Origin of the sequence: Paenibacillus sp. CF384, from assembly GCF_900106745.1 — a bacterium.
Lineage (GTDB): Bacteria > Bacillota > Bacilli > Paenibacillales > Paenibacillaceae > Paenibacillus_Z.
Map to the genome: position 1 here is coordinate 115,343 of NZ_FNNV01000007.1, position 57,671 is coordinate 173,013.

Annotated in this window: 51 protein-coding genes (2 of these 51 running past the window's edge); 13 read left to right on the forward strand and 38 right to left on the reverse strand. The window is 50.4% G+C overall.

Going from position 1 to position 57,671, the window contains the following annotated elements; genetic code table 11:
- A protein-coding gene (uvrA, locus tag BLW29_RS13630; RefSeq protein WP_090980347.1) for an excinuclease ABC subunit UvrA crosses the window boundary here: on the forward strand, positions 1-1,478 show its 3' portion. It extends 1,027 nt beyond the left edge of the window; only the last 1,478 of its 2,505 coding nucleotides appear in the window; its start codon lies beyond the left edge, outside the window; it ends in the stop codon at positions 1,476-1,478.
- A 72-nt stretch (positions 1,479-1,550) separates the two neighbouring features.
- Here uvrA and BLW29_RS13635 read toward each other — a convergent pair whose 3' ends face one another.
- The gene (locus tag BLW29_RS13635) at positions 1,551-2,570 is read right to left on the reverse strand and encodes an SDR family oxidoreductase (protein ID WP_090980349.1); all 1,020 of its coding nucleotides are present in this window, start codon (positions 2,568-2,570) and stop codon (positions 1,551-1,553) included.
- Positions 2,571-2,646: 76 nt separating this feature from the next.
- Positions 2,647-3,012, reverse strand: coding sequence for a DUF4180 domain-containing protein (locus BLW29_RS13640; RefSeq protein ID WP_090980351.1), 366 nt, complete (start codon positions 3,010-3,012; stop codon positions 2,647-2,649).
- Between the two features lie 234 nt (positions 3,013-3,246).
- Here BLW29_RS13640 and trpB point away from each other — a divergent pair, with 234 nt between their 5' ends.
- Both trpB and BLW29_RS13650 read left to right on the forward strand, forming a co-directional pair.
- On the forward strand, positions 3,247-4,410 hold the full coding sequence (gene trpB, locus BLW29_RS13645; protein ID WP_090980353.1) for a tryptophan synthase subunit beta: 1,164 nt from the start codon (positions 3,247-3,249) through the stop codon (positions 4,408-4,410).
- A 24-nt stretch (positions 4,411-4,434) separates the two neighbouring features.
- A complete protein-coding gene (locus tag BLW29_RS13650; RefSeq protein ID WP_090980355.1) occupies positions 4,435-5,142 on the forward strand; it encodes a histidine phosphatase family protein in 708 nt (235 codons plus the stop codon).
- Positions 5,143-5,197: 55 nt separating this feature from the next.
- Here the strand turns inward: BLW29_RS13650 and BLW29_RS13655 are convergent, their stop codons facing one another.
- Positions 5,198-5,884 (reverse strand): TetR/AcrR family transcriptional regulator, encoded by a 687-nt coding sequence (locus BLW29_RS13655; RefSeq protein WP_090980357.1) that lies wholly within the window; start codon positions 5,882-5,884, stop codon positions 5,198-5,200.
- Positions 5,885-6,062: 178 nt separating this feature from the next.
- Between BLW29_RS13655 and BLW29_RS13660 the strand changes: the two genes are divergently transcribed.
- Together BLW29_RS13660 and BLW29_RS13665 are read left to right on the forward strand one after the other, a co-directional pair.
- Positions 6,063-7,514, forward strand: coding sequence for a DHA2 family efflux MFS transporter permease subunit (locus BLW29_RS13660; RefSeq protein ID WP_090980359.1), 1,452 nt, complete (start codon positions 6,063-6,065; stop codon positions 7,512-7,514).
- Between the two features lie 106 nt (positions 7,515-7,620).
- A complete protein-coding gene (locus BLW29_RS13665; protein ID WP_090980361.1) occupies positions 7,621-8,442 on the forward strand; it encodes a VOC family protein in 822 nt (273 codons plus the stop codon).
- A gap of 57 nt (positions 8,443-8,499) precedes the next feature.
- Here the strand turns inward: BLW29_RS13665 and BLW29_RS13670 are convergent, their stop codons facing one another.
- The 3 genes from BLW29_RS13670 to BLW29_RS13680 all read right to left on the reverse strand — a co-directional run bounded on the left by BLW29_RS13670 (position 8,500) and on the right by BLW29_RS13680 (position 10,614).
- Entirely contained in the window at positions 8,500-8,949 is a 450-nt protein-coding gene (locus BLW29_RS13670) for an SRPBCC family protein (protein ID WP_090980364.1), read from the reverse strand.
- A gap of 9 nt (positions 8,950-8,958) precedes the next feature.
- Positions 8,959-9,294 carry a MerR family transcriptional regulator gene (locus BLW29_RS13675; protein WP_090980365.1) on the reverse strand — a complete coding sequence of 112 codons (336 nt, stop codon included), beginning with the start codon at positions 9,292-9,294 and terminating at the stop codon, positions 8,959-8,961.
- A gap of 144 nt (positions 9,295-9,438) precedes the next feature.
- Positions 9,439-10,614: a YhgE/Pip domain-containing protein gene (locus BLW29_RS13680; protein WP_256208602.1), complete on the reverse strand. Its 1,176-nt coding sequence runs from the start codon at positions 10,612-10,614 to the stop codon at positions 9,439-9,441.
- Between the two features lie 196 nt (positions 10,615-10,810).
- Here BLW29_RS13680 and BLW29_RS13685 point away from each other — a divergent pair, with 196 nt between their 5' ends.
- Entirely contained in the window at positions 10,811-11,419 is a 609-nt protein-coding gene (locus BLW29_RS13685) for a TetR/AcrR family transcriptional regulator (RefSeq protein ID WP_090980367.1), read from the forward strand.
- Between the two features lie 305 nt (positions 11,420-11,724).
- Here BLW29_RS13685 and BLW29_RS13690 read toward each other — a convergent pair whose 3' ends face one another.
- The gene (locus tag BLW29_RS13690; protein WP_090980369.1) at positions 11,725-12,456 is read right to left on the reverse strand and encodes a class I SAM-dependent methyltransferase; all 732 of its coding nucleotides are present in this window, start codon (positions 12,454-12,456) and stop codon (positions 11,725-11,727) included.
- Between the two features lie 438 nt (positions 12,457-12,894).
- Between BLW29_RS13690 and dnaN the strand changes: the two genes are divergently transcribed.
- Positions 12,895-14,070 carry a DNA polymerase III subunit beta gene (gene dnaN, locus BLW29_RS13700; protein WP_177186623.1) on the forward strand — a complete coding sequence of 392 codons (1,176 nt, stop codon included), beginning with the start codon at positions 12,895-12,897 and terminating at the stop codon, positions 14,068-14,070.
- A gap of 56 nt (positions 14,071-14,126) precedes the next feature.
- Positions 14,127-14,639: a Crp/Fnr family transcriptional regulator gene (locus tag BLW29_RS13705; protein ID WP_090980374.1), complete on the forward strand. Its 513-nt coding sequence runs from the start codon at positions 14,127-14,129 to the stop codon at positions 14,637-14,639.
- Positions 14,640-14,650: 11 nt separating this feature from the next.
- Here BLW29_RS13705 and hmpA read toward each other — a convergent pair whose 3' ends face one another.
- The 3 genes from hmpA to BLW29_RS13720 form a co-directional block, all read right to left on the reverse strand.
- Entirely contained in the window at positions 14,651-15,919 is a 1,269-nt protein-coding gene (gene hmpA / locus BLW29_RS13710; RefSeq protein ID WP_090980675.1) for an NO-inducible flavohemoprotein, read from the reverse strand.
- A 167-nt stretch (positions 15,920-16,086) separates the two neighbouring features.
- Positions 16,087-17,682, reverse strand: a complete 1,596-nt coding sequence (locus BLW29_RS13715) for a histidine kinase N-terminal 7TM domain-containing diguanylate cyclase (protein WP_090980376.1) — start codon at positions 17,680-17,682, stop codon at positions 16,087-16,089.
- A gap of 47 nt (positions 17,683-17,729) precedes the next feature.
- Positions 17,730-18,599, reverse strand: a complete 870-nt coding sequence (locus BLW29_RS13720) for an endonuclease/exonuclease/phosphatase family protein (protein ID WP_090980378.1) — start codon at positions 18,597-18,599, stop codon at positions 17,730-17,732.
- Positions 18,600-18,727: 128 nt separating this feature from the next.
- Between BLW29_RS13720 and BLW29_RS13725 the strand changes: the two genes are divergently transcribed.
- Positions 18,728-19,507: a DeoR/GlpR family DNA-binding transcription regulator gene (locus BLW29_RS13725; RefSeq protein ID WP_177186624.1), complete on the forward strand. Its 780-nt coding sequence runs from the start codon at positions 18,728-18,730 to the stop codon at positions 19,505-19,507.
- A 1-nt stretch (position 19,508) separates the two neighbouring features.
- Here the strand turns inward: BLW29_RS13725 and BLW29_RS13730 are convergent, their stop codons facing one another.
- Together BLW29_RS13730 and BLW29_RS13735 are read right to left on the reverse strand one after the other, a co-directional pair.
- A complete protein-coding gene (locus BLW29_RS13730; protein ID WP_090980382.1) occupies positions 19,509-20,360 on the reverse strand; it encodes a DMT family transporter in 852 nt (283 codons plus the stop codon).
- Between the two features lies 1 nt (position 20,361).
- A complete protein-coding gene (locus BLW29_RS13735) occupies positions 20,362-21,192 on the reverse strand; it encodes an alkaline phosphatase family protein (RefSeq protein WP_090980384.1) in 831 nt (276 codons plus the stop codon).
- Positions 21,193-21,393: 201 nt separating this feature from the next.
- On the opposite strand from BLW29_RS13735, the gene BLW29_RS13740 reads away from it, so the two are divergent.
- Positions 21,394-22,173, forward strand: coding sequence for a sporulation protein (locus tag BLW29_RS13740; RefSeq protein WP_090980386.1), 780 nt, complete (start codon positions 21,394-21,396; stop codon positions 22,171-22,173).
- Between the two features lie 54 nt (positions 22,174-22,227).
- On the opposite strand, the gene BLW29_RS13745 is transcribed toward BLW29_RS13740, so the two are convergent.
- From BLW29_RS13745 to BLW29_RS13775, 7 genes are all read right to left on the reverse strand, one after another.
- Positions 22,228-24,717, reverse strand: a complete 2,490-nt coding sequence (locus BLW29_RS13745) for an ATP-binding protein (protein ID WP_177186625.1) — start codon at positions 24,715-24,717, stop codon at positions 22,228-22,230.
- A 179-nt stretch (positions 24,718-24,896) separates the two neighbouring features.
- Entirely contained in the window at positions 24,897-26,618 is a 1,722-nt protein-coding gene (gene cysI / locus BLW29_RS13750) for an assimilatory sulfite reductase (NADPH) hemoprotein subunit (RefSeq protein ID WP_090980389.1), read from the reverse strand.
- A gap of 35 nt (positions 26,619-26,653) precedes the next feature.
- Entirely contained in the window at positions 26,654-28,465 is a 1,812-nt protein-coding gene (locus BLW29_RS13755; RefSeq protein ID WP_090980391.1) for an assimilatory sulfite reductase (NADPH) flavoprotein subunit, read from the reverse strand.
- 571 nt (positions 28,466-29,036) lie between these two features.
- Complete coding sequence (locus BLW29_RS13760) at positions 29,037-29,801, reverse strand: YheC/YheD family protein (RefSeq protein WP_090980393.1); 765 nt, start codon at positions 29,799-29,801, stop codon at positions 29,037-29,039.
- A 568-nt stretch (positions 29,802-30,369) separates the two neighbouring features.
- Complete coding sequence (locus tag BLW29_RS13765) at positions 30,370-31,929, reverse strand: hypothetical protein (protein ID WP_090980395.1); 1,560 nt, start codon at positions 31,927-31,929, stop codon at positions 30,370-30,372.
- 151 nt (positions 31,930-32,080) lie between these two features.
- Positions 32,081-33,322, reverse strand: coding sequence for an MFS transporter (locus BLW29_RS13770; RefSeq protein ID WP_090980397.1), 1,242 nt, complete (start codon positions 33,320-33,322; stop codon positions 32,081-32,083).
- A 42-nt stretch (positions 33,323-33,364) separates the two neighbouring features.
- The gene (locus BLW29_RS13775; protein ID WP_090980676.1) at positions 33,365-35,323 is read right to left on the reverse strand and encodes a GTP-binding protein; all 1,959 of its coding nucleotides are present in this window, start codon (positions 35,321-35,323) and stop codon (positions 33,365-33,367) included.
- Between the two features lie 203 nt (positions 35,324-35,526).
- On the opposite strand from BLW29_RS13775, the gene BLW29_RS13780 reads away from it, so the two are divergent.
- Positions 35,527-36,093, forward strand: coding sequence for a hypothetical protein (locus BLW29_RS13780; protein ID WP_256208621.1), 567 nt, complete (start codon positions 35,527-35,529; stop codon positions 36,091-36,093).
- Between the two features lie 373 nt (positions 36,094-36,466).
- Here BLW29_RS13780 and BLW29_RS13790 read toward each other — a convergent pair whose 3' ends face one another.
- Together BLW29_RS13790 and BLW29_RS13795 are read right to left on the reverse strand one after the other, a co-directional pair.
- Positions 36,467-37,063, reverse strand: a complete 597-nt coding sequence (locus BLW29_RS13790) for an ankyrin repeat domain-containing protein (RefSeq protein ID WP_090980403.1) — start codon at positions 37,061-37,063, stop codon at positions 36,467-36,469.
- Complete coding sequence (locus tag BLW29_RS13795; protein WP_090980406.1) at positions 37,060-37,422, reverse strand: winged helix-turn-helix transcriptional regulator; 363 nt, start codon at positions 37,420-37,422, stop codon at positions 37,060-37,062. Before BLW29_RS13795 ends, BLW29_RS13790 begins: the two co-directional genes overlap by 4 nt.
- A 145-nt stretch (positions 37,423-37,567) precedes the next feature.
- Here BLW29_RS13795 and BLW29_RS13800 point away from each other — a divergent pair, with 145 nt between their 5' ends.
- Together BLW29_RS13800 and BLW29_RS13805 are read left to right on the forward strand one after the other, a co-directional pair.
- Positions 37,568-38,209, forward strand: coding sequence for an NAD(P)-dependent oxidoreductase (locus BLW29_RS13800; protein WP_090980407.1), 642 nt, complete (start codon positions 37,568-37,570; stop codon positions 38,207-38,209).
- 31 nt (positions 38,210-38,240) lie between these two features.
- Positions 38,241-38,948: a DsbA family oxidoreductase gene (locus tag BLW29_RS13805; protein WP_090980408.1), complete on the forward strand. Its 708-nt coding sequence runs from the start codon at positions 38,241-38,243 to the stop codon at positions 38,946-38,948.
- Between the two features lie 172 nt (positions 38,949-39,120).
- On the opposite strand, the gene BLW29_RS13810 is transcribed toward BLW29_RS13805, so the two are convergent.
- From BLW29_RS13810 to BLW29_RS13890, 17 genes are all read right to left on the reverse strand, one after another.
- The gene (locus BLW29_RS13810; RefSeq protein WP_090980410.1) at positions 39,121-39,495 is read right to left on the reverse strand and encodes a hypothetical protein; all 375 of its coding nucleotides are present in this window, start codon (positions 39,493-39,495) and stop codon (positions 39,121-39,123) included.
- A gap of 28 nt (positions 39,496-39,523) precedes the next feature.
- On the reverse strand, positions 39,524-40,720 hold the full coding sequence (locus BLW29_RS13815) for a ParM/StbA family protein (RefSeq protein WP_090980412.1): 1,197 nt from the start codon (positions 40,718-40,720) through the stop codon (positions 39,524-39,526).
- A 198-nt stretch (positions 40,721-40,918) separates the two neighbouring features.
- Positions 40,919-41,791, reverse strand: coding sequence for a DUF5666 domain-containing protein (locus BLW29_RS13820; protein WP_090980414.1), 873 nt, complete (start codon positions 41,789-41,791; stop codon positions 40,919-40,921).
- Positions 41,772-42,269: an RNA polymerase sigma factor gene (locus BLW29_RS13825; RefSeq protein ID WP_090980417.1), complete on the reverse strand. Its 498-nt coding sequence runs from the start codon at positions 42,267-42,269 to the stop codon at positions 41,772-41,774. Before BLW29_RS13825 ends, BLW29_RS13820 begins: the two co-directional genes overlap by 20 nt.
- Before the next feature lie 154 nt (positions 42,270-42,423).
- Positions 42,424-43,227 (reverse strand): histidinol-phosphatase HisJ family protein, encoded by an 804-nt coding sequence (locus BLW29_RS13830; RefSeq protein ID WP_090980418.1) that lies wholly within the window; start codon positions 43,225-43,227, stop codon positions 42,424-42,426.
- A 35-nt stretch (positions 43,228-43,262) separates the two neighbouring features.
- The gene (locus BLW29_RS13835) at positions 43,263-44,021 is read right to left on the reverse strand and encodes a DeoR/GlpR family DNA-binding transcription regulator (RefSeq protein WP_090980420.1); all 759 of its coding nucleotides are present in this window, start codon (positions 44,019-44,021) and stop codon (positions 43,263-43,265) included.
- Between the two features lie 98 nt (positions 44,022-44,119).
- Positions 44,120-45,070 (reverse strand): CehA/McbA family metallohydrolase domain-containing protein, encoded by a 951-nt coding sequence (locus tag BLW29_RS13840; protein ID WP_143044401.1) that lies wholly within the window; start codon positions 45,068-45,070, stop codon positions 44,120-44,122.
- A 28-nt stretch (positions 45,071-45,098) separates the two neighbouring features.
- Entirely contained in the window at positions 45,099-46,439 is a 1,341-nt protein-coding gene (locus BLW29_RS13845) for an ABC transporter substrate-binding protein (protein ID WP_090980424.1), read from the reverse strand.
- 36 nt (positions 46,440-46,475) lie between these two features.
- Positions 46,476-47,294: a carbohydrate ABC transporter permease gene (locus tag BLW29_RS13850; RefSeq protein WP_090980426.1), complete on the reverse strand. Its 819-nt coding sequence runs from the start codon at positions 47,292-47,294 to the stop codon at positions 46,476-46,478.
- A gap of 16 nt (positions 47,295-47,310) precedes the next feature.
- Positions 47,311-48,183: a carbohydrate ABC transporter permease gene (locus tag BLW29_RS13855; protein WP_090980428.1), complete on the reverse strand. Its 873-nt coding sequence runs from the start codon at positions 48,181-48,183 to the stop codon at positions 47,311-47,313.
- Positions 48,176-49,261 carry an ABC transporter ATP-binding protein gene (locus BLW29_RS13860; RefSeq protein WP_090980430.1) on the reverse strand — a complete coding sequence of 362 codons (1,086 nt, stop codon included), beginning with the start codon at positions 49,259-49,261 and terminating at the stop codon, positions 48,176-48,178. Before BLW29_RS13860 ends, BLW29_RS13855 begins: the two co-directional genes overlap by 8 nt.
- 284 nt (positions 49,262-49,545) lie before the next feature.
- Positions 49,546-51,165: an ATP-binding protein gene (locus BLW29_RS13865; protein ID WP_090980432.1), complete on the reverse strand. Its 1,620-nt coding sequence runs from the start codon at positions 51,163-51,165 to the stop codon at positions 49,546-49,548.
- Positions 51,166-51,311: 146 nt separating this feature from the next.
- Positions 51,312-52,841, reverse strand: coding sequence for an ABC transporter substrate-binding protein (locus BLW29_RS13870; RefSeq protein ID WP_090980434.1), 1,530 nt, complete (start codon positions 52,839-52,841; stop codon positions 51,312-51,314).
- 7 nt (positions 52,842-52,848) lie between these two features.
- Positions 52,849-53,610: a response regulator transcription factor gene (locus tag BLW29_RS13875; RefSeq protein ID WP_090980436.1), complete on the reverse strand. Its 762-nt coding sequence runs from the start codon at positions 53,608-53,610 to the stop codon at positions 52,849-52,851.
- Entirely contained in the window at positions 53,585-55,345 is a 1,761-nt protein-coding gene (locus BLW29_RS13880; protein ID WP_090980438.1) for a sensor histidine kinase, read from the reverse strand. The genes BLW29_RS13875 and BLW29_RS13880 overlap by 26 nt, the downstream gene beginning before the upstream one ends.
- Before the next feature lie 157 nt (positions 55,346-55,502).
- Positions 55,503-57,011, reverse strand: coding sequence for an ABC transporter substrate-binding protein (locus tag BLW29_RS13885; protein WP_090980440.1), 1,509 nt, complete (start codon positions 57,009-57,011; stop codon positions 55,503-55,505).
- Positions 57,012-57,105: 94 nt separating this feature from the next.
- A protein-coding gene (locus BLW29_RS13890) for a carbohydrate ABC transporter permease (protein ID WP_090980442.1) crosses the window boundary here: on the reverse strand, positions 57,106-57,671 show its 3' portion. It continues 361 nt past the right edge of the window; only the last 566 of its 927 coding nucleotides appear in the window; its start codon lies off the right edge, out of view; the stop codon is at positions 57,106-57,108.

The following is a 57,671-nucleotide window of genomic DNA, read 5'->3' on the forward strand; positions in this document are numbered from 1 at the left end:
GCCTCCACAGCGAGCTGTCCTCTGACAGTCTTGAAATGCTGGAGACGATCGTATCCGACGAAATCCCATCCCGTTTGAAGCGCATTCTGGATGTTGGACTCGGCTATTTATCCCTCAATCGGCAATCCATTACGCTGTCCGGCGGTGAGGCCCAGCGTCTTCGACTCGCGTCCCTGCTCGGTTCGGGACTGACCGGGGTCCTTTACATTCTCGATGAGCCAACCGCAGGTCTGCATCCGAGGGATACGGATGGCTTGATTCAAGTATTGAAGCAGCTTCGTGATCTCGGCAACACCGTGCTCGTCATCGAGCATGATGTGGAGATGATGCGAGCGGCCGATCATGTCATCGACATGGGTCCTGGTGCCGGGAGCACAGGCGGGCGGGTCGTGGGCGAGGGCTCACTTGAAGATTTAATGGCCGCCGAGGAATCGGTAACCGGCGCTTATCTGCGCGACGAAGCGCATGACAAGCTTACGCGCACACGCCGCCCGGGCAACGGTCATAAGCTCACAGTACGCAATGCGCATGCCCGCAATTTGAAGAACGTGACGGTATCGTTCCCGCTCGGCTGCCTCGTATCGGTAACCGGCGTGTCCGGATCAGGCAAGTCCACCTTGCTCTTCGACTTGCTGGCTGAGGGAGCAAACGATAACTTAAAGCCAGAAGGCTGTGACGGTATCGAAGGCACCGGGGAAGTCGGCAACTGGATTACCGTGGATCAGTCCCCTGTAGGACGGATGCAGCGCTCTAACGTGGCGACTTACACCGATATGTTTACGGCCATGCGCAATCTATATGCCGGGCTTGCAGAAGCGAAGAAGCTGAAGCTGACGTCGAAACACTTCTCCTTTAACACCCCGGGCGGACGCTGCGAGAACTGCCAAGGGCTTGGTGTCATCACAGTGGATATGCATTTCCTGCCGGACATCGAGGTTCGCTGCCCGGCTTGCAAAGGCCGCCGTTTCCAAGAGGAAGTGCTGCGCGTCACCTATGAAGGCTATTCCATCTCGGATCTGCTGGATCTGACGGTTCAAGAAAGTCTGGCCGTCTTCGAAAATGCACCCAAAATGGCCGATACCATCAGTCTGCTGTGCGAGGTCGGCCTCGGCTACCTGCACTGGGGCCAATCCGTTCGCACGTTATCCGGCGGCGAAGGCCAGCGGATTCGCCTTGCCAAGGAGCTCGGCAAACGAACGAAGAAACATACGCTCTATCTGCTCGATGAGCCGACAACCGGCCTGCACCCGGCTGACGTAAAGCAGCTGACCGTGCTGCTCGACAAGCTGGTCGACGCCGGCAATACGGTCATCGTCGTCGAGCACAATATGGAGCTGATTCGCGAGTCCGACTGGATCGTCGATATCGGTCCGGAAGGCGGCGAGCTAGGCGGTACCGTTATGGCGGAAGGTACTCCTGAACAAGTCGCACAGGTGCGACAATCGCATACGGGCAGATACTTGCGAGAAGCCCTGTAAACTGCATAACGAAAAGCCGCTTCCCCCTCATGACTGAGGAGAAGAAGCGGCTTATTTTCGTAGTAACTCAGGCTAGCCCTTAACGGACGCGATCGCCCCTTGCAGCGCATCGATCACTTTATCGCACCAAACATCGAATTCCGGGTCTTCCGTCTGGCATTCCGGATGAGCGAGCACATGAGCCACCGTCTCTTTAACGCCTTGATCGAAGCGCGTGGCGGCCACAAAGTCCGGAACAAGCCGCTTGAGCTTCGCGTTATCGAACACGACGGAATTGGCTTTATCTCCGATGAGGCCGCCGGTGTAGTCCTCTTTGCTGCATGCCGCCAAGAATTCCGAGGATACATGAACCGCTTGGAGTTTCACGCCAAGCGCATCCGCGATAGCCGCGTAAATTTGATTCCAGGTCACCGTTTCGTCTGATGTAATTTGGACGGCTTCTCCGATGGCGTGAATGTTGCCCATTAGACCAATGAATCCTTTTGCAAAATCACGATTATGCGTCATCGTCCACAAGGAAGTTCCGTCGCCGTGGATAATAACCGGCTTGTTCGCCAGCATCCGACGAGCAACCTGCCAACTCCCTTTGCTGCCATGCACGCCAAGCGGAATGGAACGCTCATCATAGGTGTGACTAGGCCGTACAATCGTAATCGGGAAGCCTTGTTCCCGGTATTGTTTGATCAAGTATTCTTCGCACGCAATCTTATTGCGGGAGTATTCCCAATACGGATTGGCCAGCGGCGTGCTCTCCGTTACACGGTAGTCCGACAACGGCTTCTGATAGGCGGAAGCGGAGCTGATGAAGATGAACTGTTTGGTTTTCCCATGAAACAAGCGATAATCTCGCTCGAGCTGCTCCGGACGAAACGCGATAAAGTCCGCTACAACATCGAAGCTCAAGTCTTCAATCAGCTTGGCTACTTGACTCTCATCGTTAATATCCGCTTGAAGCACCTTTACATTAGCCGGCAAGCTCTCGTTGCGAGTACCTCGGTTTAACAGATACAGCTCACATCCTGCGGTTTCCGCTAACTGCCTCGTAATCGCAGAACTGATGATACCTGTTCCACCGATGAATAATGCTTTCATAAGCCACCTCCGAGAAGAAATAGAAAGATACTTTACTTATTCTCTTCGCGGCCGCGTACTCCTCTTGAATGACGGATTAAACACTATGGAGCGCATCCAGCGCAGCCTGTTGATCGTTTAGGAAAAACACCTGTTTACCATGATTGCTCTCGTAGATGAAATCCTTCAAGCTCTTGCTGTCGTAGCCGTCATAGTCGCCGACGATCGCCAGCTTCAGCTGATAATTCGTGAATTTCTGCAAAATGTCCCCGGCAATCCGAGTTTTTAGATCGAAGAAATGTTCGGTTACATTGGATTTGTTCAGCAATATTTTGTCGCAGTCTTCGTTGTAACGAACGGTGGCCATTAGATCCAGCGCACTCTGAACGTCTTCGATGAGAATATCCGGACTTTCTATAATCGCTACCTTCGAGCTTCCTTGCTGGTTAACGGTAATATTCATACGTACACGCACCTTCCTTATTTGCCTTGCCACACCGCATGCGAATCCTGCACTGCAGCACAATCCTATATTCCTTACTATACACGCCCAATTGATGAAAATCCTATTGTTGGCTGCTATAGGAGGCTACTATTCTGTAAATTCCCATTTTTTTCAATGAAAATCTCACGCAGTATGATAGGATAAAAGAAATTCGATTCATATCCTATATTCCGTATTGGAGGCGCTTTCAAGATGAGTGACACGCAACTGCAAGAAGGATACTTCGGCGAGTTCGGGGGCAGCTTTGTACCGCCAGAATTGCAAGAGGTGCTTGATTATTTGAGCGCGCAATTCTACGCCTATAAAGACGATGCCGAATTTAATGAGGAATTGCGCTACTATCTGAAAGAGTATGTCGGCCGTGAAAATCCGCTTACCTACGCCAAGCAGCTATCCGACGCATGGGGCGGCCCCAAAGTGTACTTGAAGCGCGAAGACCTGAACCATACCGGCGCGCACAAAATCAACAACGTCGTCGGCCAAATCCTGCTAGCCAAGCGAATGGGTGCCAAACGAATCATTGCCGAGACAGGTGCCGGCCAGCATGGCGTAGCGACTGCAACGGCGTGTGCCATGTTCAACATGGATTGTGTCATTTATATGGGCGCAGAGGATACGCGTCGCCAATCGCTCAATGTATTCCGCATGGAGCTGCTGGGTGCAACTGTCGTTCCGGTTCATAAAGGACAAGGACGGTTAAAGGATGCCGTAGACGAAGCGCTGAACGACCTCATCCAAAACTACAAGAATACCTTCTATCTGCTCGGCTCTGCAGTGGGTCCGCATCCTTTCCCGACGATGGTGAAGCATTTTCAATCCGTCATCAGCGAAGAATCGAAGCGGCAAATCCTTGAGAAAGAAGGTCGGCTTCCGGATGCGGTGCTGGCCTGCGTCGGCGGAGGCAGTAATGCCATCGGCGCATTCGCCCACTACTTGGACGAGCCTTCCGTGCGGCTGATTGGTGTGGAGCCTGACCAAGCACCAACTCTAACCGAGGGCGTGCCAAGTATCATTCACGGGTTTAAGTGTTTGGTGCTGCTTGATGAAGAAGGCAATCCGAAGAAGACGTATTCGATTGCCGCAGGTCTCGATTACCCGGGAATCGGTCCGGAGCACAGTCATCTGAAGGTAACGGAGCGTGCTGAATACGTAACCGTCAGCAATGAGGAAGTGTTAGCCGCCTTCCAAGAGCTGTCCCGTACAGAAGGAATTATCCCGGCACTCGAGAGCGCGCATGCGATTGCTTACGCGAAGAAGTTGGCCCAAGGCATGAGCAAGGACCAAATTATCATCGTGAACTTGTCCGGACGCGGAGACAAAGATGTCGAGCAAGTGTTCCATATGCTGAAGAAATAAGGGCAGGATATCTGGAGGTAATTCATGAAGATCTACATCATCCGGCATGCAGAGCCCGACTATCCTAATAATACCATTACGGCGCCCGGCCATCTTGAAGCGAAAGCACTGGCTGAACGGCTCTCCGGCACGAGAATTGATCGCATATACAGTTCTCCCCTTGGACGAGCACTTCATACGATGCAATATACCGCAGATAAGATCGGGCTGGAGGCAACCGTCCTCCCTTGGCTTGAGGAGCTCGGGGGTTGGCAAATGAAGAACCGAGACGGCCAATCCACAGTCGCTTGGAATGCCGACCATACTTGGGTCCGTGAGCATCGCCCGTTCCCTTCCAGCGACGATTGGCATGAGAGGGCGCCCTACAATGACCCATCCTTCGCAGGCCGATTCCAAGAGATTAAGGATAACTCGGATCAATTCTTCTTGGAGAATGGCTATCGCCGCGAAGGCGGCCGCTATAAGATCGAGCATTCGAATCGAGATACCATCGCTATATTCTGCCACCTCGGCTTCGGCCTTGCCTGGCTGTCCCATCTGCTCGAGCTGCCACTGCCAATGGTTTGGTCCGGTTTCTGGATTGCGCCGAGCTCCGTCACCACCGTCGTCATGGAAGAATACGACCACGGATGGGCGGCTCCGCGCTGCTACGGCATTGGAGATGTCGGCCATCTCTATCATGCCGCACTTCCGCTTAGCAGAGCGGGCTTAATCGCGAACAATATTGATTAAATAGAGAAGCCTGTGGAATCATGATGATCCACAGGCTTCTCTATTTCGATTTCGATTAGGCGACTCCGTAAGTAACCTTGCGCACCAGATGCTCAATTCGTTCTACCATCGACGAATCATCGATCTGTTCGTACACGTCAGGCTTGAATAGCTGCAGCTTCTTGAGTTGATAATAATCGCTGATGGCATTTCGCAGCGTCAAATTCTGCTTCATCAGACAATGCGGATCAAGCAAATTGCGGAACATCAGCTCGTCCTGCAGGATAAGCAGCGTCGCATTGAGTTCATGCATATAGCCCTCTTTCATCCCGCGTTCATGGAACCTCCGCAGCCTTTCATTGCGCTCGCTAATGGCGACATTCAGAGAAGCCATCAATTGTGGATACACCTCGCGCAAATCGTTGAAGAACACTTCCGTACTATAATTGGCAACAAGCAGAGATTGGGCGAATGCGGACTGAAAGCCATCAATGTAGGCTTTACTGTCGCCTTCCGCAAGCTTCGCTTCAGCGCAAACAATATATTTGATAAAGAGTGCAGTTAATCGTTCAATAATTTCATCGCGGGAAGTGAAATACTTATATAACGTTGCTTTGGACAAATCCATGGCTTTCGCGATGTCATCCATACGAAGTCCCTGAAACCCGTTCGTCTTGATGGGATGCAGCAGCTTGATCACGTATTTATCCTTCGTGGACTCATCGGTGTAACGGCAGCTTTGCGTTTCGCCTGTCGGTTCCATAAAGCGCTCACACTCACTTTCTTCCTTCCCAGTATACACAAACTTAACATGAAAATAAACAAAATAGACAAAGTAAACTGAAAATAAGAAAAGCAGTTTACTTTGTCTGAGTATTGCAGTATGATCAACTCTACAGTAGGCCAACGGCCTTTATTACGATTGGAGTTGAATTATATTCATGGATCATTCATCTGTACCGAATGTTCGTTTCTGGCCCATCATGATCGCGATCTTCTTTGGCGCCTTTCTCAGTATTCTGGGTATCAGCACGATTAACGTCGCGCTGTCGATCTTTATGCAAGACTTTGATGCAAGCCTGAGTACGGTGCAGTGGACGCTGACCGGCTTTATGCTTTCGTTAGGTACCGTCGCTCCGCTCACAGGTTATCTGGGGAACCGGTTCGGCTACAAGAACTTATATCTGTATGCCATGGTCGGTTTCGTCGTGTTCTCCATATTATGCGGCTTCTCCTGGGGGATCGGTTCTCTGATTACCTTCCGTATCATTCAAGGTATCTTTACGGGTCTGGTCTTGCCTGCAACGATGACGATCATCTTCCAGGTGATCCCGAAGGAGCGGCAGCCTTTCGCCGTTAGTATCTGGGGACTGTCGGCCATGCTTGCGCCTGCGTTTGGACCAACGATCAGCGGATGGCTCATCCAGCAGTTCAGCTGGCGCTGGCTGTTCTTCATCAATGTGCCTATCGGTATTATTGCCATCGTGTTTATTGTCGCGATGATTCCGAATTATCGCATTGGCAAGGCCACCAGCTTGGATAAGCTCGGTCTGGCTACGGTCGTCCTCAGCAGCGTATCCCTTCTGATTGCATTAAGTCAGGGTCGTCAATGGGGCTGGGATTCCGGCAAAACAGTGGGGCTCTTCGTACTCGGGGCCGTCATGCTCGTCTTGTTCATCTGGCGCGAGCTTCGTACAACTAATCCGCTGCTCGACCTGCGGGTATTCGGCAACTACCGTTTCTCTATCACGTTACTCGCCAACACGATCATTACAATTAGCCTATATTCGGGAACGCTGCTCGTTCCGCTCTTCCTGCAGAACGTTCAGCAAATTTCACCGATGGACACAGGTTTGATCCTGCTTCCATCTTCCTTAATCATGGCGCTTACGATGCCTCTTGCCGGTAAAATCTATCCGCGCTTTGGCGCCAAATGGTTAACGATCGGCGGACTCGTGCTCATCGTAATTGGCAGCTATGAAATGACGCATATGCATAACGACACTTCGCACCTGTATATTATCTTCTGGATGGCGGTGCGCAACCTCGGGGTATCCTTCGCTGCGGCTGCTACAAGCACAGCGGGCATGGAGGAAATTCAACCTCAGATGGTTGGGCATGCATCCTCGGTAACGAACTGGATTCGTAACGTAGGCGGCTCCTTCGCCATCGCGTTATTCACTTCCCTGCTCGCCTCGCATACCATTACGCATGTGACGGAGCTGACAACGGCCGGTACAGAGAGCGCAAATCTCATCCCGCTGTTTGGTTTTACAATGAGCGTGAATGACGTCTTCATGGTAGCAACGTATATCGCAGTAGCTGCGCTGCCGTTCACCTTCTTGATTCGCAAACAAGCTCGTCGCACGCAGCCCGCTGCAGTAGCGGCATAATACGAGTGGCGCAGAGGATTCCCTCTGCGCCGCTTTTTTTATGTTAAGGATTGCCAACTTTACATACATAAATGTATTATAAGTATAGATAAGGAGGCGGATGGTTATGGTGACACATTTCTCTCGTTTGCAGCTGCAAACCTTCTCGATTCAAGGCGTGAAGCAGTTTTACCACGAGCAGCTTGCTTTTCCCGTTTCCTATGAGTCGGACACCGAGATCCACTTTCAGCCAACACCTTCGGTCACGCTATGTTTCACGGAAGGATCGGAGCCGACCGCTCCGGCGCATATCGCTTTCGAAGTGGCGACGTCCGGCTTCGATGCAGCGGTAAACTGGCTAGGTGATCATAATGTCGCTCTCCTCAAGTGGCCGGACGGCCGCATCGTGGATGGTTTCGGCGGTACGGGCAAGAACGTCTACTTCCGCGATGGCGACGGCAACTTGCTGGAAATCATCTGCCACTCCTATGTACAGGAAGACGTTCTGCCTTCGATCGGGGCCATGGGTCTCCTCTACCTGCGTGAAGTGGGCTTCCCTGTAGAGGCAGACGCCGTCGTTGCTTTTCGCGAGCAGCTTGTGCGATTACTGGGCTTTCAGCTTGATAAAGTTTACGATAATTTCACGTTTGCCATTGGCGGAACAGCCCATGGGGTCATTGTATCCAAAACGCGCAAATGGATTCCCATCGCGATGACTGCATTGCAGCCTGCTATGAATGTAATCCTTGGTGTGAGCAGTATCGCTTTTCTTGAAGGGGTCAAATCGAGATTGGATGCCGACGGTATACCGTATGAATCGGAACCCGATGCTCCGAATCGAGTCAGCTTCCAGCTGCATGCGTATCCGATTTGCCTGGAGCTCACTGAAGACTTTGAAGCCGACGTGCCCGCCCGTTTGCAATTGCCGCTTGCTCGCCAGACGCTATAACAAAAGAAGCGCCCGCTCACGTTTGAGCGGGCGCTTCCTTGGTACGCGGCTATGCCTTTATTTTCTCGCTTCCTGGTCCACCAGCGCCATAAACTCATGCACGACTTTCAAATTCGCCTTCTGGCTGCCGAGCTTCAGCATGGCTCGTCCGACGAAGTTTACCCCTTTGTTCTGCCCTTCATAAATGAAGGTCGTGCGTGTGTCATCGACTCGCACTACCGTGAAAGTGAGCGTAATCTCAAAAGCTTTGCCTAATACGAAGTGGATCGTTTTTCGCTTGGAATCAGGCAGGTCCTCATAGACCAAGGTGTCGACAATATACGTCTCAACCCGCTTGCCCTCCCTGTATTTCTGACGATGCTTGGCTCCCGCTTCCTTCTCCGACTTCTCGATGAGCGTATGCTCCTCGACCTTGGGCATAATTCGATTGATATTCCGATCTGAGAATAGGTCCCATACCTTCTCGATCGGTGCGTGAATCGTCGTTTCTTCTTTCCATGCCAGCATATGTGTCCACTACTCCCTTCCCGATGCAAGGAATTCATCAATTTCTTCGACCTGTAACAGGAGATCCCTTATTTGTAGCCGTATGTTGCCCCGTTTCTGTTCCAGCAGCCCCTCCAGATGCGCAAAGGACTCGTCGCTCATAACCGCGCTCATCTCCTGAATCGTACAGCCGAATCGTCTCAATTTCGTAAGCAGCACCGCTATAAAATAACTGCCGTCGTCGTAGTACCGATACTTGTTCGAGGGATCAATAAACACAGGCTCCAGCAGCTTCACTTCCGCATAATAACGCAGCGTTTCCTTACTCAGCCCGGTCATTTCCGAGAATTCGCTGATCTTGTACATGAATCTCCCCCCTCTCCCAGCATAAACCGTGTGGTGCACCACAGAGTCAATAGAATACTGTATCGATTATAACTTACGCAGAAAAAAAGCGACTAAACCGGAATACCTGAATTCCGATTTAGTCACTTTAGAGGTAGACATCACTTACATAGAACGATCTAGAGTTGCTGCTACTTTCTTCGGTTTAAGCACCGATGCGGCGGCAACCAGCATACAAATGCCGGACAACCAGCCAAGCACCCGGTACGTGCCGTTCATGTTCGTACCGTCGAAGTACATCACCGAGCGCAAGCCCGTTGCGACAAACCGCAGCGGTGTCCAGCTGTACAGCCAATCCTTCGCAACAGCCGGCAGCATCTCGGGTGCCATATTAATAACAGGCATCGAGAAGAAGAATAGCAGCACCATGAGCGGAACCGCCGGCATGCCAATCCAGCGCAGTAAGGTTGTTTGAAACAGGAAGAATGCCGCCCCGGCTAACAAAAGGAATAACCAAAGCTGCGTCCGATCCGATAGCTCCATGCCATACCAGGAGCCAGACATCCATACAAGAAAGGCCGTTGCGCCTGTCACGATTACGAGGCCCATCACAAGCTTCGTCAATACGATACGCATATGACCGCCGCCGGCTTTCACCGCTTGCTGGGACGCCAAGAACAACGTAATGCTGACTGCCAAGCAGCTTAGCCACATCATCTGTGTGAGCAGCAGCGGCGCGTTACCGCTGGCATTGTTAGCACCTACAGGATGCACAATCTGCGAGCTGACCGTGAACGGCTCCAGCAGCGCTCCGGCGGACTTTACCGGAATGGCATCGGCGTGCTTGCCGATCTCTGCCAGAAGCTGCGTCGACAGCTGACTGCTGATCTTCTGCATCGCTGTCTGCAGCAGCATGTTCACCGTGCCTGCTACCTGCGCATTCTTCCCTTCGCTCACATAGATCTGCAGCTGTGCAGGCTGCGGCGCAGCGGACTGCAGCGAAAGCAGGCCTGCGCTTAGATCAGCCGGCAGAATCAATGCGCCATAATAGGCTTGATCATCGATCCCTGCAAGTGCTTCTTCCTTGGAGCTTACGATCTCCCACTTTATCGGCAGCTGTGTTTGCTGCGTCATTTTCTCCTTTAACATCTCACCGACGGCCAACTGGGATCCATCGGGTTTATCTGCCGGCTGATCCAAGACAACCAGCGCAAGCGGAAGCTCTTTCGGAGCCGCTCCGGCAGCAGGTCCAATCATCGCTACCCCAAACACCATGAGCACAGCCAGTACAGCAACCGCGCCAATCCACACTAATTTCTGCTTCAAAAAATTTTTATGCAAACTTGCCACCACCTTATAATGGACATCGTGTTGAATAATGATCACCGTGTTTATTATAATGATTTTAGGGCAGAACTCAATAATCAAGATCAGAAGCTTCTGTTGCTTATTCAACACATGAGAATGCCGCTGTTCATTAGGAGCCAAAATTCATCCTACATTTATATTTCATTACAGAAAGGAGCAGCTAGAACGCATGACTCAGAAAACCGATCCCCGCATTGAGCGAACGAAAGACATGCTGCGCAGCGCACTGATTGAACTTATTGAGGAGAAAGGCTTCGAGGCGATTACCATTCGGGACTTAACGCTCAAAGCCGGACTTAATCGGGGAACCTTCTACCTGCACTACCACGATAAATTCGATCTGCTGGAGCAATGCAAAACAGAGATATGGAGCGGCTTCGAAGCCTGTATTCAGCTAGCCGACCCGGCACTTCTAATCCAGCATGTGGAACGTGATGAGCCTTATCCGTTCATGGTGGATGTCTTCGGTTTCTTAAGGGAGAACAGTGATTTCTTCAGGGTTATGATGGGACCCAAAGGTGATCCCTCTTTTATCGTCACGTACAAAGAACTCATGCTTAAGCATCTCTATAACAAGCTGATGATGCTGCAGCCTGAAGATCAGAAACTGCTCGTGCCGCGTGATTTTCTCACAGCTTATATTATTTCCGCCAACTTTGGCGTCGTGCAGCATTGGCTGGAAACCGGGATGGTTTATACCCCGCGCGAAATGGCACAGATTATGTCCCGTATCATGCGCCGCGGCCCGCTGCGGATGACCGGCGCTCTGGACGGGTAGGGTTAAAGTTGCCAATTGTGCAACATTTCCGCCCGATTATCAGCCTCACAGAGAGAATGTTGCATTTGCTGCAACAATTTCTTCTCGGATCGCCATTTGAGAGCTATTTCACGTTTAAAGTTGCAGATTCTGCAACATTAAACCAAATTAGGCATTCCAGATGAATAGATGTTGCATTCCATGCAACATTATCTTCACCGTGATCGATCGAAGTACCACCATCCCCCTGTCTAGACCAAAAAAGCTGTCCCAGCAGAGTCATCAGACACTCTGCTGGGACAGCTTCTTTGTATGCTATCAGAACACTACTTCTCCGCTGCAATCAGTAGAAATATTGGACGACGGGTTTCATCCCGCATATCAGGATAGGCAGCGATCGCTTCCGGTGTAGGCTGCGGCTCAGATAGCTTCCTGATGGTGAAGCCAGCCTCGATTAACTGATTAATGATCGTTGCAACCGTACGATGGTATTTCACCACATCATTGTCCAGAAACCTCGTTTGCCGCATGCCTTCCTGTTGATAATCGTCGACCGGCCAGTGCAGCCTCTCCCCTTCGGCACTGTAATGCCAGTCCTGTGCAGCGCGCGCGGTAAACACGGGATGCTCCACCGAAAGAATAAAGCTGCCCCCGGGCACAAGGTACTCATGGATCTTGCGACAGACGATATCGAACCGTTCGACGTAATGGAGAGCGAGCGAGCTAATGACGACATCGAACTGTTCAGCGGCGAACGCGATGTCCTCTATCGCAAGCTGATGATACTCAATCCCCGCATCATGCTCGAACGCCTTAGCACGTGCAAGCATCATCTCGGACAGATCCACACCGATAACAGAACCGGCCCCCATCTCACGGGCATACCGGCAATGCCAACCGAAGCCGCAGCCCAGATCAAGCACCCGCTTCCCCTCCAGGACAGGCATAAGCGCTCGCAGTGCCGGCCACTCCCCGGCCGCCTCCAGCCCGCCGATGGAACGAGGCATCTGATTGTATTTGGCGAAGAAGTCCGGATCATCGTATTTGTTCTGTTTCATCTTAGCGGCCCCCTTGCAGTAAATTACTCTAAGTATAGAGAGTGGAAACGTGAGGGTACAAGTTATTTATTGCCACTTGAATGCACCTTATGCTACAGTTAAATTATGTCATTATTGATTAAAGTAACCTTATTCATAATAAGGCGGTGCTATTCATCATGAGCTCTCCTCCTACTCCTTCTTCCAAAAACATAAAGCTCGGCATACCTAACCACGAAGGGCAGATGTCCATGCTTTTCTCGAAGGGTGGCTCTCGCGAAGGGGCCGGACGCAAAGGCTTCGGGGAAACAAGGAAGGTCTCTCTAACCTTATCCGCAGAGGTGTGGCAGGCTCTTGAAGCTCACTGCATAGCGAAATCCTGCTCCAAATCCGAGGCGCTGAGGGGCATGATCGAAACGTATTTACACAATGAACATTCGGAAGGCAGGTGAGGGTTTCGTGTTCGTTCAAGTAAATCGACTGCTGCTGCTTCGCGCGCTTCAAGCTGTCGCTCATGCCGCTTCCTCCAAGAGTACGATTCCGATCCTCTCCGGCATCCTGCTAACCGCCGATTCCTCAGGAATAACCGTCACTGCAGGCAGCATGGGCATGATGCTGACATCCTTCATTCCGGCACATGAAGTCGATGCCATCATTCGCAAGAGCGGCCGCATCGTCGTTCCTGCGCGTTATTTAGTCGATATCGTTCGCAGCCTTCAGGCAGTGGATTCGATTCAGCTTGCACTTCTCACCGGATTAACCCTCACCATTACTTCTTCGTCATCGCGTTATCATTTAAACGGCATGGATGCTGAAGATTACCCGCTCAGCACAGCAACAGCAGCAACAGCAACAGACAGCTCACGGACCGGCATTCGGATCTCGAACGGCCATTTGAAGAGGCTCATTAAACAGGTTGATTTTGCCGTTGCCGCTTCCGAATTCAGACCTGTACTGACAGGCGTACTATACGCCTTCCACGGTAATCATCTGCAGCTAGTGGCGACCGATGGCGTTCAGCTCTCCTTCCAATCGACAACCGACTATATCTCGCACACATCCAAGCCAAGCGCACCTGTCATTATTCCGGGGAAACATTTAACCGATTTTGCCAAAATGCTGCAGGATGACGAGGCAACGACAGACATCAGTATTGGCGAGCGCGAACGCACAATTACCCTTCGAACCGCTAATTTTCATCAGCAATCCTCCCTCATTGAAGGGGCTTTTCCTTCTCTGGACAAGGTTATGAGACCCGCCGCTCACCATATTGAACTTAGCTTTAACACCAAGCACCTGCTGCATGCTCTTGAACGAGTCGCGATAGTAGCAGGTGACAGCAACGTGGTTAAGCTGTATACACGCTCTCCCCACTCCGTCTCCCTCACAGCCCGGACAGCTGAAATTGGCGACGTCTACGAGGAAGTTGATGCCGTGAGCAGCAGCGCCGAACAAGACGTTACCGTGTATTTCAATGGCCGCTTCATGATTGAAATTGTCCGTTCCATCGCAGATCATACCTTACACATGCAAGTAGCCGGCGCATGGAACCCCATCGTGATTCGCCCAGCGAATACCGCAGCCGTCGAAGAATCGATGTACATGCTTACGCCCGTTAGGTCAGGTCCGCATTAGATCGGTTATACTAAAATAAAAAAATGCCGGCAAGCGCCGGCATTCACGAGGTAACGATGATCATACACAAAGGCGAAACCCTATTCCGTCAAGGGGAATCCGGCCCCCTCTATCACTTAAAGAGCGGTTTACTGAAGATCGTTCGCGTCCATCAGGACGGTTCGCAGATCTTGGTCAATATTATTGTACCAGACGAAATCATCCCGCATCATTCCTTAATCAGCCCTAATCCTTACTACGGGACTGCCATTGCACTCGTCACTTGCGAAGTCGATTGTTTACCCGCCGAGATGTGGTACGAAGAGCTTGCGCATAATCCGGCGCAATGTCGCGACATCGCCCTCAAGCTGCAGGACAAGCTGCGCATGATGCAGCAGCGCATTGACCAATTAACCGAGGTTGCGCCAGCAGAGAAGCTGCGTAAGCTGCAGACTTGGTTTCAAGCTTACATCTCTCCCTATTCCCTAACCGATGTGCTGACCCAAGATGAGATCGGTCAATTTCTCGGGCTGCGCAGGGAAACCATCAATCGGCTGCTGCGCAGCCAATCGGAAGGCGAAACCAAGTAACCCCGCCCTCACTATTGCGCAGCAGCTGTTTCCTGCGGTTGAGCCGCCGACTTATCCGGTGCCTCTTCCAAGCTGCCGCCCGTTCCGAAGAATTCATAATGAATATCCGCTGTGGGGACACCCCACTCCTTCAAGAGGCCGTACACCATTCTCATGAACGGCTCCGGACCGCAGAAGTAGAAGCTCGCATCCTTCGTCGACAAGACGTCTTGAAGCCATGGCAGGTCGATATAACCTTCTTTATGATAAGCCTTCGCCGCACGGTCATCCTCTGTTGGCTTGTTATAGCACCAATACAAGGATACCTGTGGAGCTCGTGACGCGATCTCCTCCACTTCGGATCGCAAGGCATGCACATTGGCATTCTGAGCCGCATGAATGAAGGTAACCGGACGATCCGAATAGCTGTCGGTCAAGGTGGATAGCATACTCACTAGCGGCGTTAACCCGACACCTCCGCTAATCAAGACAACCGGCCTCGTATCCGCGACATCTAACGTGAAGTGCCCTGCAGGCGCCGAAAGCTGCAGCACATCTCCTTGGTTGACCTGCTCATGCAGGTACATGGAGACTTTCCCCTCGGGCTTGTCCGGAAACGCCTCTTCGCGTTTGACCGAGATGCGATAGTACGGTTTACCCGGTGCATCAGATAAGCTGTACTGACGAATATGCGTGTATGTTTCACCGGGAACTTGCAACTTAACACTCACATACTGCCCCGGTTCAAAAGCAGGAAGTTGGCCTCCATCCTCCGCCACCAGATAGAAGGATGTGATAACATCACTCTCTCGCACCTTCCTATGCACACGAAATGCCCGGTAATCCGCCCAACCGCCATTTTGCTGCTCGGCCTGCTTGTACATTTCGGCTTCCGTCTCGATGAAGACATTCGCGATGATTCCGTAAGCCTCCGCCCATGCGTTCAGAATCTCCTCCGTTGCCGCTTCACCTAACACATCCTTGATCGCTGTAAGCAGCATTTGCCCGACGATGGGGTAATGCTCCGCTTTAACGCCCAAGCTCCGATGTTTATGGGCAATCTGTTTCACGACCGGCAGAATCATCTCCAGCTTATCGATATGGAGCGCCGCGGCATAGACCGCATTGGCCAGTGCCGTCTGCTGCCTGCCCTTGGTTTGATTCGCATGATTGAACATATGAAGCAGCTCGGGATGAGCGGTAAACAGCAGATGATAGAATCGTTTCGTAATGGTCGTACCGTGCACCTCTAATACCGGAACGGTTGATTTAATAATGTCGATGGTTTGCTTGCTTAGCATGGCTTGTTCCTCGCTTTCGTCACTTGGAATAATCCAAGTATACAAGGACGCCTCATGCAGTCGATGTGATTACAATCACAAGAATTCGTAACGATCTGTGAAAAGGCGTCCAGCAAATAGCAAAAAGCCGCTTTAGCAGCGGCTTGGCTTACTCTACATTTTCGTCTTTATACCCTGACAGCATGGTTCGCAACACGTACCGTATTACGTCCCGCATGCTTGGCCTCGTACAAGGCGCGATCGGCTGCCTTCAGCAGCTGCTTCATATCGTCCCAGTCCCTGTCCGTATTGGCTTCACCATTCACCACAGCAACCCCAAAGCTCGCCGTTACAGCTATGAATCCATTCGGCGCTAACGGTAACGCCATCTGCTCCCTGACAAGCTCATTACGAATCTCGTGCGCCGCAGCTTCTGCTTCCTCCAATGACAACCCCGGCATCATCACGACGAATTCCTCCCCACCATAGCGAGCAAGCACGTCTTCCGTGCGCAGCACCTTGCGGCATATACCAACTACGTGAAGGAGCGCTCGGTCACCGATATCATGTCCATAGGTGTCATTGATCCGTTTGAAGTGGTCGATATCAAATAATAACAGCGCAATCGGCTCCCCGCTCGATAAGGATTCCCCAAGCAGCTTCTCGCTCAGCTGTAAGAAATGCGTCCGATTATAGATCCCCGTAAGGCCATCGTGAAAAGCAAGCTCATGCAATCGCTGCTGCAGCCGAACCCGTTCAGATACATCGATGAGCACAATCAGCTTGCCTGTTTCCTGACCGCCTTTCTTCCTGACAACCGAAACCCGTATATCGTAGTAGTAGGACTGTCCGTCTTTCTCCCACAACGTTTCTTGCAAGCTCTGTGAATCCGTTCCCTCAATAAGGGTGCTGTCATTCGAATGCTGGCGCCATAACGGTTCGATCGATCGCCCAAGTAAATAAGTCGATAACTGCGGCATTACCTGCGCGGCGGCCGGGTTGTAATCGACCAGCCGATTATTCATGTCCAGTACGAGTACGCCGTCACTCATGCTCTCGAACAGATTATCCCGCGCAATCGGCGCCACGTTCATTAAGCCTCGCGAAGCGAGTGCCCACATATACAGCGCAGAGGTCCCTGCCATGATGACCGGAATCGGGTCAATCCCTTGCGGCGTCAAATTACCGAGGTAAGCAAAATCACCCGCAAGCGGCAGCAGCAGCCCTACTAACATCGTAATATGCTGAAGCCGATAAGCCGATTTCATCCGGTTCCAGTAGAGCAGCAGCAGTGCAACGCCGCCGAACATACAACCGAACGTGTACGCGCCTTGGATAATATACCAAGGTCCTGCGTTCAGATCGACCTTCAGGAACCCTAATTCCGGCCTTATCGTGATGGATTGATAATAGAGATGATGCATCTCGTTCGACATGACGAGCCCGACGGTAACAAGCGGCATGAGGAACAATCCCAAGCGCAGAGCGGGCTTCAAATAGCGGTCCATGCCGAGAAAATACATAATAAGCAGCAAATTGATGGGAGGAAGAAACGGCATCCCGATGTATTCAACCTTAATCCAGAATGTGATCTCTTCCAGTGAACCGGCGGACAGCTCCAGCGCGGAGCCGAATATATAAATCGCAGACAGCAAGCAGTGCGCGACAAATGTCTTCGACATGGACTGACTCGCGCGATTCGTTAAGACGTAAATCCCCATAATGACATTTATGACGCCGGCCGTAACCATTAACGTTAGAATAGCAGAATATGGCGTTCCCATTTCCCTATGCACTCCACTCGGAATCTGAAGCGATTCCCCTAATATCTTTACGGCGTTACGATTTGGAAGGTGGAAACGACCGCCGCATGATCGGACGGCCACTCGTTATCCTCATGATTGCCGAACCCCTTCGGCTCTCCGACGACAAACACGTCGGAGCTCACAACCTTCACGCGGGAACCATGATAGTAGATAAAGTCAATGCGGTCCTGCGGCTCAAACGGGTTATCTCCCCAAGGGTGCTCCGGCGTGTGTACTGTCGACCATGTAAGGCCTGGCATTGCTGCCGGATCGGGATGCACGATGCGGTACGAATCCTGAAGCCCCGCTTCTTCCGCCATTGCACTGACCGGCCATCGAACGACATAACCGTCATGCAGCGACTTCGTATCATCGCCCCAATCCAGATGGGAAGGCGCGTTGAAATCGCCCATGAGGAACAGCGGCATGTCCGATGCCAGATGAGGGGCAAGATCACGCAGCACCAGCGCCAGCTCTCTGCCCCGAGCCTCTTGCTCCATCACCGCAATTTCGTCTGTCGGTTTATTATCGAACAAAGCCCAATACGGACCGTAAGGATCATAATACAGATGGGCATCGGCGACAAGAATGACTTGTCCGGAAGGCAGCTGAATATGAGTGAGTATCGCGCTCATCCCCTCCACGTGACCTGCTTCGATGATGGGATATTTGCTAATCACGCTGCAGTTCGCACGGCCCTCTTGGTTCTGATAGTAATGCCAGCCCAGCTTCTCCGCTACGGCTTTCCCCGGATCCGGCGTTTCCTGAAAACCTACAATATCCGCTCCGGAAAGCTCGACCGCACGGGCAATCTTGTTCACCCCGTCATGAACGGCCTCGCCGCCCAGCCAAGTGTTGAATGTCATAATGGTAACGCTATCTGATGGTTGCATCATGCCTTCATCTCCCCTTTTCAATTATTTTAACGAATCGCGCCTGATTTGGATATACAGGAGAATTTCCTGCCGATTTTTCTGTTAAAATGACAAGTAGTAAAGCACTTGACCTGGAGGTAACCGATACAATGTCGCTAATCGGCGAGGAACGCAAACAGAAGATACTGGACCTGCTTGAGCAGAACGGAAATGTGTCTTCTTCGGAATTGGTGCAGCTATTTGACGTATCGAAGGAAACGGTGCGCAGGTACTTGGATGAGCTGGAAGGGCAAGCGAAGCTGAAGAAGGTGTACGGCGGCGCTGTTAAGCCATCCGTCAGTTACGAGGAACCGCCTTATTTGGAGCGGATGACGCTGAAGCGCGAGGAGAAAAATCAAATAGGCCGGCAAGCGGCCGGCCTCATTCGGGATGGAGATGTGATCTTTCTCGATGAAGGAACGACGCTGCTGACGGTCATTCCGCATTTGACCCAAACCGCCTTGACGGTGCTGACTCATTCATTTCCCGCTGCAGCACTGTTGATGGAACAACAGAATCAAGGGCGTTTCGATGGCCGAATCTTATTTCTCGGCGGAGAAATCAGTTCCTTGCATGCCAGATGCGCAGGTTCGATGACTGAAACGGCTCTTGGCCATTATTATATCGATAAAGCTTTCATTTCCGTTGATGGCATTCATGCCGAAGCCGGTCTTACCAGCCTCGACGAAAGCAAATCCGCCGTATCCCGCAAGGCGATCTCCCATGCGACGGAGGTTATTGTAACGGCTGATTATACGAAGCTTGGACATCGTTTCCCGTATAAGCTCGGCGATCTGGAGGATGTATCCTATATCTTGTGCAATCAAGCTCCTCCGGCCGATTGGGATGAGGCACTTGCCAAACATCCGATACGTTGGATGACTCCTTAACTTAACCGAACACGCTGATAACCACGATCGCGGACGCAATCGCAGCCGATGATGCAATTCGCTTCATCCCCTGCTGTTCCTTCAGCACCAGGATGCCAAGCAAGGTTGCGAAGACCGTCCCGATCTCTCGAATCGGCGAGATGTGAGCCATCGGAGCCAGATTCATCGCAAATAAGAATAACAAATACGAACCCGGCGAAAGCACGGCCCCCATGAGAATGACCCGCCAATTGGTCTTTAGCTCGGTCTTCCACTTGCCTGAACGCAGCACCACTGGTGTCAATGCCAGCAGGAAACCCGCATTACCTAGACAAAGCAGCTCAGGCGGCGATAAATAGTCTAGCGTCAATTTATCCACGAACACGTAGCAGGTTGTACATAACCCCACCCCGAACGCGACGAGTATCGGTTTGGATGACCGTCCCCTCTTGCTCCTTCGAAACGACCAATCACTGATTTTGAAGAAACTGACGATCATGCACAGAATGCCGGCCCAGCCCCATACAGACAACGACTCTCCAAGAAAAGCAACGCCGACCGTAGGAACGAGCAGTGTTGCCGTCCCCCTCATGATGGGATACATCTGCGACAAATCCCCAAGCGTGTAGGCTTTGGTCAGCAGAAAAGCATAGCAGCCTTGTATCAGCATCGTAATGAGAATAAGCACATACGCCTGCCACGGCAGCGCTTTGCTTAGCAGACCGCTTATAACGAGCGGAATCAGGAAGACGGTCGATGGCAGAAGGATGATCCATAAGAAAGCCGCCTTGTTCAAGCTTCGTTTGGCAAACAAATTCCATACGGCATGTGTAAGTCCGGAGAACAGCACAAGGAAAACAGCCACTACCAGCATGCTATTCCACTAAAGCTGTGCCGAATAAATGTTGCGGCAGCTTCGCTTCCCATGATTCGGGTGCCGCAAGCCCCAGCGCATACGCAACGACTGCAGCGGTATCCGTAATGACAATCGGCTCCGTAATGGTTGTGCCAGGCTCGATGCCGGGTCCTGCCACTGCCCAGAAAATCGTTTTATCCAGCGGATGGTCGCTGCCGTGGTCGGTATCGATTTCCCCGCCACCGCCATGATCCGAGACGACGATGATGAGACTGTCGCTCAGCGCGTTCACTTGCTCAAGTGCATCCAAGATGACGCCGGTATTGGCATCCGTCTCTTCAATGCTGCGCAGCTGCTCGGGCGTATTATAGCCATGCTTATGACCCGCCATATCCGGGAGATCCAAATGCACGTAGAGCAGCTTGAAATCGGGATTGTTGCTTATATAGTCAGCCGTTGCCAAGGCAACCTCGCGATCAGGCAGCGATATCTTGTGTACGCCGATATTCGGTTCAATAATGCCATAATTAATGGGCTCCCATGCGCTGAACGAAGCCAGCTTTGCACTCGGGTCAGCCTCACGGGCGATGCGGAAAATCGAGGGATAGGGTGAATCTTCAGGGAACGTCTGCTTCTCTGCCTTCGTGTTCGTTAATCCGTGTTTATCCGGGTTTACGCCATGCATAAGCGCCCCCCAGCATTCCGCGCTGATCGTCGGAGAAGCGGTTTGCGCCTCGAATGATACGGCTCCCTTGCTGATCAAACGATCCAAATAAGGCGTTTCTGCAGCCTGCACGAAATTCCCTGCTCCATCCCAACCGATAATGACTATCCGCTTAATAGCTCCCATGGTTGATCCCCCTGTATGAATATGGAATGTATTTCTCCTTAAGCATACTCATTATGCCAAGCAATATCAATATAAAACAACTAAATTCAACTAAAAGCACATTCACCACCACGATTATCCGCTACCTCTATGAAACCTCTATCGTCCTATCCCGTATCAGTTCATTGAATATGTAAATTTATAAGGAGGCGTCATATCACAATGTCTATGTTCAAACGCATGCTGGCCAGCGTCGGAATCGGCGCAGCGCAAGTCGATCTCATGCTTCATGAGGATGAGGTGCAAGCAGGGGACACGCTTAGCGGCATTGTCCGGATTCAAGGCGGCCGCGTGGCTCAGCAGGTCGATGATGTCTACGCCTTCGTCATGACACGATATGTTAAGGAACATAATGATACGAAGATAGAAGAAGAAGCTCCTTTAGCCAAATTTCTGCTCGCCGGCAAGTTTACGGTTGAAGCGGAGCAAGTCTACGAGTTCCCTGTATCCTTCCAGCTGCCAGCGAATACACCGGTAACGATGGGCAGAACGCCGGTATGGATTCAAACCGGACTGGAAATCAAGGAAGCCATTGACCCCAAGGATCGGGATCAGCTTCAAGTGAACCCTCATCCTTACGCAGCAGTTGTACTGGAGGCCGTTCGTCAGCTCGGTTTCCGCATTCGCGAGGTCACCTGCCAATATGCGCCGCAATACGGCAGAATTTCGGGATTGTCTTTCGTGCAAGAATTTGAATTCATTCCTACCTCGGAGTTCCTAGGCCAGTTGGATGAGCTGGAGATCGTATTTTATCCTGATGAGAACGGGGTTGAATTGCTGCTGCAGATCGATCGCAAGTCACGCGGCTTATCCGGCTTATTCTCCGAAGCGTTCGACACCGACGAGCGTTACGTCAAGCTCCGCTTCGACCGCAATCAGCTCGCTTCCGGTGCCGGCTATGTTGCCGACCAATTGGCAGACACGGTCCGCCGGTACATCTAGTGCAGCAGGTGCAAGAAAAGGCGGCAACAAGGTTCCTCCTTGTGCCGCCTTTTCTTAGTGGCGAAGCCACTTTTCCAGCATGGCCAACAATTGCGCCTTGATAAAGGGCTTCGTCGTAATATCATCGATGCCTGCCTGATAATAGAGCTCATGATTTTCCGAGAAAACATCCGCCGTTAACGCGATAATCGGCAAATGCCGCAATCGTGGATTCTTCCGAATATGTCTCGTGGCCTCGCATCCATCCATCTCCGGCATATGAATGTCCATGAGAATGACATCCCATTGCTCGGGTTCGGATTGCTCCAGCACTTGCAGCGCCTCATATCCATTGCTCGCTACTTCAATATCATAATGGCTCCCCGTTAGTATTTCTCTTGCGATGATTTGATTGATTTCATTATCCTCAACGAGCAGAATACGCCCTTTAAGCTGCCTGCCCGCTTGACCTGGCTGCTCCTCCAGATTCTCATGAGCTGCGGCAACAGCACCACTGGATAGCGCGATAAGAGCGTCCTTGTCAGGCGCAATCTCGATCTCTTCCAGAGGGATCATGAACGAGAATATGCTCCCTTTCCCTTGCTCGCTGCTCACTTCAAGCTGACCGCCCATCGTTTCCACAAGCAGCTTACAGATGGCAAGTCCGAGTCCTGTACCGCCGTATTTGCGGCTTGTTGAGCTGTCTGCCTGCGTGAACGATCGGAATAACAGCGGGAGCTGCGTTTCGGATATGCCAATGCCCGTATCCTGAACAGAGAACTTCAGCATCTTATTCGATTTAGCCGTAGGAGTCTCGACTTCCACCACAACCTTAATGAAGCCGCTATCTGTAAATTTACTCGCATTACCGCATAGGTTGAGCATGACCTGCTCTAATCGCAGCGGATCTCCAATGATGCGGTCCGGACAATTCTCGGAGACGTCAAATAGGAGTGTAATCGGCTTGCCTTCGACCATTAATGACGTCATGTGCATCAATTTATCCAGAAAGCCGTGAAGGGAAATCGGAATGCGCTCCAGTTCGATTTTTCCTGCTTCGATTTTGGAAAAGTCCAATATATCGTTAATAATGACCATCAGCACATTGGAGGCAGAGCCCATCCTGGATACATAATTCCGCTGAATAGCGGTAAGGTCCGTCTTCATCAGCAAGCCGTTTAACCCAATAATACCGCTAAGCGGCGTGCGAATTTCGTGGCTCATCGTGGCGAGAAAATGGCTCTTCGCTTGATTCGATTCATCGGCTGCTTTCCGTTGATAGAGCTCCGTATTATCGTGAATGGTTACGGTAACCCCTTTAACCTCTTGATAATAATTAAAGAACGGTGAGAGCGTAAGGCTGTATATCTTGTTCTGCTTCTGCAGCAGCTGCCGCACCTCAAGCTCTTGCGTATTCTGCTCCTGAATCGCTTGCTCGAAGCTGCGCTCCCATTCTTCCAGGTACCCGTCTAACCAGATATCCGTCAGTTTGTGCCCGATAATTTGATCCCGCTCCAGCTGCAGCTCCTCGCACATCTTCTGATTGACCGAAGCAATCGTACCGTCCAGATGAAAGCTCAAAATAAAGTCCTGCGAGTTCTCTACAAGCGTACGATACCGCTCTTCCTTCTCCGTTACCTGCTGCTCCGCCCGTTTACGCTCTGTAATATCTATAACCGAACCGATCCATTCCCTGACGGTTCCCTCTTCCCTAACAGGGCGCACCGTAATGAGGAGTTGAAACGAAGCTACCACTGCTTCGCAGGTCACTTTCTCGTTAATCGGCACACCTGTAAGATTATGCTGCAAGAACGCAAACAGAGGCACCTCATGAATCGATTTGCCGACAAAGTCCGCCGATGTCATGCCCATCTCTTCAAGCAGCTGACCCTCAGCCAAGGTAAACCTATAAGTGCCGGGTTGATTCGTAATTTTGAACGTAAATCCGGATTGCAGCCTTAGAATACCTTGCTGTTCTTGCTGCAGTTCTTTAATCGTGTGGTTCAAGCTGCGATTGCGGCGGAAATAATGAAGCAGATAGGCTGCCAGTATACCGCTTACTATGTTAATCAGCAGGTAAGGAGCAACTCTTGCCAGGAAAGGAAGGTCAAACACGATGTAGAAATCGATGAAGAAGAAAATGGCTAAATAAATCAGAAAGCAGGTCCACTTGCGTACATAAGTGCGCACCTTAGCAGCAATGATCGCACTTCCGAGGGATAGACACGCAGCCACAGTGAATAGCACCGGGAACGCGGAAGGGTCTTCAATGGTTCGGAATAACACCGTAATCGCGCTTGTGATCGTCACTGCAATAGGGCCGCCATATAGTGCGGACATAAATAATGCAATATTGCGCACATCAAGCACGACATTCGATTGCACATGAATACCCGAGAAGATCAGAATGATGCCAAATACGCCATGCAATAAGCCTACATTCAGCTTATACCGCCAAGATGGCTTACGCGCTTTTTCGAATCGAATAAACAGCTGTCCGGAAAGAAAAGTAAATACAAAGAGGATAGAGGTGTTTACGATTAAGTCACGAATAAACGGGGTCATGATTGTCATTGGCTCCTAGTTGTCCCATAATTCTATCTACACTATCTCTATGATTATGAATAGAATAAACACATTCGACAAAACCAGACAAATCCCTCTTCTACTGTCAATATTATAGTGATTATAATAAAAAACGGTCGCACATGGCGACCGTCACTACTCAATATGGACAACGTGAATTAAGCGTGGAAATCAAGACCCGAAACGACTTCTTTGACATACTGGCTGCGAATACAGAAGTCACCGAAATGCTCGCCCTCGTTCCGCTCCTTCGCATAATGGAACAGGATTGGCTTCAGCTCATTCAGAATCTCCGTTTCGCCAATATTCTCGCGATACAATTTGTTCAACCGGTTACCGGAATGCCCGCCGCCCAGGTACAGGTTGTACTTGCCCGGCGCTTTGCCGATAAACGAGATTTCCGCTAGCGCAGGGCGCGCACAACCATTCGGACAACCGGTCATCCGAATGACGATTTCCTTGTCGCGGAGGCCTGCTTCATCCAATATGAGTTCAAGCTTATCCAGCAACGAAGGCATATAGCGCTCCGACTCTGCCATAGCCAGGCCGCAGGTTGGCAACGCTACGCAGGCCATCGCATTTCTGCGCAATGCCGAGTACTCCGCCCCGTCCGTAAGTCCGTAGGTTTCGATAAGCTGCTCCAATTTCTTCTTCTTCTGGCTCGTTACATTGCCAATAATCAAGTTCTGATTAGGTGTAAGGCGGAAATCCCCTGTATGAATCTTAGCGATCTCACGCAGGCAAGTCATGAGCTGATAGCCATCCTCGTCCTTCACCCGGCCATTCTGAATGAACAACGTATAATGCCACTTGTTGTTGCTTCCCTTCACCCAGCCGTAACGATCCCCGTTATGGTCAAAATGATACGAGCGCGCTTCTTCCAGCTTCCAGCCCAGGCGCAGCTGCAGCTCTTCAATAAACCACTCGATACCGCGATCGTCAATCGTATACTTGAACCGAGCATGCTTCCGCACTGCACGGTCCCCATAATCCCGCTGGATCATGACTGTTTTCTCCGCCACGTCGACCGCTTGCTCCGGCGTAATGAAGCCGATGACACGCGCCACCTGCGGATACGTCTTCGGATCTCCGTGCGACATGCCCATACCGCCGCCGACGGCTACGTTAAAGCCCAATAAGCGACCATTTTCGTGAATGGCGATATAGCCCAGATCTTGCGAGAAGACATCTACTTCGTTCGCCGGTGGAACGGCGATCCCGATCTTGAACTTACGCGGCAGGTAGACCGGTCCGTAAATCGGCTCCTGTTCTACACCGTCACGGCTGTCGATTACTTTCTCCTCATTGAGCCAAAGCTCATGATAAGCACGTGTGTGCGGATCCAGATGACTGCTTACTTTCTGTGCCCATTCCTGTACCTGCTCATGCACTTCGGATTGGTACGGGTTGGGGTTGCACATGACATTACGATTCACGTCGCCGCATGCCGCAAGCGTGCTTAGTAATTCTTCATTTACTTCTTGAATAACAGCCTTCATATTCCACTTAATGACACCATGCAGCTGAAACGATTGCCGCGTCGTCAAACGAATGGTGCCGTTGGCATGACGCTGCGCGATCCGGTCCATCATCAGCCATTGTTCAGGCGTTACGACACCGCCGGCTGCGCGTACGCGCACCATAAACTGATACGCCGGCTCCAGCTTCTGCTTGCTCCGTTCATTGCGCACATCGCGATCATCCTGCATATAGCTGCCGTGAAACTTCATTAATCGGTTGTCATCTTCAGAGATAGAGCCCGTAATTCGCTCCTGCAGCGTTTCCTCTAACGTTCCTCGCAGATAATCACTTCTGCGCTTAATATCTTCCACGTCACTATGCGGTGCACTGTTCGATGATAGTAAATTATTATCCGACATGTCTCTGCCTCCCTCGCTCTCTTGGCTCTCCCTAATTAATAGACGTCCCGTTGATATCGTTTATCCTGCTGCATCTTCATCAGGTACGCTTCCGCTTCTTCTTGGCTGAGGGAGCCTTCCTGCTTCAGGATCGTGACTAGTGCCGCTTGCACGTCATGCGCCATCTTCTTCTCGTCTCCGCAGATGTAGACGGCCGCCCCTTGCTCCAACCACTGATACAGCTCTTTGCTTTTCTCCAGCATCCGGTGCTGTACGTAGACTTTCTCTGCGGTATCCCGCGAGAAGGCAACGTCCATGCGCGTAAGCACGCCTTCCTTCAACCAGCGCTGCCATTCCACTTGGTAGAGGAAATCCGATGCGAAATGCTGATCCCCATAGAACAACCACGTCTTGCCTTCTGCTCCGCTCTCCTCGCGTTCGCCGAGGAATGCACGGAACGGTGCGACACCTGTGCCCGGTCCGATCATAATGATCGGTGTTTCCGGATTTGACGGAAGCTTGAAGTTCGGATTGTCCTGAACAAATACCGATACCGATTGTCCCGGCTCAAGGCGCTCCGACACATAGGTCGAGCACACGCCGTACCGAACTCTTCCCGATGCCGTGTAATGCACCTTGCGGATGGTCAAATGCACTTCATCCGGATAAGCCTTCGAGCTGCTCGCGATGGAATAAAGTCTAGCCGGAATGCGTCTTAGCAGCGATACGAAGCTGTCCGCAGGAACACCTTCCAAATCATAATCCTGTACCAGGTCGAGCAGATCACGTCCTTTAAGGTACTCTTTCAGCTCTTGCTCTTGACCGGCAGCCAGCAGTTCTTCCAGCCCGGTGCCTGGCGTAAGAGCAACGATTTGTTCAAGCAGCGGTTTAGTCAGCACTGTAATTTCATAATAGCTTGTCAGAGCCTCTCTTAATGAGCGCTCCTCTGCAGTCTTAGGAAGTGTGATAACTTCATCCGGAGACCAGCCCATTGCGGCAATCAGCTCGTCGACGAGTCTTGGGTGATTGTGCGGGCAGATGCCCAAGCTGTCACCCGGCTCATAATGGATCCCAGAATCTTCAAGAGAGATCTCAAGGTGACGTGTTTCCCGATCCGATCCGCGTCCGTTTAAGTTTAAATTTTCAAGCACGGTTGCTTGAAAAGGATTCGATCTGGAATACTCCGATACGGTTCCTTCCACGGCAGCAGAAGCCGCAGCTGGTGCCTGAACAGCAGCGGAAGCCTGACCTAGGGAAGCGAGAACGCTCTCCATCCACTGGTTCGCGGCATCCTCGAAGTCAACGTCACATTCAACCCGCGGCGCCAATCTTTTACCGCCAAGCTCCTCCAGCCGCTGATCGAAGTCTCTGCCTGTTTTGCAGAAGAACTCGTATGACGTGTCGCCAAGAGCCAGTACCGAGAACGGCAGTCCGTCTAATTGAGGCGCTCGTTTGCTATGCAGAAATTCATAGAACGAAATCGCATTATCCGGCGGATCTCCTTCTCCGTGCGTACTAACGAGGATGAATAGATTCTGAACCTTCTTGAGCGTGTTCGCCTTAAAATCAATCATAGAAGACTGCGTTACTTGGAAGCCTTGTTCCTGCAGCTTGCCGGACAATTTCTTGGCCAGCCTGTGGCTGTTCCCTGTCTGCGATCCGAAGAGCACCGTCACTTCTTTGGAGATTGCCGGCGTGCTCGTCGTCGTCTGCACGGTTGTCGTTGCTCCTGGTACTGTCGCAGCGACTGATATTGCCGACAGATAACCGCTCAGCCAGATTTTCTGCCCTTCTGTCAGTGTAGGCAATAATCGATTAAGCAAATCCACCTGATCTTGCTGAAAAGGACTGTTTGTTACTTGAAACATGTATCCTACACACCTCTCTCCCGTATGAGTTATTCCGTTCATTCTGGTACGATTACTTACCTTCATTCCTTTAACGTATCATGCGCGGCCGATAGTAACAAGACAGATGATTTTATAGCATTTATAAGCTTTTGCAATAAACCTTAAAAAGGCGCTTGGGTTGGTCCTGTTAAAATCGCAAAGAAGGGGCTGTCCCATAAGGTCAAATGACCTTGAGGGACAGTCCCTTCTTCATTAGTTCTACAAACAAACATTAAACTTCCCCGACACGCTGGATGCTGAGAGTCCGAAAAAATGAACTCTCAGCGCATAGCCCGTAGGCTAACGAATCCTAGCGGCCTTATTTGGTCGGAAAACATCGATTTGAAATTCTAACGAATGCTACAGGTCTTATTTACTCAAATAACTCGTGTTTTCTGCGATTTTCGTTCGAATAAGACCTCTGTGATTCGTTAGAATATTTGAAGTGACTATTTCTCCCGAATAAGACCTCTACGGTTCGTTAGCGTGGCGAGGGTCAGATATCGAGACGTTAGCGATAGCCAACAGCAAAACTTCTTGATATCGCCTGTTATTTGGTTCTTCCATACTTCCTGCCATAACGGACAACCGTGCGGTAAAATCGCTTATCGGCAAGCGACTTTAACGCGCTAAATCCCGGCCTCGTATTGACCTCCAATATCCATAGACGGCCTTGGCGATCAAGAGCCACGTCAAGGCCGAGTTCCTTGAACCGGGTACTGTGACGATCGAAGCAGCGTGCTGTTTGCATACCCAGTGTCTTCAGCTTCTGCTTATATCGCGTAACTTGAGCTTGGCTGTACCCCGAGCGTCGCAGTGTCGGCTCAACCTCAGCAAGCTTGCCGCCTTGATGGTAGTTCGTGACTACCTTGTTCTTCTTGCCAAGCTTGACGAACATGACGGTTGGCACCCATTTGCTGCCGTCCTTCTGCACCATCACTCGCAGATCGAATGGCCTGCCGCGAGCGGATTTTAAGTAAATGCCTTTCTGGAGCAGATAGCTTCTGCCGCGAGCGATTCTGTTTAATTGGCCATAAAGCGAGCTTGTGGAAGTGATTTGGGTCGTTCGCGTATCTTTCTTCACCCGAAATTTCCGATCGGATAGCCGTACTATACGCGCAATGCCGCTGCCGCCCGTCCCGGTTGTTGGTTTGAAATACACAGTCTTATATCTCCCAACCATCGCAAGAAGGGATGAGCGGGTGAAGCGTTTCGTTTCGGGAACGAATCGTCTTAATGTACGGTCTGCCAGCAACCACTTCGTCTTCGTCCACTTGCTCTTGATTGATATGCTGCTTCCGCCTTTTCTAGGCACACCCCATCATCTCCTTAACATCACTCGGGATACATTACTACCTATCCTCGAGAAACGTAACGGCGAATACCCTAGTCATTCGATATCGGAACCATTTTTGTCATATCTAAACCAAACCTATCCCAACTCGATAACCGGTTACTGAAGCGCAGCAACCACAACACCCCCAGCAATTAAAGCCTTATCATTACTGGGCATTTCGATTTTCTATAAAAAGTCTCGTCCTTCTCGCACATGAATAAAAAAAGGTAGAATATTGTCGATTTTTGCACATATTCGCACAAAACCCATTATGGCATGGCACATAGAATAGCCCATTTCACGAAGCCTTAAACCGACCTCTGTTGGTACACTCGGTGCAAGGATAGAACGATGGTCCATATGACGACCGGTTCTGATGGAGGAGGCGCGTCTTCAAGACAATGCCAAGACGGGACAGTGGTGGCAACACGCTCGCTCGCGGTTGATTGCAGCAATGGAAGCCAGATTCCGCGCCAGCACTGGGTTTAAGCAGGCTTGTAGGCTCAGCCAAAAAGAGGGAGAGGCGTCCATTGAAACGCCTCCCCCCTTATTCTTCTGCATTCAGCGCATCAAGGAGGGCAAGGGCATCCTCATGCTGAGGCTCGAGAACGAGCGCATCGCGCAAGTATGACATCGCAGCTTCCTTATCCCCCTGCTCATAGCTGCATATGGCAAGGCAGAATAAGACAGTCGGGTCAGACTCCTCTTCGTCCGTTTCGACCGATATGCTAAGGAACGCCTTCGCATCCTCGTAGAATTCCATCTCGAACAGCAGCAGCCCGGCATCCAGCGCCAAATCATAACGCTGCATCGCATAGAACGATGACCACATGATATGGATGCCATGTTGAATATCCATCAATTCTTCTTCGCCTGCTTCGGCCAATAACGCAGAAATGCGTTTCGTGCTCTGGATAAAGAACTCCGCGTCATACCCGCCGAGCCGCCAGAAAGACAAAATTTGCTGCAGCCCCATCGTGCCTGCATGCTGGTCGACCCACTCTTTCAAACTGAAGAACTCGTCCGGCCCAAACCGGTCGACAAACCGCCGAAAGGCCAGCCTAGTGTTGGCATAACGCATCGGCGAATCCAGCATGAGAATGCAGCCGACATTAATCGCGTTATAATGATGCTCTTGCGTAAAGAGCGACAGAGCGCCTCGCTGCTCCAGCACATGTTGAATCGCATGATAGTTAGCCGTTAACGAGAAGCTGCCATGATGAAAGAACTCCGGCGGATCCGCAAGGTCCCAGTGCTCCAGCCGATGATCGCCTTTATCCGCCGTAATTAGCAGAAACCCTGCCTGCGACAGCCGTTGAAGCCGATCCAAGCAGGTCAACCCGGCGGCCGGAAACAGGATATACGAATCATCAAGCTCTGTCACATACATCTCGATCAAGTCGCGATAGGGGTAAGTTTCGTCTTTGTATCCAGGCGCCAGTCGATTCACGTAATTCAGCTTCATCTGTTTGATCTTCTCTGACGTCGTAAGCTCCTCCATATTGTCCGGGAACTCCACACTGATATCGCACTCATAGACCTCGCCATCACTGACATAAATCAGCTCTTGCGGAATCACATCAAAGAAATAATTCGCAACAATCAGCAGTGGCTGCTTCAAATCACCCGGACGTATCGTAGTTTGCGCTACGGTCAAATGCAACTCTGTATCCTGTACCGCATCAAACCTCGCAAAGTCCAGCAGCCCCTCCTGAATAAAAGGCTGCATAGCGGGATGCAGCTGCCAAGCCAATACGTTCTTGGCTGCGAGGTCCGTCATGACATACCGGAAAGGAGGAAGGTCTATACCGGCATAATCGCGCAGCTCGCACAGTTTATGCAGGGTGTGAAAGGCAAGGCGCCCTGCGCCAGCACCTAATTCTATAATCGTAACCGGCTCCGTAACATCCCCCGTTCCGGCGCGATCTTGAAGAAATCCGAAAATCATCTCCGCATAAGAGGTAGCCATCATCGGATTACTCGATATATATTGGGGGACTTGATCATTCTTCCAAGCCTTCATGCCTTCTTCTTCATAATAGTTCCGCTGCAGCTCCCAAATCGGTGCTTCGCTGAAACGAAACTGCTGTTTCTTATTTTCTGCCATTCCGTGTAAACCTGCTTTCTGTGTCACCACTCGTGAAGGATTAGGGGCGAAAGGATATCTTAATATGTAGCACTACTTTACGATAATAGCAAAAGGGACGCCATATTGGCGTCCTTTCCCTGTAATTATAATGACGGCGAATGCCGACTCACTAGGCGTGCAGCTTCTCATCCTTAGGCAGGAATATCGCGAGTATGCCAAGCAGCGGCAAGTACGCGCACAGCTTCATCATATATTCAATACTCGTCGCATCGGCAATCCAGCCAAGTACAGCCGAACCCAATCCACCGATGCCAAATGCCAACCCGAAGAATAAGCCGGACACGAGGCCCACTTTGCCCGGCATCAGCTCCTGCGCAAACACGACAATGATGGAGAACGCCGAAGACAGCACGAACCCTGCACAGATACACATCACACATGTCCAAAACAAGTCGCAATACGGCAGCAACAGAGAAAACGGCGCCGTTCCGAGAATTGAGAACCAAATGATATTTTTGCGCCCGTAGCGGTCGGCGAGCGGTCCGCCGAAGAAGGTTCCGGCCGCGGCTGCCGCCAGAAACGCAAACAGAAACAGCTGCGCATGCTGCACGGAAACGCCAAACGAATCCATGAGATAGAAACTATAATAGCTGCTCAAGCTGGACATATACACATGCTTGGATACCACCAGGAAAACAAGAATCACAATCGCCCACGTAATTTGTTTCGACGACAATCCGCTCTTCGAAGCCGAAGCGGCAGCATCATTCTTCACGCGCGATGCCGCTTTCTTCTGTGCTCCCGCAGGACGCAGCTGCAGTCCATAATCCCGATACCACCGTGCGACATAGCTCTGAATGAGAATCGCCGCAATCGCGGCAATGGAGAACCAGAGAACGCTGATTTGTCCGAGCGGCACGAATATCGCAGCACTCATAATCGGTCCAAGCGCGCCGCCGATATTGCCGCCTACTTGAAAGATCGACTGCGCCAGCCCTCTTTGCCCGCCTGCAGCCAGATAGGCTACGCGCGAGGATTCGGGATGGAAGATCGCCGACCCGATGCCGATCATCATAACGGCGAGCACGATATATGCGTACTCCGGCGCTAACGCGAGCGCAACAACGCCGACCAGCGTAAAGCACACCCCAATCGGCAATATATTAGGCCGCGGGCGCTTGTCCGCATACATGCCGACCAGCGGCTGGATAACCGCTGCCGTAATGTTCATGGCGAAGGCGATAAACCCGATCTGTTTATAGCTTAAATGCAGCGAGTCGCGCAAGATCGGAAACAGCGCGGTTACGGTGGATTGCATCGTATCATTCAACAAATGAACGATACTGATTGCGAATATAATCGGAAAAACGGTAGTACCCACCGGAATCGATTTGGTTAATGCTTTTGCCACGTTGTGAAACCTCCCCTAATCAAGTTGAAGCGGCCTTGCCACTTATAAGAGATGCATCTTCGCTTCTGCCTCGTCCCAAGCGACCGTATACCCATGGCCCTTGGCGCAAAATATCGACGATGAGCTGTACAGCGGGTCCGCATCCTTCCGGTAATTCTTCCGCTCCATGACCGCTTGTTCATTATGACAACGATCATAACCGCCGAAGGCGAAGTGCGCAATCCCTCTGCCATGGGTGAAAGAAGCCAGTTCCGTGCTGTAATCCATGAAAGTTGCGACAGGCACTTTACCCGTAATGACCGCGTGCGCAGCCGTCGTTATCGGCGGTTCGAACACGCCGGAAGCCCGCTGAATATCGGATAGCACGCGGCCCATATCGTCGATTTCCACTTTGATCTTATACTCATAATAGGGCTCAAGCAGCATGTTCTCGGCTTTCTCCAAGCCTTGTCTGAGCGCCCGGAACGTCGCCTCGCGAAAATCACCGCCATGCGTATGTTCATTATGGCCGGCGCCCGTGAGCAGCGTCACCACAATATCGGTGAGCGGCATGCCCGTTAACAGCCCATGATGGTCGCGTTCGTAGAGATGCGTCTTGATGAGATTTTGGTTGCCGATGCTTAGATCATTCGCATGACATTCATTCCTGAACGTGAGTCCGCTGCCACGCTCCCCAGGCTCCAGGCGCAGATGCACCTCGGCGTAATGCTTGAGCGGCTCGAAGTGACCGTACCCGTTCACGGTCGACGCGATGGTTTCTTTATACAGAATCTCAGGGCTGCCGAAGGAAACCGCGAAATGGAATCGTTCCCTTACAAGCTGCTCCAGCACCTCAAGCTGGATGAGGCCCATCACGTGAATATGGATCTCCTGCAAGCTTTCCTCCCAGATGACATCCAAGGACGGATCCTCGGCATCCAGCAGACGGAAGGCTCTAAGCACATCCTTCACATGCAGGGAAGCCGCGAAAATCACCTTCGCCGTAAGCGTCGGTACCATATCGTAGGCAAGTTTATCCGAATAGCTTCCCAAGCCTTGCCCTGCCTCTGCGCTTGACAGTCCGGTCACCGCAACCAGATCACCTGCCGAAACCTGATCGACCGCTTGCGACTTGCTCCCGTTAATAATGAGGAGCCGTGTCACTTTCTCACAAGTCGGAGCATCCCCACTCCCGTAACACAGTTCATCCCGCACCTTCAGCATGCCGCTCAGGACCTTGATATAGGTCAAACGCACGCCGTTATGGTCATGACGAATTTTGTAGACGCGCCCTCCGAAAGGGGCTTGATCGTCATAATCTACGTTCGTCAGCTGATGCAGTTGATCCATAAATTCAATCACGCCTATATCCTGCAGAGCCGAACCGCTTGCACAAGGGAACAGCCGATGGCCGCGAATCTGATCCTGGAGCGTTCGCAGCCAGAACGCATTGTCCTTCGTGCCTGCCAGAAACGTATCAAGCAATGATTCATCCCGCTCCGCCATGCACTCCAGCAGCGCTTCTCCGACTTGGCCGTCTTCTGCGATGTGTCCTGTGATCCAACACGCATCTGTCGTCAGATGCGTGCGGATCTCCTCGAAGACGCGATCAACATCTGCGCCGACCCGATCGATTTTGTTAATAAACAAGAACGTCGGAATGCGATGCTTATGAAGCAGCTGCCATACCGTTTCGGTATGCCCTTGAATGCCTTCAACCGCACTGATGACGAGGATTGCCGCATCCATCACCTGGACCGCCCGCTCCATCTCCGGCGAGAAGTCGACGTGCCCCGGCGTATCGATCAAGTAATAGGTAGTTCCCTTATAGGTCATGACGGCTTGATCTGCGAACACCGTAATGCCTCTTGCCCGTTCGATCTCGTGGCTATCGAGATAAGCATCTTTATGATCCACTCTGCCGCGCTCTCGAATGCTATGCGTATGGTACAGCAGCTGCTCAGCCAATGTGGTTTTGCCTGCATCCACGTGAGCAAACATGCCAATCGTTTTGCGATTCATCGTATTCATCACCTCACACCTGCCCATTATCATATCACACCATGCCCGGTGGCGAGCCTAATTTTGTTCATCCATTCTCCCTTCATTCCTTCTTGCAAGTTAACAATACTTCGGTATAAACGTATATTTAACTACTAAGCAGCACATAATTATTGTACGTAACGTACGATATGTACTACAATGGAGGTGAAAGTGAGGTGAGAATGATGGAGACAATTGCATCATCAAAAGTTAGAGATAACTGGGCGACTACCTTTGACGAAGCTTTCTATAATGGTCCGAAGTTAATCGAAAAGAACGATCGAATTAATCTATTATTTAGTTCGCCAATGATTAAGGAACTGCTTAGAAGCAATTATAAACTTATTATTTACATGGAAGAAGAAGAAGGTATGTATGCGGTTCATCTATCTGGAATAAAGGGAACGTACGGACATGGAGAATCAGTCGAAGAGGCTATCGATAATTTGGTTCATCATCTTACTTTCCTGGTGGAAGAGATGTATAGCGAGTTTAACCGTTACGTGAAAGAGCGTCATAATGATATTTTTTATCTTTTGCAAATTTCGCTAATGGACAAAAAAGAATTGTTTGAATTACCTGTATATAAATACTTGGAATCTGAGTATCTCCCTCATGGTGTGGAAGAGAATGAAGTGGAAGCCTGGATTAAAAACGGAGGCCTTATCGAGGCACCTACTTATCGAACTGTTAAAGATGCGATGGCTGCATTGGATCGCATCAGTGATCAAAATGAGATACGCCGCTAAATATACGGAGCTATATGAAAAAAACTTTGCAAAGCTTCATTCAAACGAAAAAAGCGCAGTGAAAAGCGCTGTTAACATGATGTTGGAGACAGCTCCAAGATTCACGATCGGACTTGGAATTGATAAAATAGAAACTGCAAAACATATTAAACCCACGGTGTGGGAAGCAAGAGCAAGTAAAGAACTACGATTGAGTTGGCAATATAAAAGTGAACAAGACTATCGATACATTTTATTCCGAAATGTTGGACACCACGATGATTTGCTTAAAAAGCCCTAATAAAAAGTGCGCATTATGAAACACACCAACGATAAGAGGAGCTGCCACGGCAGCTCCTCTTACTTTTTCAAAACGGGATATACGCTTCGTTGATTATCGCGCTCCTGCTTGCAGCAGCATCTGTTCGATTTCCTTAAACCGGCTATTGCTCTTCGCATGCTGCAGCGGTGTAACGCCATCTCGATCCGTGATATTCACGTCGGCACCATGATCGATGAGCAGCCTAGCAATCCGTTGATGCTTCGGTCCGCCATTTGTCAGAATGACCACTTCCAGCAGCGCCGTCCAGCCTAAATTGTTGATGTGGTTGACGTTCACATCCGTGGTCGTAAGCAGCACGTTCACATTCTCCACATGACCTTTCTCCGAAGCAGGAATGAGTGCATTGCCGCCATATCGATTGGTCAGCTTCGTATCGGCACCCGCTTCAATAAGGAGCTTGAGAATATCGAGCAGCCCTTCGGCACCTGCATAGAGGAAGGGATTATCACGCAGCTTGTCTTGCAGATTGATATCCGCCCCGGCTTCAATCAATAATCGCACCACATCCGGCTTGTTCGCATGCGTCGCGGCCATCATGGCCGTTCTTCCCCTGGCGTCCTGCTCATTCATGTTTGCCCCTTCGTTCAGAAGCTGGGCCACCTTCGCCCGATCTCCTCGTTCCGCAGCAGCAATCAGCTCTATGCTCAAATGATGTCGCCACCTTTCTTGCCTTTCGTGTATTTCTTGCCCCATTCCCCCATGCTCTCCAGAATCGGAATGAAGCTCTTCCCTGCTTCCGTCAGGGAATATTCCACTTTGGGAGGAACCTCCTGATACACTTTTCTGTGGATCATGTGATCCTTCTCCAGCTCTCTAAGCTGGCTGGTCAGAATGCCTTTGGAAATGCCGGGTACTAATCGTTGCAGCTCTCCGAAGCGCCTTGTTTCCCTCAGATGCCATAAAATAATGATTTTCCACTTGCCTGCAATGACGTTCTGCGTTTCCGTTACCGGGCAAACCTCGATTTGCTCCTCGGGGATGCTTCCCTCGAATAAGGTCCGGGCCATCGTAAATCCCCCTCTGTTTCCATGGTCTTATTTATGTGACTATGTTATATAAAAGTGCCTACTACCATAAATCGAATTATCCCTATAATATTGGACTATACAGCAAAACACAACTCATGCACGGAATAAATTGGAGGAATGAACCATGAAAATCGCCATTATCGGCGCTACAGGCAAGGCCGGAAGTCTTATTGCACAAGAAGCATCCGATCGCGGTCATGAAGTAACAGCAATCGTAAGAAATGCTGCAAGAATCAACGATACGAGCGTTGGTGTACTTGAGAAAGACATTTTCGCACTTACCGGCTCTGATCTGGCATCCTTTGACGTCGTGGTGAACACGTATAAAGCGCCGGATGGAGATGAACATCTGTACATCGATGCCGGCAGGGCACTGGTTCAAGCGCTCGAAGAAACGCCAAGCACCAAATTGATCGTTGTTGGCGGTGCCGGAAGCCTCTTCATTGACGATACGAACACGATCAAGCTGATGGATACGCCGGGCTTCCCGGATTTCGTGTATCCGACCGCTTCCAATGCGGGGAAACAGCTTGATGAATTGAGAAATACAACCTCGATTACATGGACATACATCAGTCCGGCTGCCTTCTTCAATCCTGATGGCAAACGCACAGGTTCTTATACATTAGGGAAAGATCATGTAATCTTGAATCGCCAGGGTCAAAGCTATATCAGCTACGCCGACTATGCGATCGCCGTACTCGACGAAATCGAACAGCCGAAACATGTAAATGAGCGGTTTACGCTGGTGGGCGAGGCCGAATAATAAGTAAGAATTGCGATTGGAGGCAGCTGTTATGCAAGTAGAGATTTGGTCGGACTTTGCATGTCCGTTCTGTTATATCGGTAAACGCCGCTTCGAGAAAGCGCTGGCCGCATTTGAGCATCGCGACCAGGTTCAGGTGCTTTATCGCAGCTTCGAATTGGACCCTCATTCCCCGAAGCATGTACCGCATGACGTGTATGACATGTTATCCGGCAAATACGGCATGAGCCGTCAAGAAGCGATTAAGATGAATCACAACTTAGCTCAGCAAGCGGCAGCAGAGGGGCTGGATTTCCGATTCGCCGGCTTGGTGCTGACGAATACGTTCGACGCGCATCGTCTCAGACATTTCGCCGAGAAAGCCGGCAAAGGCGCCGAAGTATCCGAATTGTTATTCCGAGCTTACTTCACCGACAATAAGAATCTAAGCCAGCACGATACGCTCGCCGATATTGCGGAGGCGGTAGGTCTCGATCGTAATGAGGCGCTATCCGTGCTGGCCGGAGAGCAGTTTTCCGACCGCGTCCGCGGAGAAGAAGCGGATGGGCGCTCGCTCGGCATACGCGGCGTTCCGTACTACATCATCGACCGCCAGCAGACCTTGTCCGGCGCCCAGCAAGAGAACATGTTTCTGAAAGCTCTGCAGCAAGCATGGAGCAATCGGCAGCCGCTTCCGTCTTCAGAGGTGGACGGCGACAGCTGTATCGACGGTATTTGCGCCGTGCCGGAGCAAAATTAACCCTCACTCATTCAAGCATAAAGCCCCTTCCTCAGATTGCACTGGAAGGGGCTTTCTTCGTCACACTTCGCGGTACTTAGTAACACGAAGTGTGACTCGGCATGACTCGGTAACACCAAGCATTACTCCGTAACATGAAGTATTACTCGGTATCACTTCGAAATATGCAGGATCAGCTCCACGCCTCGATGTCGCCATCATCGATTTCTTCCGCATCCGTTTCCTCTTCCGACTCGGGAAGTGAATCGAGCTCATCGCTGCCCGCTTCTACCTCCTCAATCGCCGCCGCCATCTGCTGTCGATCTGTCGTTATCTGACGATAAACTCCTGCTCCAAGCGGGTCCGAGGAGTCCTGCAAGCTAGTTCTCTCCATAGGAATATAGGCCTGCAAATTACGAACCCCGTTCAGCATGATCTCCTTCTCCACCAAATAGCGAAAGGAATCCATCAGATTCGACTGCGCATTCAGCCAGGCCATGACAATCGGGTCCTCCGTCTTCTTCGTCTTAAGGCTGATATTGCCGCCGGGAAGCTTCATCTTCTTCATCTACGTCACCTCGATCGATCCAGCTCGCTTATGCCGGCTGCTCCGCTTTGCTCTTCAGCGCTTCATAGATTTTGCCCCGCACGAAAGCATCCAGCCCCGACGCGTTCAGCTCTACCGCGTAGTCGGAAGGAATGTAGAGCAGCTTGATTTCCCTTTCGTCGCAAGCCTCCTTCAAATACGGATAAAGGACGGCGCGCATAAGAATACTTCCGCCGCCGTATACGCAGATGAGATCGATCTCATTGCGAGCTTTGGTCAGCTGCTTCTTCACATGCTGCACGATTTGCTTCACTTGGCTTTCCAGCGGCCTGCGCAGCGTCTTGAGCGCCCGCGCATGGTACTTATGCTTCGGATTCTTGAGCACATCACTGAAGAACTGCCTCGGACTATCCGGCAAATGAATGAGTCGATTGAACTCCTGCAGCGCTTCCTCTATAGCGTAACCGGCCCCGTGGTGACTGCCGTGAATGAATTGACGCAGAAACTTATTGCCCTCCGTAATCGGATATTCCGTCGAGCCGTCGCCAATATCGACATGAAGGATCCGCTTATCTTTGAAATAGCTGCCGTTAAACTTCTTCTCGATGCTATAAGTCGCGGCAAAATCAGCAAAGATATCCCCTTCTCGCCAGTTCCCTGCCGCATCCTTCTGCAGCGTGAAGATAACGGGTGTCGCTTCGGGCACAACCTTCACGAAAGCGAAGCTGATTTTGACGGCTACTCGCTGCACCCCAAGATGCACCGTCACATGATGCACGTCGGAAGTAAAACGTTTCTCAAACTTTGCAGAGGTCTCATCGGTATGCTGCGTTACAGGCAGTGCAGTCGCCATATCGACTTCCACATCGATTTGTGCCGGGATCTTCTTCTCGTCTTCGAATGCCTTCTGCACGGCCAACGCGGCGATCTGAGCCAGCGTATTAATGATCGGCAAATCCATATCGCTCTTCGAATCGATGCCGATCTGAATGGTATCAATGATTTCGCCGCTCTCGAGCGCGAATTTCCCGACATAGTACATCCCCGGCCTCGCGGCAGGCGAATCCACCGTAACGACTAATTGATCCTGCAGGTTTCTTACGAAGCTCTCCGGTGCCTGCTCCTCGCTCCATGGAAGCTCGTCCACTCTACAATTCACATTGGGCTGCTGAATTAATTTGCCGTCAATGATCAGATCATGCTCGCTGTTTCCGTTATCGTTGCCTACAAAGAAATGATAGTTCATTATCGATTTCCTCCTTAGGTGAATGCTGAAATGCATCCCTAGGTATTACTTTGACATACCAAGTATGAGTTAGCATCTAACCAGAGTCCCACCGAACATTAGTCTTCTCTCATATGAATTTGTCGGAAATTGGGGGCTGCCTATAGCACAAAAAAGCACCTCTCCATTTCTGGAGAGGCGCCATTGCATGCATCAAGCTTATTTCTGTGGAACCATGTTGTTGTAGATGCGTGTAGCGTTAACTTTGCCTGTGCTTACATCTTCGGATGTAAATCCGGATACGATATTACCAACTGTGAATTCTTTAGCCAGCAGATCTTCAGATGGTGCTGCTGCAGTTGGACCATCGATGCCCATTTGCGTTTCAGGTGTTACCGTTACCCACAGATCGCCTACTTTGAAGCTTTTGCCGTCTGCGCTTACTTCTGTAATCACGCCATCGATGTTAGCCATCATTTTGCCTGTAGTAGCCGGTTTTGTTGATTGACCTGCATCACCTGTCTGTGGAGCCATGTTATTGTAGAGCACAGTCGCTTTCACTTTACCTGTGCTTACATCGTCGGATGTGAAGCCCGATACGATATTACCGACTTTAAATTCTTTCGACAGCAGATCTTCGGACGGTGCAGTAGCAGTAGGTTCATTGCTGCCCCATTGTGTTTGATCCGTTACTTCAACCCACAGATCGCCTACTTTGAAGCTTTTGCCGTCTGCGCTCACTTCGGAGATCACGCCATCGATATTCACTCTTACTTTACCCATGATTGGCGGTTTCGCCGTGTCAACAACTGCAGTCTGCGGAGGATTCGCCGGTGTCGAATTATCGTTCAATGTAAAGATACTAACCGCCAACACCGCACATGCTGCAACTCCAACTGTCCAACCTGTTAGTTTTTTCTTCATTACTTTTTCCATTTTCACTCGCCCCTTTGGGTTAATTTTATTGGTATTGGTTTGCGTTTCTTGCTCCATTTGCTGCATTTCTTGCATCAACTTCTTATATGTTGCTTCTTTGAAATCCTCGCTTGTTTTCACGTGGGACATCGCAGACTTATAAACAGATTTCTTCACGCTCGAGACCTCCAATCTTCTCTTTTAAGATTAAGCGTCCTCTTGCAAGCCAGGTTCCGACCGTCGCCGGTTTAGCCTGCATAATTTCTGCGATTTCCTGAATGGAATATCCCTCGTAATAGTGCAGATGAATCGGGATGCGGTATTTCTTGTCCAAAGCCAGAACTGCCATCAGAACGTCGTTTTCTTCCTTCGGGAGGTAGCTTAGGTCTTCTGGGACGGGATTCCTGTTTCTAAACCACCCTGCTTTAAGCATGTTCTTGCTTTTATTAATGGTTGTTCGAATCAGCCACGCCTTCTCATGTTCACTGGATGCAAATTCAGGGCGCTTCTGCAAATAGGTGAGAAACACCTCCTGCGTCACTTCTTCTGCATCCGCTATATTTTTCAAGTAGGCAAAAGCAATTTTGATCATGCTTTGCGAATATAGATCCAAGGCCTGTCGCACAGATTCATTGAGCTCATATGAATCGTACACCTCAGCACCTCCTTTCACTAGTAATACAACTGAGCACGCCCGTATTTTTCATCAGGGCGAATTTTTTTTTTAGCATGCGGTAATTTCGGTAAAATCATGTCCGGGCGTACAACAAAAAAAGGCACCCTAATGGGCACCTTTTACTTGTAGAACCTTATAGCGTCACGAGGTGCGGTGTCCGATTGCGGAACTGCACGACTTCATGAATGTCATAAGACTTCAGCAAGGCGATTGCCTCGCCGAAGCCTTGTTCGATACTGCCGAGTCGATGGGCGTCGGAGCCCAGCGAGAACAATTTGCCGCCCAGCTCCAAGTACATCTCGATTAAATACGTATGCGGATGAATCCAGCCTTGGCGGAACAGCCCGGTCGTATTCAGCTCGAGCACTTTCTCCTTGCGAATGATCGTGGTAAGCAAATCGTATAGAATCGAGCTGCAGCGTTCATAATCCGCACGGCTTACCATGGACTTCGTATAACGAGCGACGTAATCGAGATGGGCAACCACGTCGTAATTATCCATCCGATCGACGGCATCGCGCACATGCGTGAAATAATCCGCCAAGAGCACATCCATCGGCTGATTGTGGAAGGCCTCCTCGGCAAAATCGAGGATTCCGTTATTATGAGCAGACAGCAGCACCAGATCGAACGAGTAGCCATCCAGATAACGGTTGATTTCTTCGTGATAGTCTTTGCGATATCCGACCTCGATGCCTTTGCGGATCTCAATATCATACTGCCGGCGTAATGCCGCAACCTCGCGTTCATAGCTGTCCATATCGATCAGAACGTCTTTCTTGAAATACTTGCAGTCATAATCAAAGTGATCCGTCGTCACAACGGCTTGTTTACCGAGCTTCACCGCGTTAGCAACAATATGCTCCAACATCTCTTCGGAATCGGGCGAATAATAGGAGTGCACGTGCTGATCCACTATAGTTTGAGGTACTTGCATGAACGTTAACCTTCCTTCTTGATGATAGCCGCGAACTACGCAATGACCCAGCCGACGCCTTCTTGGGCAAGCTTATCCTTCCATTCTTGAGGCGAATCTTCATTGCATATGACATAGTCGACATCGTTATATTCTGCGTATCTGTACATGGATTTGACATTGATCTTCGAATGATCGATGACGACATGCACTTTATTGGATCGTTGAAGCATTTTTTTCAGAACATTACCTTCATCAATGTCATAGGTCGTAATACCATCGGCGATCGAATACCCATTCGCCCCAATGAAGGCTTTGTCGATATGGAACTTCTCCAGCAGCTCGATTGTCATCGAGCCGGATGCAAACATTTGATCCGTATCGATCTCACCGCCGAGAAAGATCAGCTTACCCGTGAAATACCCGGATTTCTTGCGCTCTATAAGACTATTTAATACCTGAATACATCCGGTTATGATCGTCAGGTTCTTTTTATTAAATAAGTGGTTGGCGATTTGAATGGTCGTCGTGCCTACGCCAAGCGCAATCACATCATAATCTTGGATCAGTTCAACCGCTTTCATGCCAACGCGCTGTTTCTCTTGAATATAGATCGAGTTACGATGGCTGTAAGGCGCTTCATACAGCGTGAAGTTAGGCTTGATGCCTCCCCCATGCACAATAACCAGCTTGTTCTCTCGACTTAATGCATCCAGATCGCGACGAATGGTCACCTTGGACACGTTCAATTGATCGGCGAGTTCGTTAACCGTTACTCTGCCCTTCGCATTCAATTCCGCTACGATCATGCTCATTCTTTCTACCTGCAGCACAAGACTTCACCTACTCCATTCCTATAATCAACCCGAAACACAACCGATCTGCATTTCGGGTTGATCTACAGATCGGGCGACTAATCGAAGTAAATTGGATTGGTAAACGCGAATTTACCATACTTATCATAACATTCGATACGAATAAATTTCTCGTCTCCGCGTAATTTTTTGCGAAGGGACGTGATATTGTCGCCCAGTTCAATTTGATACTGACGAAGATCGCCGTTCATATAGATGCGCTCTACCGGCGAGCACTCGAAGATCACTTCATCCTCTTCGATGCGGAACTCATAAATTTCCGGACCCGTGGAAGAGTAGAAGCTGCCTTCGACCAAGGCTTGGACAACGGCATTGCGTGTCAGTTCAGCCGCTTTGACCACAACCCAACCGCCGAAGGAATCGCAGTACTTGGAATCAAGCGGATAACGGTTGTGATTGTCGTCGGTCGCCGTGCCCCACAACTTCTTGCCTTTGCGCAGCAGCGTCTCCCACATGACGCGGGAATTGCCCATGTTCTCCATCCACTCCGAGCAGTGATTGTAGACTTCCAGCGCGAATAGGTTCTCCAGCGCATACACATCTTCCCACTCTACCGTAGACCAATGCGGATGGTTGAACATGACGATGTTGCCTCGTGCCACCATATCATCGATGAACGCCTGCGCCGTTTCGAAACTTACGAAATCCGGCCAGCGGATCGGTTCCATATGCTTAAACTGCTCTTTGGTCGCTGCAGCCAGATGTGCATCCGTCCCCATAATGACATGGAGGTGAAAGATGCGGACATCGCCAGGCGGCATCGTAATCCCGACTTCACTGGATGGCAGCGTAATGAAATTCGGCTCGTTCTCGCTCTCGAAGTTGGAGAAGAAATCATGCTCCGAGTGCGCGAAGAAATGATACCCCTTCTCCTTATAAGCTGCGCGCAGCTGATCTGTCGTAAGTGCTCCATCAGATAGCGTGGAATGACCGTGCAAGTTGCCTTTATACCAGCTGCCGCCGTTCATGAAAATGCTCTTGGTTACCATGTTCATTCATGCTCCTCTCGCATACCGCTTATTTATTCTCGTCGATAATCTGCTGCGCCGCTTGTGCGGCATGATGCACGACTTCTTTCGGATCCTTCGTAGTATCAATCAATGCACCTTTCAGATCCTCAAGAATAGCGGTGTACATGGCTTTCCAGTTCTTCTGCCAAGGGCGGCTGTGCGCGAATTGCAATTGGTCCACTGCCACTTGGTATTGCGGTTTTTCTTGCAGCCATTGCTTCATTTCCGGGGTCTCAAGCGCTGACTTCGTCGTTGGCAGGTATCCTGTCGTTTGGAAGAAGTTCGTTACGTTGTCGTCTTGCGCCAAGAAATCAAGGAACTTGCCCGCTGCTTGCTTCTGCTCTTCCGTCGCATTGTCGAGGACGATCATATTCGCTCCTCCGGTTACGACCTTGTTCTGCCCGCCTTCTTGCGGCTGGAACGCCACCGCCACGTTGAATTTGGCGTTCTTAATCAGATCGCCCATGGCCCCGACGGAATCCAAGTCCATCGCTACTTTGCCGTCGAAGAAGTTTTGTTTGATGAGATCGGATTGATTGTCCTGCGCGCTGTAGGCGTTAAGCATGGATTTGTCATGGATCATATCTTGGAACAGCTTAATGATGCCGCTTCCCTTCTCGTTATCGAAGACGACCTGCGATCCGTCTTTGTTCACCATTTCGCCGCCATAGGAATACACCGCGGACTCCCAGTACCATGCGTCGGTATCCCAATACCCCGAGAAGCCATACACGCCTTTTGCCGGATCGCTGAGTTTTTTGGCATACTCATGGAGCTCTGTCCACGTTTTCGGCCCTTTCGGATCCAAGCCGGCGGCCTTCAACAAATCGGCGTTCATATACAGAATAGGCGTACTGCGATTCATTGGCGCTGCTTTGAACACGCCGTCTACATAGCTGGAGCGAGTTAAGCCTTCGTTGTAATTAGCTATGGTATCGGCAGACATATATTTGCCTAAATCCGCCGCAATCGGATTGTAACGTGCCAGGAAGGACTCTTCGATTTGAACGATAACAGGAGTATTCTTAGCGACGAGCGCTGCTTCGAGCTTCTCAGCTACGCCGTCATAGCCGCCTTGACCCGACATGACGATTTCAATGCCCGGGTTCTGTTCATTGAATTTGACAATTTCATCCGCGATCAGCTTGCCGTTGCCGTTGGTTGGATCCCAGATCGACCAGAAATCGACTTTGACTTTATCCCCGGATGCTGAGGATGCATTCCCGTTTGCATTGGTGTTGGATTGTGCATTGCTCGATTCGTTCGTTGTGCTTGCTGAGCAGCCGGTTACCGTAATTGTCGTTGCCAGGATCCCCATCATTGCAGCATGTTTCGCATTCCATTTCATTTGTCTCTAGCCTCCACACCATTTTTATATTAAGGGTTACTTAATACCGTATACAAAAGCACTCTTGATGAAGCGGTTCGCCGCCAGATAGAGCGCCAGAACCGGGATGATCAACATCATGTTGCCTGCCATGACTTCATTCCAATGCGTAACGCCGCGGGTATCGGCAACCAAGCTCTTGACCGTCATCGGCAAGGTTCGCACCGCTTCTGAGTTGGTTAAGACGAGCGGCCAGAAGTAGTCGTTCCATTTGCCGATACAGGTGAACAATAAGGTAGTCAACAAGAACGGCTTCGAGATGGGCACCATCAGCCCGGTAATGATTTGCAGCTCCGATGCTTGGTCGAGCTTGGCGGCATCCAGTAATTCCTCGGGAATTTGCCTGAACGCCTGCGTCAGGAAGAAGATGGTGAAGGATGAGAACACAAACGGAATGATCAAGCCCCAGTAGGTATCGAGCCAGTTCAAATCGCTGATCAGCACGTACATCGGTACGAAGCTCACTTGGGTGGGCAGCACCAAATCGACCAGGACAAGCGCGAAGAGGATACCGGAAAACTTGAATTTCTTCTTGGCAAACGCATAAGCCGCCGGCACGCAGACAAGCAATTGTCCGAATGCAACAGAGAGCGTGATAATGACCGAATTCGTCGCGTAATGAAAGAAGTTAATACGGAGCCATGCCGTCTTATAGTTCATAAATTGCGGGACGTTAGGAATGAGATCCGGCGGGAATTGGATGGATTCCAAATAGGTTTTCAGCGATGTACTCACGACCCAAGCGAACGGAAACGCAAACATGAGGACTAACGCAAGGAGCAAGAGGATTCGTATGATTTTGGCCAAATATCTCATCGTTCTATGATCCTCCCTATTGATAGTGAACTTTCTTGGCGAAATAGTAATAGTTCGCCACGGCGATGATGCTCACGAGCAGCATGAACAAGACCGAGCCCGCGCTCGCTTTGCCGATATTAAACTGCAGGAAGCCGATTTGATAAATCCAATACACGACCAAATTCGTCGAATTCTCCGGCCCGCCCTTGGTCATCAAGCTCACGATATCGAAGGAGCTGAAGGAAGCGATCGTCGCTGTAATGAACATGAAGAACAGCGTCGGGGACAGCAGCGGCAGCGTAATGCGGAACAGCCTTGTCCATCTCCCTGCATTGTCCAGTTTCGCAGCTTCATAGATGTAGCCGGGTATGGACTGCAGGCCGGCGATCACGATCATTACACTATAGCCGAGCGCCTTCCAGATGGAGACGATGATGATGGACATCAGCGCCGTATCGGCGCTCATCATCCATTTCAGCGTCGGCAGCCCAAGCTGATCCAGCACATAGTTGAGAATCCCCCTGCCCGGATCCATCAGCCACATCCACATCACGGTGATGGAGACGCTGGAGAGGATATGCGGGGTAAAGATAATACTCTGCACGAGATTGTCCACCCATTTGTTCTCCTGAAAGAAAATCCCCAGCAGGAAGGCAAGAACAATACCGATGACAACCGTGAAAAAGCTGTAATAAAGCGTATTTCTCAGCACCTTCCAGAACACGGGGTCATGAAAAATGTTGACGTAATTTTTAAACCCGACAAAGCGTTTCGTTCCTAACACGGTATCCCAGTTGAGGAAGCTGACCTTGATCGCGAAGAAGGCCGGATACAAGGAAAATACGCAGACGAGAATGACAGCCGGTGCGATCAGTACATACGGGTTACGAAGGATTCTATTAACCATAGACTGACCCCGCCAAGTGATGCTTCGTCATGGTAACGCCATCTGCCGCCTTAACGGTGTTCAACACCGAATCGATGAGCATGGCATCCGCTGTTCGCTGCTCGTTGCTGTCGAAGAAATAGAGATCCTGTTCGGAGATGTAGAGCTGGACGGCTTCGTCGACGCTGAGGTCCGCTTCTGATTTCATAATGATCGTGCCAAGGCCTGTCGCAACGTGATACAAGTGATCCATCCCCAGCATTTCCTTTGTAATGACCATGCCGGCAACCTTTGCACCTTGAAAATCCGCCGGCATCGTTAATTTCACTTTCTGAGGACGGAAACCGACCGTACCGATTCCCGGAAAAGCAATGGTATTCATGCCCGGATCGCCGATAAAAGTCGCAACGAACAGATTGGCCGGGTTCTCGTACACTTCCTTGGGCGTCCCCTGCTGCATAATGCGCCCGTAATTGAAAATCACAATATCCGTCGCCATCGTCATCGCTTCGATCTGATCATGCGTGACAAATACGAACGTTGATTTCAGACTGCGGTGCAGGTCGATGAGCTCACTGCGCATTTGATTGCGCAGCTTGGCATCCAAATTGGATAACGGCTCGTCCATCAGAAACACTTCCGGTTTCTTCGAGATCGCCCTCGCCAGTGCGATTCGCTGCCGCTGCCCCCCTGATAAGGTCGAAGGCTTCGCATTCACGTACTCCTGCAGTCCGACCATGCCCACCACTTGCTTAATCCGCTTCTCGATCTCATCCTTGAGATACTTCATATTTTTCAAACCGAATTCGATATTTCTCCGCACCGTCATATGAGGGTAGATCGCGTAGTTCTGGAACACCATCGCGAGGCCCCGCTCCCCCGGCTCCGTCTTGGTGACATTCTGATCGCCTATGTACAGTTGCCCGGCACTAACCTCTTCAAGTCCTGCAATCATGCGTAAGGCTGTCGTTTTCCCGCAGCCGGAAGGACCTAACAATACCGTAAAAGAACGATCTTTAATTTCAAGATTCAAATCCTCGATGACGGTTTTTCCATTCGAATACGTCTTGGCAATGTCTTTCAAGTGAATTGCAGCCATAGCTCTCATTCCCTCCTGCTCCACGCACACCTTGTCTTTACTACCTGTTCTACACTTCAAACTATAAGCATGCAGTGTAAAATGAAGATCAATTACGAATGAATATATTGTTAATTTTACTTTTGATATCCTTTTTTGTTCTTTTGTGTTCCTTTCGGTCATTTAGGAAATAACAAAAAGGCAAATACCTGATCTGCATGCAGATTGGGGCATTTGCCTCTTGGCACATTCCTATTCGTGAACGGAGATCCCGTCACCTTTCTTCGCTACTGTTTATAACCTCGTCATCGTATCGGCAGCTTAATCTCGATTAAGGTCCCTTCATTCCCTTTGCTCTGATAGGCAATACTGCCATGATGTTGTTTAATAATGCGATGACTGACCATAAGTCCGAGCCCTGTTCCCTTCTCCTTCAAGCTGTAGAAAGGCTGTCCGAGCTGAGGCAATAGCTCCTCGGGAATCCCGCAGCCATGATCTTTAATCGAAATAATGTACGCTTCCGTGGCTTCTACCCGTAAGCTGATGTGAATCTCTCCGCCACCCGGCATAGACTCAATAGCGTTCTTTAATATATTGAGAAATACCTGCTTCAGCTGATTCTTCTCACATGTAATAGGGAACTTTGCTCCTGCGAACCCATGGATAAACTCGATATTATTCAGAAGCGCCTGCGGCGACAGCAATTCGACCGTGTTCTCAAGCAGCTCTTTGAGATCCGTATCGGTCAGCTGAATGGATTGAGGTTTGGCGAGCGACAGAAACTCATTCGTAATCATTTCGATCCGCTCAAGCTCACTTAGGAGCAAGTCGCTATTCCTCATCGAAGGATTCTCCCTGCTGTATAGTTGAAGGAACCCTTTCATGGTTGTCAGCGGATTGCGAATTTCATGAGCTACGCCGGCTGCCAATTTCCCGACAACGGACAGTTTCTCCGATTGCAGCAGAAACTCCTCGGCTTTCTTCCGTTCCGTAATATCTCGGCTAATAATGACGACGTGATCAATACTCCCGGCCGCTCCCACAACAGGTCTGCAGCGAGATTCAAATTCGACCCATCGACCATCCTTGTGCCTCAGCCTGAATTCCATGGCATGGGATTCACTATCTGCAAACATCTTCTTAATCGCGCTTCGGAACATCACCACATCGTCCTCATGAACGAACGAGCACAATTCAACCCCTTCTAATTCGGATCGGATGTACCCCAATATATGCTCATGAGACGGAGAGAAATAACTAACGGAATAGTCCTTATCCATAAGCGCAATAAGGTCCGAGGTGTTCTCCGCAATGAGCCGGTATTGGGATTCACTGACTTCCAGCGTCTTCTCCATGTAGCTCTTCTCTGCGATAATTCGACGGAGTCTCTCATTGGATTCAATAAGCAGCCCTCCGATGACGACGCCGAGCAGGACAAATAACAAATACTGCAGGTGAAATAAAGGCCAAGCGATGAGAATTTGAAAGGTAAACACGGTGCACAAATAACCAACGATGTAGCCGCAGGATAGAACCGCACTTTTCTTAATTGGCGTAAGACGAGGGATGTACCTATATACAACGGTGAGAATCGCGATGTTGATGACCCAGCCTACTATAGCCGGCAGCCAATTGCCACCGGATAGCAGTCTGGTTATTAAGGAAAAAGAGCCTGCAATGATGCCCGGCACAGGCCCAAGATAGGCATAGACCAGAATAACAGGCGCATATCGAATGTCGTAGGAATATCCTTGTTGCTTGACGGAGAGGATGACGAGAATAACGGAAACAAGCCCCGCATAAACGCCTACCCACAGACGCATCTGCTTCAGGGTTGGACGAATAATGAACGAACGAATGACCAAGGGCGTACTAACCATAAGCGAGAAAATGGAGAGATTAACAAAGTAATCAAAAACGATCAATTCGCACCACCCTTATGAAGTCACTGATGTCCATGACATGAAGGCTGCTCGCTCTAGAACTCTCGTAGTATATGATCACCTAAATTATGGTATAGGTGCACTCTTCGAAGTATAAACAACTTCAAAAACAGAAGCAACACCTTAAATTAAGGCTGGGAATGGGCAGCCCGCCAAACATCAAGCTGCCTTTGCACTTCCATTCGCACCTCATTAATCCCTGCTTGCTGAAGCTCCTGATTGAACTTTGGCAGCACCGCATCCACGTCTACGCTGCCGGTCATCAAACTCGGGAAGTACTTCTCCCAGACCATCTGAATGTTCTGCACTTGAATCGGCACGCGGGACAAGTCTGGCGTAAATCCGAGCGTACTCGAATTAACCGCCTCCCGGTTGCCGGCGCGGAACTGATTCCATTTATCCAAGGGATCCGGATATTCGCCGCCCATCGTTTTTAAGATAAACCAATTGCCTTGCGTGTACTGCACGCCTCCATAGCTTGGCTGCGCGCCTTGGATCGGATGACCGTCACTGTCTTCGGGTGCCTTAGGCACCACCTGACCGTTGCTATCCAGCGTATAGTGCACGCCTTCTATCCCGAAGTTAAACAGGTTGCGCACCTCAGGGTCCGTGTTCAGTAGATTGAGAAACTTTACGCTCTCTACGGGATGCTTCGTATCCACGCTGACAGCCATCACCCCGCCGCGCATGGATTCCGTTGTTATCAGTGCCGGTGTTACCGGGTAAGCCACAAGTTTATAGCCGCGATCCTTGCTCCAGCTATTCTCCGACAGCGGTCCGCCTCCGGCAGCTTTCCAGAAAACCTTCACGCCTCGCTTCAGCCCTTGGCTCTCGCGCATAGCCGCATCTTCGTTAATATAACCCTGCTCGTAGTAATCGCGAAGAATATCCAGCACGTTGCGGCCTTCCTTCGTTTCGAATATATTCACTACCGGAGAGCTGGGATCCAGCACGCGCACCATCAGCGGAAGCCCCTTCTCCGATACATATTCGTAGCCGTCCAGCGCGAAGAAATTCTGGGAATCCTTGTCGAGCTCCATCGGCTGATAATCGGGTTCCTTCTCCTTGATCGTCTGCAGCAGCGGTTTAAGGGAAGCAAGCGTCGTGTACTTCGAAATATCAATATGGTACTTCTTCACCAACTCTTCCGGGTACATCCACTGGTCGCGCACCGCCAATTCCTTATTGGTCGGTACACCGTAAATGCTGCCATCATCCATCCGCACGCCTTGCCAAAACTTCGGATCGATGGCATCATACATATCCTTACCCACATTGGATAAATAATCATTCAGCTTCAGCCAGGCGCCACGCTGTGCATAGGTGGTGTATTCCGGTGCAAAAGCGATGTCGAACGGCGTGCCTGCAGAAACAAGCGTGTTCAGCCGATCTTCATACTCCTGCCAGCCCACCTTAATATAAGTGATCGTCACGCCGATTTTCTTCGCCAGCACCTCGTTGATCTTATCGTTGACCATCTTCAGGTCCGCATCGGGATCCCCGATGGTGTAATAGATCAAATTCACCGTATTGCGCGGAATTGCGGCATTGCTGCCATTACCGGATGAAGAGAAACAGCCGGATACAAGCAGCATCGGCATCAGGATGAGCACGAAGGTGGCAACGAAGCGACTTGAAATCCGTTGTTGTCGTCGCATCACGGTATTATTCCTTTCTCCGCAGATCTGAGGGTGATTTGTCGAAATAAGCGTGAAAATGAGAGTAGAAGTAGTTCAGGTTCGGATATCCGACAGAAAGCGCGATACTGACAATTTTCTCGTCTGTCGTCTGAATGCGCTCCTGGGCACGAAGCATCCGATAGGCCATGAGATACTCCGAAAACTTCTTCTGCGTCTCCTTAAGAAACAATTGCCCGAGATACGTGCCATTCATGCGAAACCGTTCTGCAACCGATTTCAAATTTAGGTTCTGGGCATATTCCGCTTTGACGATCAACAGAATGCGATTGGTCAGCTTGGACAAACTATCATAGCGAACGCCGAGCACCGGGTCAATGTCCAGATCGTCGCGATCCGAGCCTTCGATCGTGCCGTGCAAATCCTCTACAATAATCTTCTCGACCAATTGCTGCAGCTTCGTACGGTCGACAGGTTTGAGCAGATAGTCCTTGGCGCCGCAGCGAATGGCCTCCAGTGCATACTGGAATTCGCCATAGCCGCTCATCATGATATATTTGGAAGGAAGACGCAGTTCATTAAGCTTGTGAATAGCATCATACCCACGTTGTTTGCCTATACATACATCAAAGATAGCCAAATCGGGCAGAAACTCCACTGCCTTCGAGATTGCACCTTCATACGTTTCGCTGGTCTCGATTTGGCCAAAGCCGTACTTCTCCCAATCCAGCGTTCGTTTCACGCCCTCCAGAATCTGCGGCTCGTCATCTACGATCAGTAGCTTGTACATCGAAAGTTGCCTCCTTGGATAGGAATACACTTATTTTAACGCCAGCTTCCTCATTGTTGTCGATGGTCATCGAGAACCCGGCCCCATAGAAGAAGTGCAGTCTTGTATACACGTTACGCAAACCAATATGATCCGTCTCGGCATCGTCACCTCTGGCAAGCTTGTTCCTGATTTCGGCCAGACGCTCCTCGGGGATCTTGTTGCCATTATCCATGATTTCCAGTACGAAACGATCTTCTTCCTCCCAGCCGTTCACGATGAGCAGGTTGAACTCGCTTTCGGGATCGAAGCCATGAATGAAGAAGTTTTCGGCCAGCGGCTGCAGCCAGAATTTCACGGTAGGCAAGCATAGCAGCGGCGGCTCCACATTAAGCTGATAATAGAATCGTTCCGGATATTTGAATTCCATAATTTTCAGATACTTCTGAAGCAAGTTCAGCTCGCTCCCGAGCGGTATGATATTCTCGTTCTTCACGATATCCCGGTACAGCGCCCCTAAAGTGGCGATCGCATCGGAAGTGTGGTCGGCATGGTTCATTAGCGCAGAGGAACGGATAACCTCCAGCGTATTATATAAGAAATGCGGATTGATTTGGTGCTGAAGCGCTTTCATTTCGGTTTCTTGCTGCTTAAGCTTGAGTAAATAATTCGTTTGAATATGGCGATCGAGCTGATGGATCATATCGTCCAGTTCGCGCGCGATCATGCCGTATTCGTTCCTGCGATAACGTGCCGGATGAACCAGTGTGAAATCAGCGGTCTTCGCTCGTCCGATGGAAAGAATAATCCGCCGCAGGAAGTTAGCGTCCTCGCGCAAATTGTAAACAATAAGCAGCAATACGCTGATCATCGCAACGAGCACGATGAGAAACACCAAGAGCAGCACGCTGGCTTTCTGACGAATAAGCGGAGCCATATCGACCATACTGACGAACCGATAATCGAACTCTGTGGAGTTAAAGGACACGAAGTAAACCGCATCCGCAAATCCCGTCTTCAGAAAACCATGACTGCGCCCGTCCGCCATCACTCTGCGAACCAGCTCCTCCGTGTTTCGGCCGCTGCCGGCAATCTGGTATACCTCCCCGGAAGGACTGACTGCTGCTGCTTCGCTCAGATGGTAATTCTGCACGGTCTTAAATATGCGGTCGCTGCTGACCAGGAAACGGAATTCACCCAGCTGGCGAGCGATTTGATTCGGATCGGACAGCTTCTTATGGTAGACGAAACCTTTCTGAATCGTCTCGCTGAACATGGCATCCCTATTGGACAAACGAAATTGAAAGCTCGTATTCCCATTACTATCGAAGCTCACTACATTGCCTTCAAGTGAGGTGTGCAAACTAATTTGCGTGATGTCTCCCTTTCCGCCGTTACTCAGAAAAGATTTAATGTCCTCGGGAAAGGAAACGAGCGGTCGATTATAATGGCTGTTCTGCAGCCTGCTCGTCAGATAACCTTCTGCGGTATTTCCTAAGAAGCTGCGCACATCCGATACCAGCCCGCTATTCGAATACACACGCTGCATGAAGGCTTCGATTCGGTCGGCATCATATTGAAGGGTATTCTCCACCCGAGTGAATGCGCCATCGGCTTCATTACGAGCATTTCCCACCCACTGACTCAGCAGTACCGCGCAAGTGAGTGCGCCGATGGTCAGGCCGATGAACACCACAAATACCGCATATGCTATGAATTTGCCGCGATAGATCTTGATTTGCATAAATGAAAGCATGCGGCGTCTCCTTTGCAGTAAGCCTTTTTGTCGTACCCACTCTCAACCTTATAACGTTGTTGGCACCAAAAGCAATCAGGTATTTCGTGGCAGAAAACCCGAACGGCTATCTCCGTTCGGGTTTCTGTATGCCTTTTACTCGATTAATTGCGGTAACTTATTTGAAATATGCATTGATTTGCTCTTGCGCAGCAGCTGTAATCGCATCCATACCGGCTGCTTTCAATTCTGCTACGATCTTCGGTACCATTACCTCAGGATCAGAAGCACCTGTCATCAGCTCGTAGCGATATTTATCCCATACGGCTTTCGCGTTGGATACTTCAGTACCCAGCTTGCTGATATCCAGCGCAAAACCCAAGTTCGTGGACGAAGTAGCTTGATCGTTCAGCTTGCGCACTTGATCCCATTGATCGACCGGAGCGCCTTTCGTTACAGCCAGGTCGAAGAATGTACCTTGCGTATAAGCAGCCAGTGGCCATGTATCTGTTTTACGCTCAACGACTTTCTCGCCGTCTACGTTATCGTAGTCGACACCCAGCTCGCCGAATGCCAGCATGTTACGCAGCTTCGGATCTGTATTAACCAATTGCAGGTATTTCAGAGCTTCCGTTTTATATTTCGAGTTCGCCGAGATTGCATTCAAAGAACCTTGGATTGTACTCGTTGTATAAATTGGGCCGAAGATTTGGAACATATCGTACTTCTCGACAGCTTCAGTAATCTGCCAGCCTGCTTCCGCGCCTGGGAATGCCTGTGCCGCGAAGAATGGACGAGCCTTGTCCGCTTCCGTCTTCGTCGGGGCATCCGGATTGATGATGCCATCCTTGTACCATTGGTGCAGCGTCTTCAGATCTGCCATAACTTCCGGCTGCTCCAGCACGGATACGACTTTACGGGAAGCGTCGTCGACTTTCACGCCGATTGGCGGCAGACCGAGCGTCATATCGTCATATCCGTTGAAGAATCCGTTAAATCCGTCGCCTTGCGTGAGGGACAGCGGGTAGAAGCTCTTGCCTTCGCCGGCCTTCATGTCATGGAAAGGTTTGTCGAGATCTTTCAACGTCTTGATGCTAGCGCCGTCGATTTTATATTTCTGTACGTATTTATCGTCGAACACCCAATATTGAGTCAATGAAGAGTCCTTGTACGTCGGTACGGAGTAAATTTTACCGCCGACTTTCGTTCCGTCCCAAACCTTCTCAGGAATGAGCTTGTACAGATCAGGGGAATCGCTTTGTACGGCATCCGTCAGATCGGCAAAAGCGCCCAAGTTTACTTGTTGGCTGTATTTACTGTTATTCGTAAACATAATATCGAATGGTTCGCCCGTATTTACGATCGTGTTGATCTTCGTATCCCAGTCGCCCCAGCTTGCTACTTTGATGTCGACCTTCACGCCGATTTTCTCAGCGGTGTATTCGTTCATCGCAGCAATGGCTTTGTCGAAGTTAGCAGGCGTTTGCCCACCGATTGTCCACCATACCAGCGTAGGCACTTCACCTGATTCAGCAGGTTTGTTTGCCTCCGTGTTTGTAGTTGTGTTAGAAGGCGTGTTGTTACTCGACTCGGAATTGGAATTCGAGTTTCCGCAGCCCGCTAGTGCTGTTGTTGTCAAAAGCGCCGCGGCCCCGATTGCAAGCAATTGCTTCTTTGTCTTTTTCATACCCATTTCCTCCCTATGATTACAATCTTGTTTCTACCGCCATGCAATCAGGCGGCAGCTATCATAAACCGGACGAATCCAGGTTTATTTCGGGTTAACCTTTAACAGCGCCGACCGTCAGACCGGAAATGAAATATTTCTGGAAGAACGGGTAGGCGACGGCCACCGGAACCACAATGACGATGGCAACGGCCATACGCGCGGATTCCTTAGGCATCGTGGCGACAAGCTCCGCATAGCTGATGCCCATGCTGGACGCATTCTTCGCCAGGGCGTCCACGTTACTCATCAAGCTGTTCAGCAGCGCCTGCAGCGAGTACAGGTTCTGGTTGTTGATGTACAGCATGGATTGGAACCAATCGTTCCAATAGGAGAAACATAGGAACAATCCGATGGTAGCCAGTACCGGCAGCGATATCGGAAGCACGATGGAGAAGAAGATGCGCAGCTGGCTCGAGCCGTCAATCTCGGCAGATTCAATCAGCGCGTCCGGAATCGTGCTTCTGAAGAAGGTTTTGCAAATGATGACGTTGAATGAGGAGACGGCCAGCGGCAGAATAAGTGCCCACACCGTATCTTTCAGACCCAGCAAATTCGAGTTGATGTAGTAGCTGGATACCAATCCTCCGTTGAACACCATCGGGATGAATACGATCCAAG

Excerpts from the sequence above, each read along its gene's own strand:
- BLW29_RS13740 (WP_090980386.1), top strand. The coding sequence starts at position 21,394 with ATGTCTATGTTCAAACGCATGCTGGCCAGCGTCGGAATCGGCGCAGCG.
- BLW29_RS13775 (WP_090980676.1), bottom strand. The coding sequence starts at position 35,323 with ATGAATCGCAAAACGATTGGCATGTTTGCTCACGTGGATGCAGGCAAA.
- BLW29_RS13780 (WP_256208621.1), top strand. The coding sequence starts at position 35,527 with ATGATGGAGACAATTGCATCATCAAAAGTTAGAGATAACTGGGCGACT.
- BLW29_RS13850 (WP_090980426.1), bottom strand. The coding sequence starts at position 47,294 with ATGAGATATTTGGCCAAAATCATACGAATCCTCTTGCTCCTTGCGTTA.
- BLW29_RS13875 (WP_090980436.1), bottom strand. The coding sequence starts at position 53,610 with ATGTACAAGCTACTGATCGTAGATGACGAGCCGCAGATTCTGGAGGGC.
- BLW29_RS13765 (WP_090980395.1), bottom strand. The coding sequence starts at position 31,929 with ATGGCAGAAAATAAGAAACAGCAGTTTCGTTTCAGCGAAGCACCGATT.
- BLW29_RS13880 (WP_090980438.1), bottom strand. The coding sequence starts at position 55,345 with ATGCTTTCATTTATGCAAATCAAGATCTATCGCGGCAAATTCATAGCA.
- hmpA (WP_090980675.1), bottom strand. The coding sequence starts at position 15,919 with ATGCTAAGCAAGCAAACCATCGACATTATTAAATCAACCGTTCCGGTA.
- BLW29_RS13735 (WP_090980384.1), bottom strand. The coding sequence starts at position 21,192 with ATGGGAGCTATTAAGCGGATAGTCATTATCGGTTGGGATGGAGCAGGG.
- BLW29_RS13810 (WP_090980410.1), bottom strand. The coding sequence starts at position 39,495 with ATGAAGAAGATGAAGCTTCCCGGCGGCAATATCAGCCTTAAGACGAAG.
- BLW29_RS13805 (WP_090980408.1), top strand. The coding sequence starts at position 38,241 with ATGCAAGTAGAGATTTGGTCGGACTTTGCATGTCCGTTCTGTTATATC.
- BLW29_RS13720 (WP_090980378.1), bottom strand. The coding sequence starts at position 18,599 with ATGATGCAACCATCAGATAGCGTTACCATTATGACATTCAACACTTGG.
- trpB (WP_090980353.1), top strand. The coding sequence starts at position 3,247 with ATGAGTGACACGCAACTGCAAGAAGGATACTTCGGCGAGTTCGGGGGC.
- BLW29_RS13795 (WP_090980406.1), bottom strand. The coding sequence starts at position 37,422 with ATGGCCCGGACCTTATTCGAGGGAAGCATCCCCGAGGAGCAAATCGAG.
- BLW29_RS13655 (WP_090980357.1), bottom strand. The coding sequence starts at position 5,884 with ATGGAACCGACAGGCGAAACGCAAAGCTGCCGTTACACCGATGAGTCC.
- BLW29_RS13860 (WP_090980430.1), bottom strand. The coding sequence starts at position 49,261 with ATGGCTGCAATTCACTTGAAAGACATTGCCAAGACGTATTCGAATGGA.
- BLW29_RS13660 (WP_090980359.1), top strand. The coding sequence starts at position 6,063 with ATGGATCATTCATCTGTACCGAATGTTCGTTTCTGGCCCATCATGATC.
- BLW29_RS13690 (WP_090980369.1), bottom strand. The coding sequence starts at position 12,456 with ATGAAACAGAACAAATACGATGATCCGGACTTCTTCGCCAAATACAAT.
- BLW29_RS13705 (WP_090980374.1), top strand. The coding sequence starts at position 14,127 with ATGATCATACACAAAGGCGAAACCCTATTCCGTCAAGGGGAATCCGGC.
- BLW29_RS13840 (WP_143044401.1), bottom strand. The coding sequence starts at position 45,070 with ATGGTAACCAAGAGCATTTTCATGAACGGCGGCAGCTGGTATAAAGGC.
- BLW29_RS13815 (WP_090980412.1), bottom strand. The coding sequence starts at position 40,720 with ATGAACTATCATTTCTTTGTAGGCAACGATAACGGAAACAGCGAGCAT.
- BLW29_RS13685 (WP_090980367.1), top strand. The coding sequence starts at position 10,811 with ATGACTCAGAAAACCGATCCCCGCATTGAGCGAACGAAAGACATGCTG.
- BLW29_RS13635 (WP_090980349.1), bottom strand. The coding sequence starts at position 2,570 with ATGAAAGCATTATTCATCGGTGGAACAGGTATCATCAGTTCTGCGATT.
- BLW29_RS13855 (WP_090980428.1), bottom strand. The coding sequence starts at position 48,183 with ATGGTTAATAGAATCCTTCGTAACCCGTATGTACTGATCGCACCGGCT.
- BLW29_RS13745 (WP_177186625.1), bottom strand. The coding sequence starts at position 24,717 with ATGACCCCGTTTATTCGTGACTTAATCGTAAACACCTCTATCCTCTTT.
- BLW29_RS13670 (WP_090980364.1), bottom strand. The coding sequence starts at position 8,949 with ATGCTGGCATGGAAAGAAGAAACGACGATTCACGCACCGATCGAGAAG.
- BLW29_RS13715 (WP_090980376.1), bottom strand. The coding sequence starts at position 17,682 with ATGGGAACGCCATATTCTGCTATTCTAACGTTAATGGTTACGGCCGGC.
- BLW29_RS13755 (WP_090980391.1), bottom strand. The coding sequence starts at position 28,465 with ATGTTTCAAGTAACAAACAGTCCTTTTCAGCAAGATCAGGTGGATTTG.
- BLW29_RS13665 (WP_090980361.1), top strand. The coding sequence starts at position 7,621 with ATGGTGACACATTTCTCTCGTTTGCAGCTGCAAACCTTCTCGATTCAA.
- BLW29_RS13800 (WP_090980407.1), top strand. The coding sequence starts at position 37,568 with ATGAAAATCGCCATTATCGGCGCTACAGGCAAGGCCGGAAGTCTTATT.
- BLW29_RS13830 (WP_090980418.1), bottom strand. The coding sequence starts at position 43,227 with ATGCAAGTACCTCAAACTATAGTGGATCAGCACGTGCACTCCTATTAT.
- BLW29_RS13730 (WP_090980382.1), bottom strand. The coding sequence starts at position 20,360 with ATGCTGGTAGTGGCTGTTTTCCTTGTGCTGTTCTCCGGACTTACACAT.
- cysI (WP_090980389.1), bottom strand. The coding sequence starts at position 26,618 with ATGTCGGATAATAATTTACTATCATCGAACAGTGCACCGCATAGTGAC.
- BLW29_RS13650 (WP_090980355.1), top strand. The coding sequence starts at position 4,435 with ATGAAGATCTACATCATCCGGCATGCAGAGCCCGACTATCCTAATAAT.
- BLW29_RS13870 (WP_090980434.1), bottom strand. The coding sequence starts at position 52,841 with ATGCGACGACAACAACGGATTTCAAGTCGCTTCGTTGCCACCTTCGTG.
- BLW29_RS13885 (WP_090980440.1), bottom strand. The coding sequence starts at position 57,011 with ATGAAAAAGACAAAGAAGCAATTGCTTGCAATCGGGGCCGCGGCGCTT.
- BLW29_RS13675 (WP_090980365.1), bottom strand. The coding sequence starts at position 9,294 with ATGTACAAGATCAGCGAATTCTCGGAAATGACCGGGCTGAGTAAGGAA.
- BLW29_RS13835 (WP_090980420.1), bottom strand. The coding sequence starts at position 44,021 with ATGAGCATGATCGTAGCGGAATTGAATGCGAAGGGCAGAGTAACGGTT.
- BLW29_RS13640 (WP_090980351.1), bottom strand. The coding sequence starts at position 3,012 with ATGAATATTACCGTTAACCAGCAAGGAAGCTCGAAGGTAGCGATTATA.
- BLW29_RS13845 (WP_090980424.1), bottom strand. The coding sequence starts at position 46,439 with ATGAAATGGAATGCGAAACATGCTGCAATGATGGGGATCCTGGCAACG.
- BLW29_RS13725 (WP_177186624.1), top strand. The coding sequence starts at position 18,728 with ATGTCGCTAATCGGCGAGGAACGCAAACAGAAGATACTGGACCTGCTT.